50 protein-coding genes, 1 pseudogene and 2 riboswitches are annotated in these 46,436 nt (G+C 43.8%); of the genes and pseudogenes, 14 read left to right on the top strand and 37 right to left on the bottom strand.

Translation table 11 applies throughout. The features are described 5' to 3' along the window. From MHN79_RS18790 to MHN79_RS18700, 19 genes are all read right to left on the bottom strand, one after another. The coding region (locus tag MHN79_RS18790) for a hypothetical protein (protein ID WP_239174250.1) at positions 1-498 on the bottom strand (498 nt) is incomplete at its 3' end. 126 nt (positions 499-624) lie between these two features. Continuing rightward, on the bottom strand, positions 625-1,155 hold the full coding sequence (locus MHN79_RS18785) for a phage tail assembly protein (protein ID WP_239174247.1): 531 nt from the start codon (positions 1,153-1,155) through the stop codon (positions 625-627). A 68-nt stretch (positions 1,156-1,223) separates the two neighbouring features. Further along, the gene (locus MHN79_RS18780) at positions 1,224-1,691 is read right to left on the bottom strand and encodes a phage major tail tube protein (RefSeq protein ID WP_239174245.1); all 468 of its coding nucleotides are present in this window, start codon (positions 1,689-1,691) and stop codon (positions 1,224-1,226) included. 12 nt (positions 1,692-1,703) lie between these two features. Then, a complete protein-coding gene (locus MHN79_RS18775) occupies positions 1,704-2,867 on the bottom strand; it encodes a hypothetical protein (RefSeq protein WP_239174243.1) in 1,164 nt (387 codons plus the stop codon). After that, positions 2,867-3,055: a hypothetical protein gene (locus MHN79_RS18770; protein ID WP_114787496.1), complete on the bottom strand. Its 189-nt coding sequence runs from the start codon at positions 3,053-3,055 to the stop codon at positions 2,867-2,869. The genes MHN79_RS18775 and MHN79_RS18770 overlap by 1 nt, the downstream gene beginning before the upstream one ends. 96 nt (positions 3,056-3,151) lie before the next feature. Beyond that, positions 3,152-3,382, bottom strand: a complete 231-nt coding sequence (locus MHN79_RS18765; protein ID WP_239174241.1) for a phage tail assembly chaperone — start codon at positions 3,380-3,382, stop codon at positions 3,152-3,154. Positions 3,383-3,394: 12 nt separating this feature from the next. Continuing rightward, the gene (locus MHN79_RS18760; protein WP_239174239.1) at positions 3,395-4,180 is read right to left on the bottom strand and encodes a phage tail protein; all 786 of its coding nucleotides are present in this window, start codon (positions 4,178-4,180) and stop codon (positions 3,395-3,397) included. Between the two features lie 120 nt (positions 4,181-4,300). Further along, positions 4,301-5,104 (bottom strand): phage tail protein, encoded by an 804-nt coding sequence (locus MHN79_RS18755; protein WP_239174237.1) that lies wholly within the window; start codon positions 5,102-5,104, stop codon positions 4,301-4,303. Positions 5,105-5,311: 207 nt separating this feature from the next. After that, positions 5,312-5,686, bottom strand: a complete 375-nt coding sequence (locus MHN79_RS18750) for a phage tail assembly chaperone (RefSeq protein WP_239174235.1) — start codon at positions 5,684-5,686, stop codon at positions 5,312-5,314. Between the two features lie 4 nt (positions 5,687-5,690). Then, positions 5,691-6,518 carry a hypothetical protein gene (locus MHN79_RS18745; protein ID WP_239174233.1) on the bottom strand — a complete coding sequence of 276 codons (828 nt, stop codon included), beginning with the start codon at positions 6,516-6,518 and terminating at the stop codon, positions 5,691-5,693. After that, positions 6,518-7,057, bottom strand: coding sequence for a phage tail protein (locus MHN79_RS18740; protein ID WP_239174231.1), 540 nt, complete (start codon positions 7,055-7,057; stop codon positions 6,518-6,520). Before MHN79_RS18740 ends, MHN79_RS18745 begins: the two co-directional genes overlap by 1 nt. After that, the gene (locus MHN79_RS18735; protein WP_239174229.1) at positions 7,054-8,229 is read right to left on the bottom strand and encodes a phage tail protein; all 1,176 of its coding nucleotides are present in this window, start codon (positions 8,227-8,229) and stop codon (positions 7,054-7,056) included. The genes MHN79_RS18740 and MHN79_RS18735 overlap by 4 nt, the downstream gene beginning before the upstream one ends. Continuing rightward, positions 8,210-9,205, bottom strand: a complete 996-nt coding sequence (locus MHN79_RS18730) for a baseplate J/gp47 family protein (protein ID WP_239174226.1) — start codon at positions 9,203-9,205, stop codon at positions 8,210-8,212. The genes MHN79_RS18735 and MHN79_RS18730 overlap by 20 nt, the downstream gene beginning before the upstream one ends. Then, positions 9,202-9,528 carry a hypothetical protein gene (locus MHN79_RS18725; protein ID WP_239174223.1) on the bottom strand — a complete coding sequence of 109 codons (327 nt, stop codon included), beginning with the start codon at positions 9,526-9,528 and terminating at the stop codon, positions 9,202-9,204. The genes MHN79_RS18730 and MHN79_RS18725 overlap by 4 nt, the downstream gene beginning before the upstream one ends. A gap of 9 nt (positions 9,529-9,537) precedes the next feature. Then, positions 9,538-10,266: a phage baseplate assembly protein V gene (locus MHN79_RS18720; protein WP_239174221.1), complete on the bottom strand. Its 729-nt coding sequence runs from the start codon at positions 10,264-10,266 to the stop codon at positions 9,538-9,540. Next, the gene (locus MHN79_RS18715) at positions 10,241-10,807 is read right to left on the bottom strand and encodes a hypothetical protein (RefSeq protein WP_239174219.1); all 567 of its coding nucleotides are present in this window, start codon (positions 10,805-10,807) and stop codon (positions 10,241-10,243) included. Before MHN79_RS18715 ends, MHN79_RS18720 begins: the two co-directional genes overlap by 26 nt. An 81-nt stretch (positions 10,808-10,888) precedes the next feature. Continuing rightward, positions 10,889-11,329, bottom strand: a complete 441-nt coding sequence (locus MHN79_RS18710) for a hypothetical protein (protein ID WP_239174217.1) — start codon at positions 11,327-11,329, stop codon at positions 10,889-10,891. A 76-nt stretch (positions 11,330-11,405) separates the two neighbouring features. Then, positions 11,406-11,687, bottom strand: coding sequence for a hypothetical protein (locus MHN79_RS18705; protein ID WP_114787512.1), 282 nt, complete (start codon positions 11,685-11,687; stop codon positions 11,406-11,408). A gap of 630 nt (positions 11,688-12,317) precedes the next feature. After that, positions 12,318-12,914: a hypothetical protein gene (locus tag MHN79_RS18700; protein ID WP_239174215.1), complete on the bottom strand. Its 597-nt coding sequence runs from the start codon at positions 12,912-12,914 to the stop codon at positions 12,318-12,320. Between the two features lie 477 nt (positions 12,915-13,391). Between MHN79_RS18700 and MHN79_RS18695 the strand changes: the two genes are divergently transcribed. Both MHN79_RS18695 and lysC read left to right on the top strand, forming a co-directional pair. After that, on the top strand, positions 13,392-13,961 hold the full coding sequence (locus tag MHN79_RS18695; RefSeq protein ID WP_239174214.1) for a LexA family transcriptional regulator: 570 nt from the start codon (positions 13,392-13,394) through the stop codon (positions 13,959-13,961). A gap of 185 nt (positions 13,962-14,146) precedes the next feature. Continuing rightward, a riboswitch (Lysine riboswitch) is annotated at positions 14,147-14,324 on the top strand. A gap of 87 nt (positions 14,325-14,411) precedes the next feature. Beyond that, complete coding sequence (lysC, locus tag MHN79_RS18690) at positions 14,412-15,761, top strand: lysine-sensitive aspartokinase 3 (RefSeq protein ID WP_239174212.1); 1,350 nt, start codon at positions 14,412-14,414, stop codon at positions 15,759-15,761. 70 nt (positions 15,762-15,831) lie between these two features. Here the strand turns inward: lysC and pmbA are convergent, their stop codons facing one another. Next, positions 15,832-17,175: a metalloprotease PmbA gene (pmbA, locus tag MHN79_RS18685; RefSeq protein ID WP_239174210.1), complete on the bottom strand. Its 1,344-nt coding sequence runs from the start codon at positions 17,173-17,175 to the stop codon at positions 15,832-15,834. A 108-nt stretch (positions 17,176-17,283) separates the two neighbouring features. Between pmbA and yjgA the strand changes: the two genes are divergently transcribed. Beyond that, complete coding sequence (yjgA, locus tag MHN79_RS18680) at positions 17,284-17,811, top strand: ribosome biogenesis factor YjgA (protein ID WP_239174208.1); 528 nt, start codon at positions 17,284-17,286, stop codon at positions 17,809-17,811. 76 nt (positions 17,812-17,887) lie between these two features. Here yjgA and thiQ read toward each other — a convergent pair whose 3' ends face one another. From thiQ to mpl, 5 genes are all read right to left on the bottom strand, one after another. Next, positions 17,888-18,595, bottom strand: coding sequence for a thiamine ABC transporter ATP-binding protein (gene thiQ, locus MHN79_RS18675; protein WP_239174207.1), 708 nt, complete (start codon positions 18,593-18,595; stop codon positions 17,888-17,890). Further along, entirely contained in the window at positions 18,582-20,183 is a 1,602-nt protein-coding gene (gene thiP / locus MHN79_RS18670; RefSeq protein WP_239174204.1) for a thiamine/thiamine pyrophosphate ABC transporter permease ThiP, read from the bottom strand. The genes thiQ and thiP overlap by 14 nt, the downstream gene beginning before the upstream one ends. Before the next feature lie 9 nt (positions 20,184-20,192). Beyond that, positions 20,193-21,185, bottom strand: a complete 993-nt coding sequence (gene thiB, locus MHN79_RS18665) for a thiamine ABC transporter substrate binding subunit (protein ID WP_239174202.1) — start codon at positions 21,183-21,185, stop codon at positions 20,193-20,195. 49 nt (positions 21,186-21,234) lie between these two features. Then, positions 21,235-21,352, bottom strand: a riboswitch (TPP riboswitch). Positions 21,353-21,379: 27 nt separating this feature from the next. Beyond that, a complete protein-coding gene (locus tag MHN79_RS18660; RefSeq protein WP_239174199.1) occupies positions 21,380-22,003 on the bottom strand; it encodes a flavin prenyltransferase UbiX in 624 nt (207 codons plus the stop codon). A gap of 14 nt (positions 22,004-22,017) precedes the next feature. Continuing rightward, positions 22,018-23,367: a UDP-N-acetylmuramate:L-alanyl-gamma-D-glutamyl-meso-diaminopimelate ligase gene (gene mpl / locus MHN79_RS18655; protein ID WP_239174196.1), complete on the bottom strand. Its 1,350-nt coding sequence runs from the start codon at positions 23,365-23,367 to the stop codon at positions 22,018-22,020. A 347-nt stretch (positions 23,368-23,714) separates the two neighbouring features. Between mpl and fbp the strand changes: the two genes are divergently transcribed. Continuing rightward, positions 23,715-24,728 (top strand): class 1 fructose-bisphosphatase, encoded by a 1,014-nt coding sequence (gene fbp / locus MHN79_RS18650; RefSeq protein WP_239174193.1) that lies wholly within the window; start codon positions 23,715-23,717, stop codon positions 24,726-24,728. 207 nt (positions 24,729-24,935) lie between these two features. Then, entirely contained in the window at positions 24,936-25,463 is a 528-nt protein-coding gene (gene ppa / locus MHN79_RS18645; RefSeq protein WP_152429443.1) for an inorganic diphosphatase, read from the top strand. A gap of 39 nt (positions 25,464-25,502) precedes the next feature. Here ppa and MHN79_RS18640 read toward each other — a convergent pair whose 3' ends face one another. The 3 genes from MHN79_RS18640 to MHN79_RS18630 are packed head-to-tail and all read right to left on the bottom strand — an operon-like array spanning position 25,503 to position 31,331. After that, complete coding sequence (locus MHN79_RS18640) at positions 25,503-25,850, bottom strand: gamma-glutamylcyclotransferase (protein ID WP_239174190.1); 348 nt, start codon at positions 25,848-25,850, stop codon at positions 25,503-25,505. A gap of 16 nt (positions 25,851-25,866) precedes the next feature. After that, positions 25,867-29,625: a translocation/assembly module TamB domain-containing protein gene (locus tag MHN79_RS18635; RefSeq protein ID WP_239174187.1), complete on the bottom strand. Its 3,759-nt coding sequence runs from the start codon at positions 29,623-29,625 to the stop codon at positions 25,867-25,869. Continuing rightward, positions 29,622-31,331, bottom strand: coding sequence for an autotransporter assembly complex family protein (locus MHN79_RS18630; protein ID WP_239174185.1), 1,710 nt, complete (start codon positions 31,329-31,331; stop codon positions 29,622-29,624). Before MHN79_RS18630 ends, MHN79_RS18635 begins: the two co-directional genes overlap by 4 nt. A 119-nt stretch (positions 31,332-31,450) precedes the next feature. Between MHN79_RS18630 and msrA the strand changes: the two genes are divergently transcribed. The 7 genes from msrA (at position 31,451) to MHN79_RS18595 (ending at position 37,861) form a co-directional block, all read left to right on the top strand. Then, on the top strand, positions 31,451-32,071 hold the full coding sequence (gene msrA, locus MHN79_RS18625; RefSeq protein ID WP_239174182.1) for a peptide-methionine (S)-S-oxide reductase MsrA: 621 nt from the start codon (positions 31,451-31,453) through the stop codon (positions 32,069-32,071). Between the two features lie 247 nt (positions 32,072-32,318). Further along, positions 32,319-32,867, top strand: a complete 549-nt coding sequence (locus MHN79_RS18620; RefSeq protein WP_239174179.1) for a YtfJ family protein — start codon at positions 32,319-32,321, stop codon at positions 32,865-32,867. 450 nt (positions 32,868-33,317) lie between these two features. Next, the gene (locus MHN79_RS18615; RefSeq protein ID WP_239174177.1) at positions 33,318-34,013 is read left to right on the top strand and encodes a DUF2796 domain-containing protein; all 696 of its coding nucleotides are present in this window, start codon (positions 33,318-33,320) and stop codon (positions 34,011-34,013) included. A 54-nt stretch (positions 34,014-34,067) separates the two neighbouring features. Then, a complete protein-coding gene (locus MHN79_RS18610) occupies positions 34,068-34,775 on the top strand; it encodes an ABC transporter ATP-binding protein (protein ID WP_160932226.1) in 708 nt (235 codons plus the stop codon). Beyond that, positions 34,772-36,031 (top strand): ABC transporter permease, encoded by a 1,260-nt coding sequence (locus tag MHN79_RS18605; protein WP_239174175.1) that lies wholly within the window; start codon positions 34,772-34,774, stop codon positions 36,029-36,031. The genes MHN79_RS18610 and MHN79_RS18605 overlap by 4 nt, the downstream gene beginning before the upstream one ends. 215 nt (positions 36,032-36,246) lie before the next feature. Next, entirely contained in the window at positions 36,247-36,651 is a 405-nt protein-coding gene (locus tag MHN79_RS18600) for a DUF3299 domain-containing protein (RefSeq protein WP_239174254.1), read from the top strand. Between the two features lie 313 nt (positions 36,652-36,964). Next, positions 36,965-37,861 carry a TIGR03899 family protein gene (locus tag MHN79_RS18595; RefSeq protein ID WP_239174173.1) on the top strand — a complete coding sequence of 299 codons (897 nt, stop codon included), beginning with the start codon at positions 36,965-36,967 and terminating at the stop codon, positions 37,859-37,861. Between the two features lie 65 nt (positions 37,862-37,926). Here MHN79_RS18595 and pgi read toward each other — a convergent pair whose 3' ends face one another. Then, a complete protein-coding gene (gene pgi, locus MHN79_RS18590; RefSeq protein ID WP_239174172.1) occupies positions 37,927-39,579 on the bottom strand; it encodes a glucose-6-phosphate isomerase in 1,653 nt (550 codons plus the stop codon). 296 nt (positions 39,580-39,875) lie between these two features. Here pgi and MHN79_RS18585 point away from each other — a divergent pair, with 296 nt between their 5' ends. After that, positions 39,876-40,301 (top strand): secondary thiamine-phosphate synthase enzyme YjbQ, encoded by a 426-nt coding sequence (locus tag MHN79_RS18585; RefSeq protein WP_239174170.1) that lies wholly within the window; start codon positions 39,876-39,878, stop codon positions 40,299-40,301. 87 nt (positions 40,302-40,388) lie between these two features. Here MHN79_RS18585 and alr read toward each other — a convergent pair whose 3' ends face one another. Further along, positions 40,389-41,462, bottom strand: coding sequence for an alanine racemase (gene alr / locus MHN79_RS18580; protein ID WP_239174252.1), 1,074 nt, complete (start codon positions 41,460-41,462; stop codon positions 40,389-40,391). Between the two features lie 12 nt (positions 41,463-41,474). Continuing rightward, positions 41,475-42,887 carry a replicative DNA helicase gene (locus tag MHN79_RS18575; RefSeq protein ID WP_160932216.1) on the bottom strand — a complete coding sequence of 471 codons (1,413 nt, stop codon included), beginning with the start codon at positions 42,885-42,887 and terminating at the stop codon, positions 41,475-41,477. Positions 42,888-43,059: 172 nt separating this feature from the next. Here MHN79_RS18575 and MHN79_RS18570 point away from each other — a divergent pair, with 172 nt between their 5' ends. Then, positions 43,060-43,824 carry a DUF481 domain-containing protein gene (locus tag MHN79_RS18570; RefSeq protein WP_239174168.1) on the top strand — a complete coding sequence of 255 codons (765 nt, stop codon included), beginning with the start codon at positions 43,060-43,062 and terminating at the stop codon, positions 43,822-43,824. Positions 43,825-43,868: 44 nt separating this feature from the next. Here MHN79_RS18570 and rplI read toward each other — a convergent pair whose 3' ends face one another. From rplI to MHN79_RS18540, 6 genes and pseudogenes are all read right to left on the bottom strand, one after another. Next, positions 43,869-44,321 carry a 50S ribosomal protein L9 gene (gene rplI / locus MHN79_RS18565; protein ID WP_114787539.1) on the bottom strand — a complete coding sequence of 151 codons (453 nt, stop codon included), beginning with the start codon at positions 44,319-44,321 and terminating at the stop codon, positions 43,869-43,871. Positions 44,322-44,354: 33 nt separating this feature from the next. Further along, positions 44,355-44,582, bottom strand: a complete 228-nt coding sequence (gene rpsR, locus MHN79_RS18560; RefSeq protein ID WP_000090472.1) for a 30S ribosomal protein S18 — start codon at positions 44,580-44,582, stop codon at positions 44,355-44,357. A 103-nt stretch (positions 44,583-44,685) separates the two neighbouring features. Then, positions 44,686-45,066 (bottom strand): 30S ribosomal protein S6, encoded by a 381-nt coding sequence (rpsF, locus tag MHN79_RS18555; RefSeq protein ID WP_004747103.1) that lies wholly within the window; start codon positions 45,064-45,066, stop codon positions 44,686-44,688. 201 nt (positions 45,067-45,267) lie between these two features. Then, positions 45,268-45,744: a bacterioferritin gene (gene bfr / locus MHN79_RS18550; RefSeq protein WP_239174166.1), complete on the bottom strand. Its 477-nt coding sequence runs from the start codon at positions 45,742-45,744 to the stop codon at positions 45,268-45,270. 75 nt (positions 45,745-45,819) lie between these two features. Continuing rightward, positions 45,820-46,008, bottom strand: a complete 189-nt coding sequence (locus tag MHN79_RS18545) for a (2Fe-2S)-binding protein (RefSeq protein ID WP_239174164.1) — start codon at positions 46,006-46,008, stop codon at positions 45,820-45,822. A gap of 333 nt (positions 46,009-46,341) precedes the next feature. Further along, positions 46,342-46,436, bottom strand: a pseudogene (locus tag MHN79_RS18540) (elongation factor Tu); the annotation flags it as partial.

Here is a 46,436-nt window from a genome sequence, read left to right as displayed (position 1 = left end):
ACCTTGGGTGACTGAGTCTAGTTCCTCAATGCCCAAAGACGCCAACATATCGCTTGCAAAACCCGTTAGCTGAGCGGTATCTTCAAGGCCATTGGCTATCGCCGAAGCACTCGTATCTCTTCGCTCTGAGCTATGTTTTACAGCATTTTTCCTACGGCGACTTTTATCTCGACCAATCTTGAGGCTTGACTGTTTTACTATCGACTCAACCGTTTTTATTGCCTGAACCAAGCTTCCCGTGCTAACGCCCAGCGACTGCAGTTTTTCATTCAATGGTTTGAGCTGAGTTAGCTCAAGCCCTATTTGCTGTGATGAATCCGCAGTATAGTCATCAGTTAATGCTTCGGATCGACTCGTTTGCTTTTCACCAGCTTCAAATTCCTTCTGGACTCGCTTAAGGGCGTCAAGTAACCCACGCTGAGTTGTTGCTAATTTTTCAATTCCAGCGACCACCTGTTGTGCGCTTATGGTGATGCCAGGTTGTGTTTTTTTATCCACGCTTCACCCCCAAATGAGCCAAAGCTAGCTCGTAACGCCTTAAGGCAATTTCCGTTGTCCACTCAAGTGCATCCGTGGCGCAATAGCCCGCCAAGGGCACAATATCTAAAATGGTTTCAACGCTCTTTACTGAAAGTAAGCCGCTGGTTTGGTTAAAAAATGTGAGGCTGCACTGACAAGGCTGCGATAATCAGGCAGGGGTAAGTTCATGATCTCTGCTTCTTCTAGCTCAGTCAGATTGGCCAAAATAAAGCAAGCACGCTTGATATCATCACTCATTTTATCGGCCATTTTGGATAGTTTGAGCGTAGGAAGTTCTAACGATACTTTTCGCTCACCACTGAAAAAGAGGATCGCGTCTTTGGTGGTATCAGCTTGTTTTTCACCCGCCAATTGGTAGCCTGTTTGATGATAAAAATCGTACGATGCACTATACAGTGTCAGCCAATCTGGACTTGATAAGGCATCAAGCTCTTCTTGATTCAAACCGGTAGAGGCCATCACTAAAGCTTCTTTCTCTTCTTGAGTAAAAGTGTCTCCCTTAGGTTCTATCTCCATGCTCGATTGACGGCTCATAGGTTTTACTGTGACTTGGCGGTGGTCTGCAACGGGCTTTAAAAGCGTGAAAGTGCGTTCTAGATAGTGAGTCTGGCTCATGCTCGTGTCTCTTTTCTGGTATAAAAAAGGCCACCCATGGGCGGCCTTTAGTCAGGTAAATAAATGGATTAAACGTTAAATTGCTTACCGCCTATGATGTATCGACCATTGTCAATATCAACGTCGGCAAGCGTGTTACCGTTTTCTTTCCACAAATGCTTAGTGATTTGCCCCGTTAGGGTTAGCGTTTGCTGCTCACGCATCTTATTTGCGGCATATTCAACTACTACTTCGCCTGTCATTGTGTGCTCAGCGTCATAACGTTTATGTTTATTGACACCATTTTCGTTGTAGATGATGACAGTTTTATCTGCATCTTTTAGTGCGCTTTTTACTACCGCAGCCATTTCACCTTTAATGGTGACTGACCACTCAGAGGCTTCGTAGCCAACACACACTTTCTTGCCCATAAAAGATCCCGGCACATCCGCATACACCTTGGTGTATTTTGGTGGCGTGAACTCTTCCATGTTGTTAGTGATTTTAATACCGCCTGGCAGCGTTAGTTTTCTCGCGTGAGTAACTCTATTAGACATATTTAACCTTTATTAACCGAATGTTTTAATTGCGTCGTCGACGTATACTTTAAGCAGTTCATCGTCTTGATTGAGTTCAATAATTGAGTGCTCATTTGGACGATAGGCGCCCCAATCGATAACCAAGACCCATTCGCCGTTTTTATATCTTTGCAAGTTGTTGCGAGTTTCATGCAGATAGCATCGCGCGCCGATGATCTCGCCATCAGCTTGTAGGCTTGACAGCCAGTTGCTTAACTGAGCAATGCGCTGTTTAAAGAAATCAAAGTCTAGGTTGTATTTCATTGTGTCGCGGTGCGACTTAATGAGCTCGCGGCACAACTGGTTTTCAATCCCAATGATATTGCCAAAACTGCCATCAGCGGTGCGAGTGCCAAGGAACATCAAGCCGCCATTGGGATCGCGAATCGTCACCGATACCCCGACCTTATTCAACTCAACCCCTTCACTGTTTTTATCATTCACGCGGTATCCGACAATACGTGAAATATCATCCAAAGGCGTCGAAGCACCATTTGGTGTTTGAGAAGGTTTAACGCTGCATCGCGCCGCCATACCAATCACAGACGCTGGAATAGCGTGATCCCAGCGCTCACCATTAACATCACAACACCATACACGCTTTTGGTCCCCTCCAAGCCGTGCAGCAAACGCCTTCGCCGCTTCCGTGTTAGTGTTGGGGCCATCAACCCAAGCTTCACAGTAAGTCTGATCTGCAACACCAGCCAGTGCATTAGCGATTGCCAGTTCAGTATCTTCCTCTTTACTGTAAAAACCGGGCGCGGCAATATTGGTTGGCGCTTCAGGACAGGCTTTAAAGGCATGAATACCTGTTAAACGACCTTCCGGTGAAACACCACCGATCACATTTTCAAGGGTTTTTGCTTCGTTTGTACCTTCTGGGCAAAGAATGACGTAACATGGCACCTGAGCCACTTCTAGAAAATACTTGACGCTGTTATACAAAACGCCAGCTGGCTTTTCTCTTGTATCAATCAGTGCTAAGTCAGCAAGGGTGCGAATTTTCACTGGCTCGCCATAGCTAACGTTTTCACTCTTGTGTTTGGTCGTGCCAATAAAGCCACCAAGCTGATTATCTACACCGCCCATAGGGCCTAGCGGTTCACTCACTTCTAGAGAAATCCCGTTATGAGTTTGTGTGGTTATCGTTGCCATTATTTACTCTCTTCGTTTAATTCAAGGGTATTATTCATTAGGTGGTATTCAGCTTGAGAAGGCATCAAACTGATGATCTCACCGGGCTCGCGCCAGCGTTGAAGAATGCGCTTTTCCACCAGCATTCGGTAATCACGCGGATCGTTTTCTCCCTTAGCGCGAGAGGTTGAGGCTTTTTTGCTTGCCATTGGCATTTGCTCCATATAAAAAGCCCTGCAAAAGTGCAGGGCCAAAGTTGATAGTTAGATATAAAAAAACCGCTTAACGCGGTCATAGGTTTATATTTACTCTAGCGTGGGTTTTTGCGGCCAGATAATCTCTTTAGCATCAGTAAAGGTTTGAGGAATATCGCGCAATTCTTGGCGATATTTGCGAAACGGCGCAGCATCGAGGCCATTATCTAAAGCGGTATTAACCAGCTTATCGGCTTCAAACATAAGCTGATCGCGCTTTTCAATCGATTCAACCCAATCTTCTGCCACAAGGCCACGGTGAGTTACAACTAACATTGTCATTACATATTTTCCTTATGCTGGGTGAAGTTTATTGATTTTACGGATCAACTCGGTTTTCGGGCTGTATAGCACGCCGTGTTTTTTTGATTCTGGAAAGTACCCAGTACAAATGGTCGGCAGGGCCAAATAAAGTACATCACCCACACTGGCATCAGCAAAATCATGGTCGATATTTGTGTAATAACCAGGGTCATCGCTTGATCTATGTTCTATTATTTGCTGCCATTCATCTTTTTGTTTGACATTTAACCACTTGACTTTCGAGGTACCTTTAATTTTGGCGTACGCCATAAAGGTAACCGATGGGCTATACTTTATGTGTCGATCGGGAATGTAAAAGTCGAAATGTAGCTTATCTTGAAATGATGTATCGAGCACCGTCATTTTTAATATATTGAAACTTCGGCTAAAGTGCAAACGTCCTCGTGTGATACCCATAAAGTCAAGGAGCTTTTTCGCTTCTTCATCGCGGCTTTCTGGGCTAACACCACTTTGTACTTTAATGATTTCAGTTTTAAAGCAGTCGTTACGCAACACTTTATTTATCCCCATCCCTATGGGATACACGTTTTTATGACCATGAGCATTTGCTTCAAGTTCATGGGTGTCTAAAAAGTCATGGTTGTAATTCATCGCGGTAAAGCCGGTGTTATCGACCACACTTTGACTAAAATTTTGAAAATCACTCTCGGCGCTGGCGACTTTATTATCGATATCTGAAACTTTATCTCTCACAATTTGGGTTAATTTAGTCGTTTCGCTAATTAAGTTGGTTATTTCGCTTGTATTGGCCATCATATTCCTTATTTGTGGTTATTTAATGCGACTTTCTAATACGTTGAGTCGCAGCTCTTGCTTAATGACACTCAGCTGAGTCGAGACATGGCCTTCGGCCAAACTGGTAAAATCATTGTTTAATTACTCACGAGACCTGTAGAAGTCTTCGGCGAGGTATTCTAGTTTTGTTGAGTGGCTTTCGAGCTGCTCATGCATATGACAAGTAAACTGGTTGTACTCTTTATTAGCTGCGAGCAAGTCCAGCAGCCGCTGAATATCATTGGCTTGGATATTGACTAAGCTTGTGCTTAGCGCAGTAAAAGCGGCATTGATACGAGCTTGAAAGCGCTCTAGCTGGCTATCAAGACTGCGCAAATGGGTGGTTTGATTTTCAAGCGTTTGGTTAACTTGCCCAGCGAACTCATCGCGTTGCTTTTCTGACTCAAGCATACGCAGCTCTTGCTTTAACGATTGAGCCTGATTATTGACCACACTGGCGCTTAGCGCCGCGAAGTCTTCATCGATGAGAATATTAAGATTCTCTACCCCAACATTGACCTTGACTGAATCGGTCGGCAGCGCCGATAAGTCCATGGTAAACGGGATAATAACGTGTGCATTGGTGGCTTTATAGTTGAGGGTTTTGTCTTTTTCTGAGATAACCCCGAGCAAGGTGCCGCTTGATAACCAGATCCCGATTTCCCGAATGGCAAATTCGCTATCGCCGGAAAACTTGGCGGTACATTGTAGTGATGCTTCTCCTGTGTCCCTGTATTCTGAAATTTCAACCCGCTGCTTTTCATTGCGCAGGCTGGTTTGAGTCGCGCTAGGTGTGTAGTCTCGGTCACCAACAGAAATCCATTTGATCTCAGCATGAATTCCTTTGGTTTTCTTGTTCACACACTCAGCTAACCCTTGCTCTGTGATGGTGACAGCTAGTGTCATAGCATTCTCACTTTAGTAAAAATAGGTAGTGTGGATAGACAGGGATAACCCTCTTGCTATAAGAAAGCGCTCAATACCTTGTGATTGATGTCCGCCGTTAGGCCAACGTCGGCGGTAGTATTGAGAAGATAGAGATAATAGCTTGGGGTTATCCCCGTCATATCAAAAGCGGATGTCGACCAAGGTGTTACTTGGTATCGCTGGGTTTTACTGCGCCGGTTTTACTGCGCCAACTTTCACCAAAAGATTCGTTATTCTCCCTGGTTGTACATCGGTTGGCTTTGTCGGCCACTCTACGTCAGCAAACACTTGTGCCTTGTCGGTAATGTCTCTAAGCGCTTGGCGATAGTCGCGTGCAGGCTTAATATCAAGGCCTTTATCCAACGCAATATTGACCAAGTGATCCGCTTCAATCAGCAACGGCGCACGATAAGCGCGTATTTTCTCAAGCTCTTTTTCTGCTTGATAAGCGCCAAGGGCTTGCTCTGCTTCGGCTTTAGATAAACCCATTTCAAGTAGTATGTGCATATCAGCGGGAACATTAATAAGTGTTTCACCGCGAAAGTTAAGTTGTTTGATCATAGTGTTATTTTTCCCTTGACTGCATAGCTTCTAATGATGAAGGGGCGGGTTGAGCCTTACCGTAACTTGTGTAGTTAAGTGGGACATTATTGTTCGAGTCTCCTGCTTCAGCTTCTGCCAAAGACACCGTTTTCGATAGCCATTTGACATTTTCGCGGCCCGAACGGGAATAAATCTCTTCTCCATCATTTTGATATAAATAAAACTTAATAGGTTTATTTGAGAAGATTTGGTAGCGGAGCTTGCCGCCTCGAAGCATAAAACCGGACCGAGTTCTTGCTTCATAACCCACTTTGGATTTGTTGTACATTGAGTCAGGTCCGTCTGAGTCCTTCTTTTGGGCCTCACACCAAGCATAAAAACCTACTTTGGCCACACATTGGCGATAACGCTGGCGATTCACTACAGTACGCAAGTAGTTGGCATTGCCACTCCAAGGATAATCTTTCCCTTTAAGCACCACCAAAGCTGCGGCCACATGAGTGTCATTAAAATCACTTGGTGTACCTAACTTTCCATCAGCACTATTCCATTGATAATGCCGAAGAATCTGAATAGTAGTTTCTTCCTCAGCAGGCATCTTGAAATACACCGGATAAAAGGTATCTTTATCGCCATCAACAAAGAGTTCCTTCACATATCGGCCTTGGCCTTCAATCTCTTCTGCTTTGGTGCTCGATTTCCATGCATCAAAACTTTGTTTGGCTTGTTGCAGTGTTTGGTCAATGTGACCCATTTTATTGGCCACTTCGGTGGTTTGCGCCTGACTGGCCTCGGTTTGGGCTTGCGCCGCCAGTTTGACCTCTTGCAATTGGTTTAAAATTTCAGACATTAGTGTGTCTCCAGTTGTCTTAATCGCTCTGCTTGTTGCATTAGCATATGAGATTGCTGAGTTTGCACCGCTTGTGAGCGCATAAACGCCAGTGCATCTTTCATCATCTCGCTATCAATCAAAATATTAAGGTTTTCCACCCCAACCGATACCTGCACCGAATCGGTTGGCAGTACAGATAGGTCCATGGTAAACGGAATGATCACCTGGGCTTTGGCCGCTTTATAGTTCAGGGTTCTATCCGGCGCTGAAATCACGCCAAGTAAGGTGCCACTTGCTAACCAAATGCCTATCTCTCGAATGGCAAATTCTGAATCACCGGCAAATTTAGCGGTGCATTGCAGTGAGGTATCACCTGTGTCTTTGTACTCTGATATCTTTACCCGCTGCTTTTCGCGGCGCAGCTTGGTTTGGGTTGGGCTTGGGCTATAGGCCCTATCGCCTGCCGAGATCCATTCGATCTTGGCATGCAATCCTTTTTCTTTGGCGCTGATACATTCAGCTAACCCGTGCTCGGTAATGGTTACGGCTAGTGTCATGGCGTTCTCGCAGTGATATAAATAGGGCTAACAGATAGGGGGTGAAGACCAAGGGCTGAACCCAAGTAGTCATTGCCGCTTAACTTAGTTTGAGCCAGCTTGGCTTTGACCAAGAGGGGGCTAACCGAAATGGGCGCACCGCCAGCCGCGCCAAGTGAAACGCGTCCACTGGTGCTTATTGGCCATAGCTTAACTTGGGCTTTGGTCGGCTGAATATTAACTCTCGGCAACACCGCCGCCTGAACTCTAAATTTTTGTTCAACATCGTAAGCTAAGGTCAAATCGACCGTATCACGCTCAGATTTAACATGGTTTAGCCGCTCAATAAGGCGGTGCGCCCGCTCTTTGGTGACATTTTGATTGGTGTTAGCCCGCGCCGTAACATAAACCGTGTAGGGCAAACCGCCTTGCACCTTGGTCCAATGTTCAATCTTGGCAGAGTAATCCACCGCCTCCAGCGCCAGCTCAATCCCCGCATTGGTCCCACTGGTTTGATGCACCGAATAAGAGACTCTGGTTATCGCGCGTTTTTGCTTTTCCGTATCACTAAAAAACCAATCATTCACTCCACGCTCCGAGGCGATGATGGGCAGAATCTCTTGGCTGGTGGTGCAAGGGTCTGCGATGGCGGCTAGCACATCTGTGCTTTTAACCAGTTTTTTAACCAGCTCTTTAACCAGTGTTTTAATCCCTTCTTCAAATCTGGGCAGACTTTCTTTATTAGGGGGACTAGGTGCTGCAATAGCAGCTATTACGTCTGGTCTTTCAAACAGGGTTTTAATCCCACCTTCAAAGCTGAGCAGAATGTCTTTGATTGTAGCGCAAGGGTCTGCAAGAACGGTCAATACCTCCGGGCTTTTAAGCAGAGTTTTAACCACCCCTTCAAAGCTGGGCAAATTTTCTTTGCTTGAGGTAGAAGGGTCTGCAATAACGGCTAATACCTCTGGGCATTTATTCTCAGTTTTTTCTCTAATTTCAACCTGAGTTTTAAACTGAGTTTTAAACCACTCTTCAAAGTTGGACAGAGTTTCTTTACCTAAGATGCAAGGGTCTACAATAGCGACTAATACCTCAGGGCTTTTAACCAGTTTTTTAAACCCCTCTTCAAAGCTACGCTCAAAAGAGGTGCGGTTGTCGGGTAAAAGAGTCTGCTCATCGATTGGCTTTGACATGCACGTCCACCTCCTGACAATACGGCGCTTCAAACCATTCACACACCAGATCGGCTGATGGCTGCAGAATGTTGAGCTTGGTGGCGTTATGGTTGTGCGCAATTTGGCTTATCCGCGAGCGCTGGATTTTTTCGCCAAGTTTATGCTGCTGCTCAGCGTAATCTCTAAGCGCTTGCTCTAACGCCTTTTCGTCAATTAAACGGGTAGGCGCGGTTTCTTCCCATGCCTCAATTACAATCTTGTAGGGCTTGATGCTGGCTGAGCGCACGCTAATATGATCAGACTCTTGGGCAATATCAGGGCGGCGACAATATTCTAACACCGCATCTTGCAGTGTTTGGCTCGCTTGACCATTGCCTTCAGGCGAGAGTATGCATATTTCCACTTCCCCTGAATTTTTTTTGAGCATCCGTGCTTTAGCATCTTTAGGCCGAATCACACCCTCGGTTGGCGCGAACTCAAAGCGTTGAGTCACCACATTATCCGACTCGCTAGAAATCGTAATCAAAGGGCGCGCTCCCAGCGTCATGGCATGGAATTTATAGCCACTTCGGGTTCCTGTGGTCGCCAAACCATAGGGTGCTAAGCTGTAGCGATGCAGTAACGAGGCATCCGATTCCTTTACAGCAGGAATGTTAGGCGAGACCGTGTCATCCCCAGCTTTAATAACTTGACGTTTCAAACCCAAGCGGGAAACCACCACATCCACCATTTCCGAGTCAGTAACAGTTTTTGCAAAGTGTTGTAAGTATTTGTAGTTATCGTTACGGGTTTCTTGTTGGCGAAATAAAATCATGGCATCAAGCAAAAGAGCAGCAGACTCGTTGGGGCTGCGCAGCCCCGCGGTTAAATTACGCGCATTTTCATTACCCACTTCCTTTTGTGCATGTGGAAGAAAAAAGTCATTAATAAACCGCTCGCGCATGTCTTCAAATTTTTCAACGGTCAATATTTGTGGGATTTTTATTTTACTCATAGCTCCAACACCTGTTTTTGTCCGTCGTATGTGTAATTAATACGGGTCAGAAAGCCCGCCCCATGTATTCGAATGTCAACTTTTGGGTTAACTATGTCTGATAAATCATTGGCAGGATTAGCCATAATTCGGTGAATGCGGTTAATGGCTTGCATGCGATTGTGCTCATTGGCAAGGCCCATAAGTTTTCGAAACTCGCCGCCGACATCGCGCCGTTTTTCTCTTGAACCTAGCTGAGTGGTGATTGCTTTGAATAATCGGCACTCTGCTTGCTTGGCGCCCCGTACGGTTAGGCCTGTAGTAGGATCGATACCTTGTTGCATAATAACCTCTTAATTAATAGGAACCTCGGTTGGCGAGCCTTCACGGTTTACTTTGTGGCGATGGGTACTAAATTTCACATTGGCGATCACAGCGTCAGAGAAGTTGGCACCGTTGCCTGCAAGGGAGAACGCACCCGGTGCGTAACTCACTAGGGCTGGCGTTTTGATTTGGTCACTCACATCAAGCGAGCCTTTGATGCTGACATTGCCCTCTTGTGACTGAGTGCCCTTGGTGTTAGCCGTGTTCGCACTTCGGTTATATTGTTTGGTCTGCATTGAAATAACTTCTGAGGCATCGACAGAGAAAGACGGCGTGACAAACTTGACCGAGCTATCGGCTTCAACCAAGTAATTACCCGCAAAATCTGCGGTGACTTTAAACACATCAAGAATGCTTAACGTGGTTTTGCGTGGATCCGTTTCTTGGGGGCAGAAGTCGCTGCAATAGGCCGCTGGTAAAGCGATCGCGTGTGCTTCATCAACACCGCCAGATAAATTGAGCACCATGACTTGTTCACCAATACTTGGCGCTCGCCATTTAATTACCTCACCTGCTTCAAAAGCCACCCACTGAATAGGCGGTGAAAGATAGTCATCCTCATTATTGGGCGCATAATCAATCACAGCTTTTGCGCCGGATACTGACTTTACCCGCCCGAGCCTAATAAGGTTTCTAAGCTGGCGCTCTAAACCGTTCACACGGCCAATGAGATCAAGTATTGCTTGGTTCAAATTCATAGATCACCTTCTCATCACCTTTGCTTTCTTTGATGTTTAATGACTTAACCCAGAAGGTTTCCTGCTGCGGGCTTCCATAACGGACCTTTTGTGTAAATCGAATCGCATAGCCCATCATTTCCGAGCTTAAATCTAAGGGCTTTGCGTTGATTGCTTGCGGCTCATCTAGGCAATCAAGCTCCGCGTCAAGCGCCATACTCTCGCCATCGTCGTTATTGCCCATTTGCGCAGGATCTAAAAAAAGCTGGCCAGTTAATAAGGTGATTATCTTGTGTGCCACGTTAGCCACTGCGAGGGTAGAATTGGCGTGATTCACAGCTGGCTTAATCAATATTGTCACTTTGAGTAGATGCTGGTAACGGTCATCGGCTAAGTAATTGCATTGCTCGATACTTGGCAGCGGCAAGCTAACAATTGGCTTATTCACTTGTTGGCTGTCTGGTGCCTCTGAGTATTGCACCTTTACGCTTTGCCCAAGGGTGGTGGTAAGCAGTGCGTTAAGCCGCTCAAGATAATTACCAAGGTCAGAAATGTCGTTCATTTTCAATGCCTCACTTCAACAGATAAAAAAAGCGCCGTTATCGCAGGCGCTTTCGCAGTTAATATTCAAAACCCAGATTGATCAAACCAGCTGAAAATCACAGGTTTTTTCCATGTATTCACTACAAGGCATCGCTCTCCACCACTTGGAAAATAACCTAGCCCTGTCCAAGCGTCTTTTCGGCACTCGTTCGATATTCGCCAGCAACCATGCGGCGACTATGATCAAAGAGAGATGAGGGTTATTGGATAAATGAGCAAAATTAATCGACTTCAAGTCGATACCCAGCGAGTTGAGAATCACTTTACGATGATGGTAAAATCTGTGGTGTTGTTGCATTAATCCAAATTGATAGTGAGAGATTGAACAAACCCCACCAAACTTACTTTTTCTTTGACCTGACTTTGACTCAACTTGAGTAATTTCATACAGAAAGTGTCCTAAATTACGAACTCCAAATGCTTTTCCTACGAGAAAACAGGCTTCTTTAAGATGTGGTGAGGACAAAGCGCCATGCTCCATTGATTCAGCTCCTAGTGATTAGGATCCAATTGATAGGTAGTGAGATCTACCTTGATTTTTGGGCTCCATAAAAAAGTTAAACATCTTTCCGAAAGGCTTGTTGAACAGTAAATCTAATGATGTGAACATGCCCAAGCGCCCCGAAAAGGCCATAAACAACAATTTGGCTGTATGTCATTCCTTGCATCAAACCTAAGTGCCACGCCCCAAATGCCATTGCTAAAGCAATAAACACTTCTGCAAAAAATATCTTAGGTGAGATTTTCTCTGACTTTTTTAACATCACGCCTAATCTCGCAATGATAAAAACGGCAACAAACAGCCAAAAGCCATTGGTCTCTTCATCATTCGTTAACATAAATTACAACTTAAGGGTGTGAGTGGTGATTAAAGCGATACCGATAAAAAAGCCCCTCTGCGGCGAGAGGGGCTTACTTAAGTCGATAAGTCTTGTCTAGTTATGGTGATAACTAAGGAAATCTTCGACGATGACAAAATACTATCATGCAAGGTCAGGATAATGCAACAACAAATTACTCATATTTGAGCTTTTTTTGTTTTTAATTCAAAAATAACTCCAAATAAATACGTAAAAGCCTTAAATAAAAATAGAGAAACCTAATCTTTCCACAGTTAGTTTTGACTATCAGTATTATGAATTCACACTAGATAGCGCAGGCTCGGACATAGATACCACACTGATACTTGATTCTCATTGTAAGGGATAGCAGCCTAACCTAACTTAAACAATAGCTCTTATCTATTAAATAAAAGAGAGAGTTAAGAACTCCATGCAGTTATCTATTTGCAATGCTCACAAAAAAGCCCCTCATATGGATAAGAGGGGCTTGGCCAGTTTAGATTGGTCATCGTGAAAACTTAACAATTCTTCGACGATGACAAAATACTATCATGCAAGGTCAGGGTAATGCAACAAAAAAAGACTCACATATGAGTCTTTTTTCGTTTTATACACACTAGTGCCAAGTTAATGATTCGAAAATTGTCGTTGAAAAGTCCGTAACGATAGCTCATCGAGAGCTTGAAACCGATCAGTGATACTATCGTTATGCTTGGCATAACACTGAAAGTATGTCTGCTTTTTAACACCAATTGCTTCAAATAAATTACGTTGCAAACAGTCAACAAACTCACGCCGTGTCAAACGCTCAAAGACCATATTCCTAATCTTAGCTTTAGTTGGCTTACGGCAATTTTCTATAGGTAGCTCTCCTTCAACTATGCTAACTAACTCTGGAACTAGACTATCAGCCGCACTTTCACCGTACTTATAGATCAACCACTTAGCTAGATGCGAAGGCAATGACTTGAGAACTCTCTGCACCCTTAAGTGCTCAAACACATCATCTGAACAGTTCAGCCGTGCGCTCTTATTGGAACGAGAGGCTTTGATGTGTAGTGGATCTGTTATACGTTCACCCTGCCTTCTTGAACCAGGACGCCGCTCGATATTATACATAGCACCATCAAAGCCAGCACTTGATCTTTGTGGTTGATAAATGGCCAGCGCCTGCGCAATCAAAGCACGAGTTTCCTCTAGTTGCTGTTGGTCATAATTAGTCAAGTTACTCCCCCTTACTGAATATGGAATCTGTCTATTAAGAGCACAAACAAAAACCAAAGAACCAATAGGGGGTCATTATTAGATCCAAAAAATCAATAAATCAACAAAACAACTCAAATTTGAGCCTTTTATTGCATTGTTTTTTGTTTTGAACAGCTAAGATAAAGTAAACTAGATGATAATAACTCTTTATATAGCAATATCTATAGGCAATAGAACAAATAAAACACAGTTATAACCCTTAGCATCACTATGGAAAATCGGATAATAAGCATATCAAAAGCACTATTTTTGTGTCATAAAGTGATTTTATCTGTAAAAAAACTCTAAAAGCATTCTTATTACTCTAAGATGCTTTATAATCGAGCGAAAAAATAACAACAGCACCACTGGGATAAACCAGAGGCATACTGGACTCTTTTTCTAGAGTAAAACAACTGAGTTGGGCGTTTAGATTCAAAAATAGGAGTAAAGCATATGCCAGATGCACATCAGGTTTTTACAGCAATACGCAAATCGAAAAAATTAAAGCAAAAAGATTTTGTCGGTATCGCAAGCCGCGCAACAATAGGAAGGTTTGAGCAGGGAGAGGGTGACTTACCCACCCAAGTGCTGGTGCGTGCGCTCGAAAAAATGGATACTACGCTGGGCGAGTTCGTGACCCGTATGGAAACGGAAGAAATGCATGGTTATCACACCAAAAGCGTGAATATTCTAAGTTGGGCAGACATAGAAAAAGAGCAGCCAGATTCACAAGGTTCGACCTTTTACCCCAATGGCGCTAAACCGGAAAGCTACGCTCTCAGAGTTCGTGATGCTGCAATGATCTCTGCAGACTTTGCCATCAATTACCCTATTGGCTGCTTTATTATCGTAGAGCCAATGAAATCGGCCAGTGATAACACTTTAGTGATAGTTAAAGCAGGTGGCACTTTCCACTTCAGACGTAAATATCGCGGTAAATTTATTCCCGCAAACCGAGAGTTTGAAACTATCGATCAGGGAGAAGTCGTTGGCCGAGTGGTAGGCTGGGTTGGTCATGGTTAATCAACTATTTTCCAAGCGATAAACACAGCCCTAGCACGACTATTTTTAGTTACTTGAATAAGTAGAAAACCTATCGGTTTTCATCGCCACTTTAGAGATTATCCAACTAAAGTTTCCGTTGACAAACTGCTCATAAACACGTTCAATGCAAGAGGTACGGTGGTTATTATCACTGTATTTATGCATTTTGCAGAAGAGGAGCACTACCCAGGTAGGTGTTTTGTGGAGCCACAACTCCAATACATAACACTGAGGGGGAGTAGTGCCGAGGTAGATCAAGAATGTGGTTTTGATCTGTCGGTTGACTTGGGTTGAGTCCCATCAACTGTCACCAGCTCAGTCTGGTGAAGAGCTTCTGAGGTCGCCCTAATAATAAGCTCCTCGACTCGCTCATTCTCTCTTCAAGCAAAGGATTACTATTCATTTTCAGGAAGTTTTGGGAGAAATACTGTGAGCAATTTTAATGTTGCTAAGTTTGGTGGAACCAGTGTGGCTAATTTTGAGGCCATGAGTCGCTGCGCGGCGATTGTCGAGCAAAGACCAAATACAAGGCTGGTTGTGATTAGTGCCTGTTCTGGTGTTACCAATCTATTGGTTGAATTGGCCAATGGCGTATCAGACAATGATCATCGAAGCCAGCTTCTCACTCAACTTGCCACTATCCACGAAAACGTACTTAGTCAGCTAGGCGATGCCACCAAAACCGCCAGTGACATCTATGAAATCCTTGATACCGTCACTAGTTTGGCTGAAGCCGCCTCTATTCAACCGAGTAAAAAGCTAACCGATCATCTCGTTGCTTGCGGTGAGTTAATGTCTACTCATCTTCTCACTAAACTCATGCAAGAACGTGGTATTAATGCTCGTAGATTTGATATTCGCGAGGTGCTACGAACAGACAGCGCCTTTGGTAAAGCCGAACCCGAACTCGACACCATCTACAGCCTTGCTCAGTCAAAATTGGTCCCTTTGTGCCAAGAGCACATCGTTGTTACACAAGGATTTATTGGCTCAGATGAGCAAGGCAATACGACCACATTGGGCCGAGGTGGTAGTGACTACAGCGCTGCACTGATAGCAGAAGCCGTGGAAGCTAAAGGTCTTGAGATCTGGACGGATGTTCCGGGCATTTACACCACTGATCCTCGCATTGCCCCTAAGGCAACGCCTATCTCGGAGATAAGTTTTAGCGAAGCGTCGGAAATGGCCAACTTTGGCGCTAAGATCCTCCACCCTTCGACGTTAGTGCCTGCAATTCGTCATGAAATTCCCGTATTTGTAGGCTCATCCAAGCAGCCAGATCAAGGTGGCACTTGGATTCGCCACCAAGTAGAAGATTCGCCTTTATTTCGAGCACTGGCTCTGCGCTGCAATCAAACAATGGTTACGCTACGCAGCGCACGTATGTTTCATGCTTATGGCTTTTTGGCTAAGGTGTTTGAAATTTTGGCCAAACATAAGATTTCGGTTGATTTAATTACCACATCAGAAATCAGTGTGAGTCTCACTTTGGATCAAACTGATACCGCAGGAGGTGCGCCTCAACTGCCACAAGATGTACGCGAAGAGCTTGAAGAATTATGCAGTGTTGAAGTAGAACATAACTTGTGTCTGGTGGCTTTAATTGGCAACAAGATGAGTGAAAGTAAGGGCTATGCAAAGCACGTTTTTGGCACGCTTGAAGACTTTAATCTCAGAATGATTTGTTACGGAGCCAGTCCACATAACCTTTGCTTTTTGGTCAATGAAGCCGATTCTAAGCTCGCGATTCAAAGACTGCATAGTCAGTTGTTCGAATAAATTCACTTGAAATAAAAAGGGTTGAACATTCAACCCTTTTTTATCACTGGATAATATATCCGATAGACTATCAGTCTCCTGCCACTTTCATACTTTCTAGCAAAATAGAACCGGTCTGAATTTGAGAGCGTGTTTCGATATCGCTGCCAACTGCTGCGATTTTGTCAAACATAGAGCTAAGATTGCCGGCAATTGTCACTTCAGAAACCGGATATTGTATCTGACCATTTTCTACCCAAAAGCCTGCCGCTCCTCGAGAGTAGTCTCCAGTGACTATGTTGACACCTTGCCCCATCACTTCAGTAACCAAAAAGCCTGTACCTAACTCTTTAAGCATTTGCTCAAAGTCTTGTCCCGTTGATTGCACGTACCAGTTATGAATACCACCAGCATGACCTGTTGGTGTCATATCTAATTTGCGCGCCGCGTAGCTGGTCAAAAGATAGGTCGATAGCACACCATCGGAGATAATTTCGCGATCTTGGGTTATCACACCTTCGCTATCAAATGGGCTTGAAGCCAGTCCTCTCAGCACATGAGGTTTTTCTGAAATATTGAACCAGTTAGGTAAAACCTGCTGACCTAAACGATCGAGTAAGAAAGAAGACTTGCGATACAAATTTCCCCCACTGATTGCCATCACGAGATGACCAAGCAAGCCAGTCGCAACGTCGGCAGCAAACATAACCGGATACTGTCCCGTTTTTAGCTTTTGCGCATCAAGACGACGAATTGTCTTTTCTGCCGCTTTTTCGCCAACCGATTCTGGCGTCCACAAGTCGTCTTTGCAGCGCGCAACCGTATAGCTGTAATCACGCTCCATCACACCACTTTTGCCTTCACCAATAACACAGCAGCTGGTGCTGTGACGGCTTGATGCATAACTCGCCAGCACACCATGGCTATTACCATAGACTTTTAGACCATAGTGACTGTCATAGCTGGCGCCATCACTTTGTTTGATTTTGTCGCTGTGTGATAACGCTTGCTGCTCAGCCCGTATCGCAATTTGCGCTGCCTGATCAGGGTCAGGAGTATCAGGGTGAAATAAATCAAGATCGGGTATTTCTTTGACCATCAGCTCTTTTGGCGCAGGGCCTGCGTAAGGGTCTTCGGAAGTATAATTGGCGATATCAAGCGCCGCCAAAACCGTTTGTTGTATCGCCTTTTCACTCAAATCAGATGTCGAAGCGCTGCCCTTTCGCTGCCCTTTAAACACAGTAATACCTAAGGCACCATCACTGTTAAACTCAACATTTTCTACCTCACACATCCGAGTAGAAACACTTAATCCAGTGCTCTTTGTGATCGCGACTTCAGCACCATCGGATTTTTGCGCAGCCATTTCGAGTGCTTTTGCAACCACGGCTTCGAGCTCAACGCTTTGCTGAGCAATTTGCTGTTTTACGTCCATATTTTCTTCATGCTTTAGGTATATTCTTCCTAGGATAACAAGAATTTCGCTTTCTCCCCATGATTCTTGTTAAAATAGAGAAATAGACAGTTAAATTAAGGCAGAAAAATGGCACGTAAGAACCAAAAAGCGCCATGGGAAGAAGAGGAAGAAATCATTTGGGTCAGTAAGACTGAGATGAAACGTGACATGGAAGAGTTGCAGAAGCTAGGCGAAGAATTAGTGAATCTAAAGCCTTCTGTACTTGAAAAATTTCCGCTCAGTGAAGACTTGGCAGACGCCATTAAAGATGCGCAACGTTTTAAAAACGAGGCTCGCAGACGTCAGCTTCAATATATCGGCAAGTTGATGCGCTTTGAAGACCCAGAACCTTTGCAAGCCGCATTAGACAAAGTACGTAACAAGCACTCGCAAGCAACCGCTGCCTTACATAAGTTAGAGCAGCTTCGCGATCGTATGCTAACAGAAGGCGATGACGCGATTGCTGACGTACTGGAACTTTACCCACAAGCCGATCGCCAGAGACTACGCCAGTTAGCGCGTCAAGCGGTAAAAGAAAAGAGTGCGGGTAAGACTGCTAAAGCGTACCGCGAGATATTCCAAGTGCTCAAAGCACTCCACGATGAAGAGTTTTAATACTCCACGAACTTAGCATTAAACTTGATAAATAGTTAGGGCTAGCGTGCTAAATCGCTAGCCCTAGTTGTGTACTTCAACCCTGCCCTGCTTTAACAAACTCACTCAATATTGGGTCTTTATGCTCGGGCGTTAAATCCTCAATATTGCCTGATGCCCAGACTTTTCCTTTATCGACATAGGCAAAATGTGATCCTATGGCTCTAGCATCACTGAGATGATGGGTCACCATCACAAGGGTAATATTGCGTTCGGTTGCAAGTTTATTGACCAATGCGAGCATTTCTTCACGTAACATGGGATCTAATGCTGAAAAAGGCTCATCTAAAAGCCATATAGGATGAGGCTGGACAAAGCATCGGGCTAACGCCACCCTCTGGCGCTGGCCACCAGATAGTTGCTCGGGTAAACGATCCAAATACTCGTCGATACCAACCTGCTTGGCGGCTTGCTCAACCATAAAACGCTGCTCTTGGCTCAGCTTCAAGCCAGGATGTAAGCCTAAACCGATATTCTCTCTTACGCTAAGGTGAGCGAACAAATTATGCTCTTGAAACAAGAATGCAAATGGCCGCTGATAAGGTTCAAGTTTTACAATATCCTCTCCATTAGCAACAATTTCACCACTTTTTGGTTGTATAAAACCCGCTGCGAGAGCCAATAAGGTTGATTTACCAGCACCACTTGGGCCCATAACAGCAACTCGGCTTCCCTGCTGAATATCTAATTCAAACAGGAAGGTATCTTGTTGGTAATGGTAACAAACATCTTTAAACGTGAGCATATTTCACCTTAGAGTTAGCTTTGAACAAGCTTTCTATCAAAGCAAAGCAACCTAGACTCAAAATCAACAGAGTAAGAGAAACCACAGCTGCTGCTGCAATTTGATAGCTTCCTAATAATTGGAACAAATACAGCGGTAAAGTCCGAAACTCTTGGCTGCCAAACAAAGCAATAGCGCTAAGATCGCCGATCGCAAACATAAAACTGATAGCAAATGCATGAGCCAGTGGCCTGCGCAGTGCTCGCCACTCAATCAATCGAAAACGTTGCCAACCTTTGATACCAAGGCTGGCACACAAATATTGATATTGTTGCTCAATATGCAACATAGGTTGGGATAGGGTTTTGATCACATAGGGCAATCCCATCAAAGCGTTAACCATCACCACCACCACAAAACCTAGGCTGAAAACATCCGTAAAACTTCGCAGTAATAAAAACACTCCAGTCGCAATAACCAAACTTGGTGTGACTAGAATAATGGTTCCGATCAGTTCAATTTGATCAGCAAAACGGGCTTTGGTATTCAACCTCAGACGTCGACTGGTCAACAAAATAGCAATGCCAACGAAAAGAGCAAAACCACTTGCCAACAGCGCTATCTTGCACGATGTCCACAAAGCATTCCAAAACGCTGGGTCGCTAAGCACCTTGACCGCTTGGGCATTTAATCCACTCCACACCACCATAAACAGTGGTGGTATCACCAACAAAAGGCTAAAGATAATCCAAAAGCCATCCCATATGCGAGATCTCCACGAAGCGGATAGAGAGAAATGGTCGCTAATTTGCGTCGAAGCTGTCACCGAAATAGGCCTTGCCAAGCGATGCACAGCGAAAGCAATAAGGCTGCACAAAAGCATTTGCCATAACGCCAAAATCGCTCCAGCTTGCAAGTCAAAGTCAAACTTTATCGCCTGATAGATAGCCAATTCAATGGTGGTTGATTTGGGACCTCCCCCCAGTGCCATTACAGTCGCAAAACTGGTAAAACACAGCATAAACACCAGACCAAGTACATGAGGTAGCTGCTGACGCAGCCTAGGCCATTCTATCCATTTAAATTTATGCCAATGTGTCATTCCAAGGTGAGCACAAAGTTTGTGCTGCTCACAAGGAATAGACTCTAGTGCCATAAGTAATAATCGACTGGCGTAGGGCAAATTAAAAAATACATGGGCAAGTAGAATGCCTTTAAGGCCGTAAATAGAAAATGGCGCTGCAAACCCAATCCAATCAAGTAGTTCAACTATTAAGCCTTTATTGCCATAGATAGACACCAAGCCAAATATTCCAACCAACACAGGCAATACTAAAGTGGAGGAAAAGAGCTTGAGTACCCACTGCTTACCAACAAATGAATTTCGATACAAAGCATGAGCAACGGGAATAGCCAGTCCAATACTCAACAAAGTTGATAATGAAGCTTGATAGAAACTGAACTTAGTGACGTGTCGATAATAAGGGTCAGACCATATTTGTGACACGTCTAATGAAGGAGTAAAAGACAATAATGCGCCAATGGCACAAATAACAAAGGCCGCGATGCATATCGCGACCCAGAGTCCTAATTTGGGGATTTTATACAAAAGGTACCCTTAGAAAGTCAAAGCGCTTTGCCATTCTCTAATCCATGCCTTGCGGTTTTGAGCCACCTCTTCTTCATTCAAGCTCAGTGCTTTATTGGGAATGGTGAGAGTGTCAAAGCCCTCAGGTAAAGTGACGTCTGTGACCGGATACATCCAGTTACCCGTAGGCATCAGAGATTGAAAATCATCGCTCAAAATAAAGGCCATAAATTGGTCAGACAATTGAGGATTTTTTGATGATTTGACCTTAGCGGCAACTTCAACTTGGGTATAATGGCCTTCGCTAAAATCCGCAGCAGCAAACTTTGCGTCATTCTCAGCAATCAAGTGATAAGCCGGAGATGTGGTATACGAGAGTACCATATCGGCTTCACCATCAAGAAATAGCGAATAGGCTTCAGACCACCCTTTCGTCACTGTCACTGTTTTCTTCGCTAACTGCTGCCAAGCAGGAGAGACAGCATCGCCATAAACAGACTTCATCCATAACATCAAGCCTTGACCCGGCGTTGAAGTACGCGGATCTTGGTAGATAACTTTAAGATCGTCACGAGATTCCACTAGCTCTTTGAGACTATGGGGAGGCTTTGACAATTTTTCCTTGTTATATACAAAGGCAAAATAACCAAAATCATAGGGCAGAAATACTGAGTCACTCCAACCATTAGGCAAGTCGACTGTTTTGGTATCAACCTGATGTTCAGTAAGCAAACCGGTTTTCTTGGCTTCAGGCATTAAGTTCTTATCTAAGCCGAGTACAATATCTGCTTTGCTATTTTTACCTTCTAAACGCAAGCGATTAAGAATTGACACGCCATCATCTAGAGCAACAAAGTTCAAGTCGCAGTGACATTTTTCCTCAAATGCTTGCTCTATTTGAGGGCCAGGGCCCCACTTAGCCGCAAAAGAATCATAGGTATATACGGTTAATGTATTATCCGCTGATGATGCAGAAAATGATGCAAATAGCGCTAAAGCCATAGTGCTATGAAGGGTTTTCACTGCTCGCTCTCCTTGATTGAGCGGCACAGGTTTGAGCAAACATTTATCACAAATATTTTGACTCAATTCCTACGCCAGTATTATCTGGTTCAGGTATACGGGTCCAAGGCAGTACCTTATCTCAGCCTTATCACCAATAGTGATAACCAGCTCCCCGTTGAGTGTTGACCGAATTGTAATGGGAATTGAGTTATTTATCTAGAGTCATATCCCCAGCGTGGCACCATCTTTTGTTCTATACCTAAATGATCCAAGACTCGAGCAACCATAAAATCCACCAAATCTTCAATTGAAGACGGTTGATGATAAAAGCCAGGTGCTGCTGGCATGATAGTGACGCCCATTTGAGAGAGTTTGAGCATATTTTCCAAATGCAAAGTCGAAAACGGTGTTTCTCGCACAACCAAGAGTAATTGGCCGCGCTCTTTTATGACCACATCTGCCGCTCGCTCAATAAGATTATCTGACATTCCATGAGCAATTGCTGCAACACTGCCTGAAGAACAAGGACAAACCACCATCTGTTTCGGCGCAGCAGAACCTGATGCCACAGGTGAAAACCAATCATCTTTACCATAGACATGCAATTGTTCAGGATCGCAACCAAGGTATTCCACCAAGGTTGCTTGGATAGCTTGAGGGTTGCCGGGCAGTTTCATATCGTGCTCAGTGGCAAGCACCACTCTCGCTGCAGAAGATATCAGCAAGTGAACCTGATACTCTGCGGCTAGTAAGCATTGCAGAAGCCTCAATCCGTATGGCGCTCCCGATGCACCTGTAAAGGCTAATGTTATCGCTTTATTGTTTATTTGATTCATACTACTAGGTTCATTTACTCGGCAAGTTTGGCCAACAACTTTTCTTGTATGCCTTCAAAACCGCCGTTACTCATTACTAGGATTTGATCGCCTGGCATACTTCGCTCTATAACCATATCAACTATAGTATCGACACTGTTTGACGTATATGCAGGCTGGTTACATTGCTCTGCAATATCGGCAACAGACCAATCAATATTGTCTGGTTGATATAAGAAGACCTCATCAGCTTGGTCGAGTGAAGCAGCCAGTGTATCTTTATGCACGCCTTTTTTCATCGTAGCACTGCGCGGCTCGAGCACAGCAAAAATACGCTGACTGCCAACCTTGTTACGTAATCCACCAAGAGTAAGTTCAATCGCTGTTGGGTGGTGAGCAAAATCATCATAGACTCGAACTTTATTGACCTCGCCTTTTAGCTCCAGTCTGCGTCGAGTATTAACAAATTTAGCCAGTGCCTGACATGCGAGCTCTGGTACAACGCCAACATGGCGAGCAGCAGCAATCGCCATTAGAGCATTGTCAACATTATGATCTCCGACCAAGTCCCATTTAACCACACCAGACTCCACACCTTGGAAAAGCACCTTAAATTGAGAGCCGTCTGCCAGCATTTTTTCTGCTCGCCAGTCACCTTGCAAACCTGTGACTTCTTTTTCACTCCAGCATCCACGCTCAAGTACATCATCAATGTCTGTATTTTGCGGTACAAGAATACGTCCATTGCCTGGAACCGTTCTGACTAAATGATGGAATTGCCGCTTGATCGCTTCAAGATCATCGAATATGTCGGCATGATCGAATTCAAGATTGTTGATCACCAAGGTGCGAGGGTGATAATGGACAAACTTCGACCGCTTATCGAAAAAAGCGCTGTCATATTCATCGGCTTCAACGACAAAAAACATACTTTCGCCCAAACGGGCCGAGACACCAAAGTTTCCTAATACTCCTCCAACCAAGAATCCGGGTTGATAACCGCACTCTTCTAAAATCCACGCCAACATGCTTGAAGTCGTGGTTTTGCCATGAGTCCCAGACACCGCAAGCACCCAGCGGTCATGAAGAAGAAACTCCTGCAACCACTGAGGGCCTGATGTGTAACGCATATTGCTATTGAGAACATGTTCGACACAAGGGTTGCCACGGCTCATCGCATTACCAATCACAACAAGATCGGGAGCGGGCTCAAGCTGAGAAGGATCAAAACCTTCAATGATATCGATACCCTGAGATTCAAGTAAAGTACTCATCGGCGGGTAAACATTTGCATCACTGCCAGTAACTTTGTGGCCTAACTGACGAGCCAAAACCGCAGCTCCGCCCATAAAAGTGCCACAAATCCCCAAGATATGAATATGCATCTACAACCTTCTCCCCAGGTTAGAGTTGACTAGATATTATGGTGATTATACGCGTAAATGCGAAAATCTTTGGTTAGGTTTTGGTTGAAAAACCACAACTATAAGCAAGCAAGCATACCAAAACCAGAAATGAATCACTTTTATCCAGAATAATGAAAACAAAAATAAACACTTTGGCAAACTAGAGAGAAAAGTTTTGTTACATAACTGATAAAACGAGATCTCGGTCAATTAGTTTATTACCAATAAAAAGAAATAGCTTTTAGAATAAGGCTTGGCAATAGAGTGCTCCGTTAGAGAACACCAAAGCCAATACCCTACTATTGAAGCGACTTAAAGGAAAAACCATGTCTGGTATGCGCACGCTTGGCGAGTTTATCGTCGAGAAACAAGCGGACTTCCCCCACGCTAGCGGTGACTTGTCATCTCTACTTTCATCAATCCGTCTTGCAGCCAAAATTGTTAACCGTGAAATTAACGCCGCTGGTCTAGGCGATATTACAGGTGCCGTTGGAAGTGAGAATATCCAAGGTGAGGACCAGCAAAAACTCGATGTCTACGCGAACGATAAGTTCAAAGCAGCGTTAGAAGCCAGAGATCAAGTTTGTGGCGTAGCAAGTGAAGAGGAAGATGAAGCAGTAGCTTTTAATAAAGAGCTCAACAAAAATGCTAAGTATGTGGTCCTTATGGATCCTCTTGATGGTTCATCCAATATCGATGTTAATGTCTCTGTTGGTACCATATTCTCTATCTATCGTCGCGTTTCTCCTATTGGTACACCACCAACTCAGGAAGATTTCCTTCAACCCGGACATAAACAAGTGGCCGCTGGTTACGTTATTTATGGTTCATCCACCATGCTGGTGTACACAACGGGCAAAGGAGTCAACGGTTTTACCTATGACCCTTCTTTAGGTACCTTTTGCCTCTCCCATGAGAATATGATGATACCTGATGGTGGAACCATCTACTCGATCAATGAGGGTAACTACATTCGCTTCCCTATGGGCGTAAAAAAATACATTAAGTATTGCCAAGAAAACGAGCCAACTGAACACAGGCCCTACACTTCTCGCTATATTGGATCGCTAGTCGCAGACTTCCATCGAAATCTGCTCAAGGGCGGAATTTACTTGTACCCAAGTACTCAAAGCCACCCTAATGGCAAATTGCGCCTACTCTACGAGTGCAACCCTATGGCTTATATTATTGAGCAAGCTGGTGGCACAGCATCAGATGGACAAAATCGAATCATGGATCTAAAACCAACAGAATTACACCAACGTGTACCTTTCTTTGTCGGTTCTAAAAACATGGTTAAGAAAGTAGAAGAATTTTTACTCAATTACCCAGAAGATTAAACTAAAAGGCGCTAGTTAGCGCCTTTTTAACATTTTCTTGAACCAAATCTCGCCTTATCCAGTTTACAAAAAACCGAGTTTAGCAGTAAGGTATTGCGATCTTATATAGCCCAGTACTTCCAAAGGCTCACCTTAAGGTTTTAAGCGACGCTTTGCAGTAAAAAAACCGATCCTAGAAGAAGTCAGTACAAACAAGGAACTACCTAAATGAGTTTAAATAACGTGCCGGCAGGCAAATCGCTTCCAGATGATATCTACGTGGTGATTGAAATCCCAGCTAACGCAGATCCAATCAAATATGAAGTAGACAAAGAATCAGGGGCTGTATTTGTCGACCGTTTTATGTCTGCACCTATGTTTTACCCCTGTAACTATGGTTACGTTAACCACACATTGTCACTCGACGGTGACCCAGTTGATGTACTAGTTCCAACACCACACCCTTTAATGCCGGGGTCTGTTATTCGCTGCCGCCCTGTCGGTGTTTTGAAAATGACAGATGAGTCTGGCGAAGATGCCAAAGTGGTCGCTGTGCCGCATAGCAAACTGTCTAAAGAATATGATCATATTCAAGATGTTCAAGACTTACCTGAACTGCTTAAAGCACAAATCACCCACTTCTTTGAACGCTACAAAGAGCTTGAATCTGGAAAATGGGTCAAGGTAGACGGTTGGGAAGATGTCGAATCAGCAAGAAAAGAGATCCTCGAATCTTACCAACGCGCACAAAAGTAATTTTGGTAAAAGAGCCTCTTGGGCTCTTTTTTAACAAGACTATACCCTTTGGCACCAATCTCCTGATGAAATGAGCGTATCGAGTTTACTGCTGTTTTGGTAGATATATATCCAAGCTTGACCAAAGGGAGTTTCAATCTGATCGCGACGGTATTCAACTGGCACATCTTCTAATTGATCCAAATGGCTAAGCGTTTGATCATCAATAAGGTACACTTCACCTAAGATAGAATCATGACCTTCGACTACTGCAGGGTATGAGCCAAGATCATAGAGGGCGTAATGAGGAAAGGTCTCACACTGGCCTAAACATTGATTCCCTGAAAGATAATTATGATTTCTTTCTCCTTGCCTCAATGTGCCATAGACAAAAACTAAATGTTGCATCCTGCAATCTCACTTATTAATTAAACTCAAACTGGTAAAGTAACTCAACCGCACTATCTAACCCAGATATCGCTTCAACGTACAGATCTTGCATCAAACGATAGCGAACCGTGAATTCTCCAACAGAATCGAAAATACCCACACCGTATTTAACTTGTAGACCAGGAAGCACATAGCCACTAACCGTGACTTGTGATTCGTCTCCTGCACCTGCTGTGTCAAGTTGCAGATCCTGAACACCAAATGCTTCACCGATCTCACCCACCACTCGACCACTCTTAGCCAAGCTGAGACCAATTAAAGTGGAGGTCACGGAATTACCGCCAGACTCTCCATCAATATCTCGACCACGTAGTAAGTATGATAATGCATTTGCTTGTGGCAAGCTTGGTTCTGAAAATATCGTCACGCTTGGCTCATCAACCGGACCTATCACCTTAATTCCAGCAGTGTAATCGTCTTGAGTGTTATCTGGGTTACGTATCGCGGTGATTTGCACAAAAGGCTGATCAACAGGCCCATTCATCAAAATCTTTCCTTGTTGGATGATCAAATCCTGACCAAAAGAGCGATAAGAGCCATCTATAATATTTACCTCTCCAGTCACAAACGGTCCTTTATCTCTCTGCGAGACATTTAAGTTTCCAGACAAATCCCCTTCAAGACCAAACGCGGACAACTTAAGCTCGTCGCCAATACTAATATTAACATTGGTTTCGATACTAAACGGAATCGTCGGCTCTATACTTTCTGGTTCTAAATGTTCGTTTAGGAGCACTTGATCTTTAGACACGCCAATAGCACTAGGAGGCAGCTCTTCAACCACAATCTTTCCCCACGGCAAAGCTATCGTACCCTCGATGCGAGCTTGTTTTGGCGAGGCTGATATTGTCATATCAGGTATAACTTTGACTTTCACCATAGGAGGAAGATCTATCATAAGCTCATCAGCAAACACTCGCAGATTGGTTTGCCACTTTTTAAGATCTCGCCAATCGGCTTCTCCTTTCGCTTGTAACTGTCCATCTGGCGTATCAACAGCTGCAGTCAAGCTTGCACCGTATCCAGAAAAGTTGACATCAATATTTCCAGACTCAATTTCTACAGGGGTTACTTCGCCTTTTAGAAGGAGATCATCAAGCACAAACTGCCCTTTTAATTTGGGCTTCATTATTGGGCCTGTGAAAGACAATTGAGAATTAAGCGTTGATTTAAACTGACTATAGTCGCCCAAAAATGGTTCTAGAAAATCCAATTTGAGTTCAGTCAATTGTAGTTCTCCATCCAAGGACTTGTTTGTATCGACAACATTGAATACCTTGGCATGACCTGAAAAATGTCCATTGTCAGCCAAGTCAATTAGCCAGTTGGTTGATAATACATTATCTTTTAGTGCCGCCTTTAAGCTAACGCTCTCCCAGCCCAAGCGAATTGGATGTGCACCATGATCATTCACCATGCCCAGCCCCATCCCAAGGTCCACTGTGAGGGCTGGTGGAGTATCAGGAGCCCAACTCGCCATAGCGGAAAGATTAAGATCGCCTTTAAGCTCTGTCTTTTTAGGGAAAATAGATTGCAACTGACTAAAGTCGATATTGGATATGGAAACCTTGGCTTCACCTTTTTGGCCAACATTCATATCCCTATCCAAACAAATTGAGGCCTCTTCTTGCTGCCAGCAGTGAGCTGCAACAAAAACTTGCTGAGATTGAGCGGAGTACCCCACTGGAGTCGCGCCCTCTAATGTCCATACCCCTTGCTTGGATTTAATAAACATCCCATCTAAATTGCCTTTCCAAACAAGCTCTGGAAGACGTTCTAGCTCTCCGTGGAGATTGAGTTGGGTGGAAACGATGTCCGACACGACATCTAAGCTAAGCGTATGACTTTTCTCATTACCTTTTGTATTTAACAAAACCTGATCGATAACGTAATTCTGATAGTGAGCATTAAATACCGATAGTTTTATGTTACCTGCGATTTGAGTAAGCGGGGATAACTCACCCTCTAGATCAATAGTTTTAGCATCGATATCTTTACCCCAGCCGACATCCCTCGCTTTAAGCATCACACCAATTCTAGGCTGTTGGATACTGTCTTTTAATATTAGGTTTCCTTTTACGTTACCGCGTAGATTAGGCACGGTTAGCGACATATCCGCAAAAGAAACCTCTACCTTCATATCCGACGCTTGTTCAATGACACCATTGGCCTTCACAAAGTTTGGCCCGTGGGATAAAGCGAGCCCCGACGTGGTCACCTTGATGTCCCCTGTTCCAGTTTCATCAGAGGCTGACAGTTGCCCCAAGAGCTTGAGTGGATAGTCACGTACTACACCATTAATATCTAACTTAGGAACCGCTATTTTCCATCCACCTTGGTTTGTCAAAGCACCAGAAGTGGTCAAACGACCACTGATTTTTCCTTCGTCATCTTGCCATTGCATACCTGGCTGAATATCCGTCAGTAAGATATCGGCAGACCAATTAATTGGGGCTTGCCAATTCGCCATTAATTGACCTGATACTTCGCCCCCTAATGTTTTCAAAGACAGCGTATCTAAATCAATTTGCTTAAGATTACCTTGACCGAATATACTCAACTTGGATTCGGGCACTTCCTTTCCCGAAAGTTTGGCGTCGAGAGCAATATCATAGCTATCTAACGAGCCTTTACTCTTCAAGCTATCCACAGAAACAAAGTAATCTCCCTCTCCCAATAAGGGCCACTGGGCCTGAACGTCTAATAAGGAAAGTTCAAATGGAATATTGTTTCGCAATGGTTGAACAAAGGCTTGAATTTTACCTTTAGCTAAACCACCTAACTCGGTGTCTAGTGAGAGGTTAGCAACACTGCCCGAAGCATTAAGACGGATGATTTGACCTTTAGCAATCGGCTGTTTAATGGTCGTTTTCAAATCCAAACTGATAGGGTAATCTTCTACCAAATTAACTTCACCATTGAGCTTAGCAGCCAGTTGAGGCATATCTAGCTGCATGGCTCGTAGATTAATTTTCGAACCTACCGCCTGTGCTTCAATCGCTAAATTGTTTACTACAACAGGTGTGTCTTGTACCAAAGTAAAATCATGAATATCTAATCGTTTCAGGTTTATATCCAAGGGTAAAACGACACTAGGTAACTCAATGTCATGCTGCTGACTAGTCGATGAGGCGCTAGCTGGTTTTGGCGTATTTTGTTCTGGCGCCAAGGTTAGACGAGTCTTACTTAACAAGGTTTTATCAATAGTTAAGCGCTGTCCCACCCAGCTCAATCCAGTGGTGAAAACCCCGACTTGAGCCTGATAACCAAGAATATTGAGATCAAGATCAGACAGTGATAAACGTTTAGCAGTCAGCGGTATGGGTAAGCTAACACTGCTTTGGCTGCCTGTTTCTGGCTCAGCGGAACTTTGAGGATCTGATGATGCTTCAGGCATATAAAACTTAAGGCCATTAAGGGCCAGTTCGTCGATACAAATACTTGCCCCTACAAGACACGAAACATCAACACCAAGAGTGATAGAATTGGCACCTACATCTAAATTTAGTGCTTGGTCTTGATATGAGACCTTATTGAGAGTGAAGCGCGGAAAAACCGCTCCAGAGTAGGACTCAATTTCAAGCTGTGGCAGCGACTTTTCGGCTGCCCAAATGACAAACTTTAACCCGGAAGTGGTAAACAAAATAACAGACAGGCCGAGCACAATAGCTGCTATTAGCGTCATTGCCGCAATTGAAAACCACTTAGACCATCTTATAACAAACTGGGTCATAGCTCTGGGCCCAATGTGAAATGAATTTTAAACTCATCACCCGGAGTGGCATCTAACCCCCAAGCAAAGTCTAATCTGACTGGTCCCACGGGAGATTCCCAGCGAACACCTACTCCTGTACCACGTTTGAAGTCAGGTTCATCATTAAACGCATCGCCATAGTCGTAAAAAGCCGCTCCCCACCAATTGCCATAAATTCGGTATTGATATTCCAGTGAAGACGTGGCCATATATTTAGCACCCGTCAAGGCTCCACTGCTGTCAGTCGGCGAAATAGATTGATAGTTATAGCCACGTAAGTTGTTATCACCACCCGCAAAAAAGCGCAAAGACGGTGATAATCGTTCAAAGTCTTCAGTGATGTTGGCACCGCCATCTAAACGAAAGATCCCTCTATGATTTCGCCCTGCACTACGGATCCATGTCATCCCACCTTGTAGGCGGATAACCCTAGTTTCTGATAATGCTCTGTCATCACCAAATTCAAGGCTCAGCGATTGTTTATCTCCCCAACTTGGCATTGCCCCGCCACGTATTCTGCTGCGACTAAAACTAAAACCAGGCAATAAGAATTGTCCAGAGTCATCTTGGAGGCCTTGCTCATAGTTTTCCAACAAATATCGAATATACAGGGCTCGGTGCCACCCGTTATCAAGTAGCCAATGACGCTCTAGGGCTAAATTCGACTCTAAGCTTTGCGTATCTCGATTATCTAGGTTTTTCATACCGTACTTAAGCTGATAATACTCATTTAGAGCGTCCTCTAATGGGACTTTATAGCCTGCTGTGACGGTTTGCTCTGGCCCAGAAATTGAAAAACTGCTAGTGAAACTATGGCCGCTGCTATTGACCCAAGGTTGTTTCCATTTGAGCGATCCTTTTGCACCAACATCTGTTGAGTAACCAAGGCCTGTTTCTAGCTGATTTCTCGCCTGCGGCGCTAAAGAGACCTTCATAGGTAACTCCCTCCCTTCTCCCAGATGAGAAAGATCAGGTTCAACTAAGACAGATGAGAACCATTCTGTGTTCGATAGGTTTTGGTTATATTCGCCTACTGCTGTAGCCAAATAGGGATCGCCCTGTTTGTAAGGTGACAAGGATTCAACACGCATCAAGTCTATTTGGCTACCGGTAATCGAGCTTTGACCAAACGCATAACGAATACCACTATCAAAATGAAGTCGAATAAAGGCTTGATCTAAATTTGGCGACACCTCCAGTCGACTTACCGTGTAATCTCCATCAAAATAACCTCTTTGCAAAGCAAGGTTACGAATGCGCGATTTCAGGCCATCATACAAACTATGGTTTAATACTTGCCCCTGTTTGAGACCACTGCGCTCAATCAAGGTCTTAAAGGCTTGATCATCACGGGCTTCACCACTTAACTCTATGTCCACCAGCGCAATCAAGACTGGCTCTCCGGGCACAATAGTGATGACTAATTCCTGCTCTCCACTGTTTGCCTCAAATGAAAAGTTGGGATGATAATAACCAAGTGCATTGAGTGCTTCAGTTAAACGCTTTTCGACCCGAGCCTGAAAACGCAAACTGGTACTATAGTCTTGGCTAGGAATTGCCTGCAGATAAGTTTCAACATTTTGCTCCAATTCTCCTGATACTCCGCGAATCGACAGCGATACTTCTTGCCCGAAGGCTGAAATACTGCTTAAAAGTAGAATCGCTGGAAAAAACGGTTTTATCATGGTTTATTGGTAGCCTATACGTCGTTACGAAATAATAACGTCACTGCAAAAAGATGTCTGTACGAAAACCGTCAATTAAGCGGTCTACTCCCAAGAATATCATTTTAAGGAGATGAATCATGCTCGATAAACAAACCCCCGTCACCTCCCAACAAGCCCTTCCTGGTCGTGATCAGCCACTAAACGTTGATGATAAGCACTATGTGAATCAATCAAACATCAAAGCAAAACCTCCACAAGGTTGCCAAGAAGTCTTATTGGGTATGGGGTGTTTTTGGGGGGCAGAACGTTTGTTTTGGCAGTTAGAAGGGGTTATCAGCACCTCTGTCGGATATTCTGGCGGCTATACTCCCAACCCGACGTACGAGGAGGTCTGCTCTGGGAAAACGGGGCACACAGAGGTCGTGAGAGTCGTTTTCGACCCAAACATCATTTCTTTTGAGCAATTACTGCGCACTTTTTGGGAACGCCACAATCCCACTCAAGGAATGCGTCAAGGCAATGATATGGGAACTCAGTATCGCTCAGCCATCTATACGCACAATGAACAGCAACTAGAGCAAGCCATAAATTCCAGAGACGAGTATCAAAGACTGCTTAACTCTAACGGCTCCAAGATTACTACAGAGATTGAAAAAGCTGGTCACTACTACTTCGCCGAAACCTATCACCAACAATATTTGGCTAAGAACCCCAATGGCTATTGTGGCTTAAATGGAACCGGCGTCTGTTTTCCATAAAATGGATAAAAACCGAATAATCCTGTTTCGTCCTATTTAGCCAGCAAGATTGCTGGCTATAACATCAAGCTAGATATTGGGTGTTACTCGCAGCCGAAATGTTAGCCTCGTTTTTAGACAACTCACTCTGAGTTAGCTGCAGTTGAGATCACAATTATGCAACAAAGTTTTCTCCATTAATGTATCGCTGATCCCGCGAGCAGTTTTCACTATATAATCGGTACACTCAACCCAGAGGAAAAACAAAATGAAAATAAAAACCCTGGTTGCCCTAGCGGTGGCATGCAGTTTTACAGCTTCAGCACACAAGATCAAAATCGATCAGACATTGCCTCTGGTTGAAGTTAAAAATTACGGCGAGATCTTAGTTAAAGGTGATGACATTAGTTATCAAGAGTGGTCATCTCAAGATATGCTCGGCAAAGTGAGAGTCATCCAAGCCATTGCGGGCCGCAGCAGTTCAAAAGCCCTCAACCAACCACTCATGGCAGCCATTACAGATTCTAAGTTTACTCAGGACAGCTATCAAACCACGTCGATCATCAATCAAGATGATGCTATCTGGGGAACAGGCTCTTTTGTAAAGTCTTCAGCGGAAGATAGCAAAAAAGATTTTCCTTGGTCTTCTATGGTGCTCGATGAAGATGGCAAAGTGGCTGGAGCCTGGGATCTACAGGAAGAATCATCGGCAATTATTGTACAAGATAAACAAGGGAAAGTTCTTTTCGTCAAGGAAGGAGCACTAAACCAAAGCGAAATTGAGCAAGTTCTAGCTTTAATCAAAGACAACATTTAATACAAATTTGAACATAGCGCTTGCAGCCTAGTTGTTATAACATAACAACTTTAACATTAAACACGACTTTAAGCGCTATGACTCAAACTCATCGACCACCAACGCGACATTCAAGCACACTGGCTGTGATTGCAATCGTGCTCGTGCTCTGGATGAGTTGGGCTTTTATTTTCCATCAGTATCAATTCAGCACAAACCACCATGATAAGCACCACTGCCAACTTTTTTCCTGTTTACAGCATGGCTTCAACCATCCTCTGATCACAGTATCGAATAATCCCTCACCCCCTGTTTTTGGCTTGAGCCAATATTATTCTTTATATGAGCAAACTGTTTTTAGTTACCTCGCTCGTTCTCCACCAGTGAACCTAACCTAAACAAAGAAATATCACACAATCGGTTGTCTCAAAACACAGCCCATTTTTAATTTACCATTGATTAGGATTTACAATGCATTCCATTACAAAAGTCGCAACAATTATTAGCCTAGTTTTAAGTACTTCAGCCTTAGCCGATGAAGAGTTTCGCCAGCATGACGCCCACGAGCATGGTCACGTAGAACTCAATATTGCCCAAGATGGTGATGAGTTACTCATGGAAATTCATGCACCTGGAGCTGATGTATTAGGCTTTGAGCATGCGCCTAAAAATGACCAGCAGCAAAAAGCATTGGAGCAAGCCATCGCAAAACTAGAAAATGCTGATTCTCTATTTGCTCTGACTGCCAGTGCTGGGTGCAAAATCGTGCATCAATCTGTCACCAATACTTTAAGTTCGGATGAGCATGATGAACACGACCACGACCACGACCACGACCACGACCACGACCACGACCATGATGGTCACGATGGTCAAGACGGTCAAGACGGTCAAGACGGTCAAGACGGTCAAGACGGTCAAGACGGTCATCATGACCATGAGGAAGAACATAAGCACGAAGAACATCATCATGATCATGAGGGTGGGCATGGAGAATTTGCGGTTGAATACCACTACCAGTGTGACAATCTTGATGCTCTCTCATCTATCAATACCCAATGGTTTACTCACTTCCCATCGACAAAGTCAATCAGTGTTAATCTGCTAACGGATAAGGCCCAGACGGCCCTAGAACTATCTCCTAGCACGACTAAGATTTCACTTTAAAACTCATTAGCCTGAAGGTATACCCTTCAGGCTTATCTGTTCAGGTTATGTCAGATGAGAAAAAATACTAATCACGGCGTAGTAGAGCTGGAGCAAGTGTCCTTTACTTGGCCGGGCAACCAAACGCCAACACTGAATATAGATAGTTTATCTGTCCAAGAGGGAGAGCATCTATTTATCAAAGGTCCAAGTGGCTGTGGAAAATCAACCTTACTGGGGCTTTTAACTGGTATTCAGACTATCGATACTGGAAAACTCAGCGTACTGGGAGAAGACTTGGTACAAATGTCTGGTAGCCAACGAGATACATTCCGTGCCAATAATATTGGCTATATCTTTCAGCAATTTAACCTGTTGCCTTACCTTAGCGTGATTGAAAATGTCACGCTTCCCTGTCAGTTTTCCAAGTTGCGAAAGTCCAAACTGGACAAATCTATGGTCGACGAGGCAAAAGACCTACTAAACAGCCTTCACTTACCGAGTGATTTAATGCATAAGCCCGTGGTTGAACTAAGTATTGGTCAACAGCAACGGGTGGCTGCGGCGCGAGCACTGATTGGCAAACCTGCTTTAATCATTGCCGACGAGCCGACTTCCTCGCTGGACTACGACAATCGCTCTGCTTTTATCGAGCTTTTGATGGATCAGGTCAAACAAGCACAAGCAAGCCTTTTGTTTGTCAGTCACGATCCAACCTTAGAAAGTATGTTTGATCGAACTCTACACCTTAATGAAATTAATCGAGCAGGAGTGACATCATGAGCCCAACACTTATGCTTGCTTGGAAGAGCGTCCGTAACCGCCGAGTCACCGCTATGTTAACGATCATGACGGTTGCGATATCGGTAGTATTACTACTTGGTGTCGAGCGCGTTCGTACTCAAGCCAAAAGCAGTTTTGCAAATACCATTTCCGGTACCGACCTCATCGTTGGTGGTCGTTCAGGCCAAGTTAATTTACTCCTATATTCTGTGTTTCGAATTGGTAACGCCACAAATAATATCGACTGGAAAAGTTATCAAGAGTTCAGTCAGCACAGAGCAGTAAAATGGGCGATTCCGATTTCTTTGGGGGATTCACACAAAGGGTTTCGCGTTATGGGAACCAACCATAGCTACTTTGAACATTACCGCTATGGGAAAAAATCCCCATTAACATTGTCAGAAGGTAGAGAGTTCTCAGGTCTGTTCGAGACAGTTATCGGCTCAGACGTAGCTCGTGAGCTGGGATACCAAATCGGGACTGAAATTATTATTGCTCATGGGATCAGTGATGTTGGATTCAGTCGTCATGACAACCTGCCATTTAAAGTGGTTGGCATACTTGCACCAACAGGAACGCCTGTTGATAAAACCGTACATGTATCACTTGAGGCAATTGAAGCTATTCACGTAGGTTGGGAGTCAGGAGCCCACCTTGGTAACACACCAAGTGCCCAGCAATTGGAAAAGCAGAATTTTCAGCCAAAGCAAATCACTGCGATGCTGATCGGCTTAAAGTCCAAAATTCAAGCTTTTTCATTACAGCGACAAATAAACACCTACCCAAAAGAGCCTTTAAGTGCCATTCTTCCCGGTGTGGCATTACATGAACTTTGGGGGATGATGTCAGTTGCAGAGCAAGCACTCATGGTCATTTCTGTATTTGTTGTTATTGCGGGACTTCTCGGGATGCTGTCAAGTTTACTGACTAGCCTGCAAGAACGTCGCCGAGAAATGGCTATTTTGCGGGCGATGGGCGCAAGGCCAAGACATATACTTTCCCTACTTGTTCTCGAAGCCAGTACGCTCACATTGCTTGGCTTGGTCGCTGGGGTCACCATACTTTATGCTCTGCTGGCAAGTATTGCTCCTTTCATCCAACAAAATTATGGAATTAATATTGAAATGGTCGCCTTATCTCATTACGAGTGGAAGCTTCTTGCAGCTGTGCAACTAGCAGGTACAGTAATAGGCTTCATACCGGCATTTCGCGCCTATAAACAATCACTAAGTGATGGGATGACAATTAGAGTTTAACTATGAAAAAACAATTATTTATACCAATGATACTCGCAGCTTCATTGGTAACAGGCTTGGCGAATGCCAATGAAGAAAAAGCGACCAGTGTTAAGCAGGAAAACACACAGACAGCATCAAAAGCGTCAGCTGAAAAAAACCAAAAGGCCGAGAGTAAAAGCACCCAAACTAAGGCTGAAGACAATAAGAAAGGCGATGTTCTTCAACTAGACTGGATAGATTTGATCCCCAAAAGCGAACGTAACCAGTTCAACGCTCAAGGCATGCCTGTTCAAAATCACTCTGGCAGCGCCGCCAAGCAATCTCTGGCGGGTAAAGTACGTCAAGATCTTAACGGTAGCTCGGTCAAAATCCCTGGGTTTGTTATTCCATTAGAGGGCGATGCTAACAAAGTGACCGAGTTTCTACTCGTTCCTTATTTTGGGGCATGTATACATGTGCCACCACCGCCACCAAATCAAATCGTATATGTTAAATTACCCAAAGGGGCACCTGTACAACAGTTATGGGATGTCATTTATGTGGTGGGGAAATTGAAGACAGTAACCATGAGTCATGACTTAGCGGAGACTGGTTATATGATAGAAGGCACCAGTATCGAAGAATACGATGACTACTAAAAAGTGCATGTCATAACATGAATACAACCTGTCAATTATCCGCCTTGCTCACACGTATTTAGACAAATAGACTAATACAGCGAGATATACGAGAAACAATAGGGTAATTGATAGGTGCTTTCTTAGTTTGTTATCATTTAAAAACTTCATAAGCCCCCCAAGCATCTATAACAATTTTAACAAGTTATTATCATTTGGCATAGAATCAATTTTCAAAGGTTGCTCACAGAGTTGCTCTGGCAGATAAGCCTGTTAAGAGGTAGATTTAAGGGATGTTCGTTTCTATTGCGGTCCATAGGCCCTAGGTATTCACATGTCCGAGAAGCAAAAACCCGTGGTTATCGATCATGAGTCAAACTCTGAATCTCGACATGAGAAAAAACCTAATTACATCAAGGATAGCGCTAGCCGAATTATGAGCATCGCCCATTCTCATGGGCTTGATGCACTGTTGCAAAAGGAGACACCTGAAAAGACGGCGCTGGAACGAGCCCTAGTCCGAGAGCGACGACAAAAAGAACTACAGCAAAAGAATCTTGAGCAAATCCTGAAACTTGCCCATCTATCATGTAAAAATGAAACGGCAGGTGATCCTGACCATGATTGGTTACAACGCTTTTTCAATATGGCACAAGAAGTTCACAATCCTTCCATGCAGCGCCTTTGGGCTCAAGTTCTCAAGCGTGAGGTAACTAACCCAGGCTCTACCTCAATGAAAGCACTGAAAACGCTCAAAGATATGTCGCCCAAAGAAGCACAGGTATTACAAAGAGCGGCTGCTCTAGCCTGCAGTTTTGGCGGAGATACTAGCCGTAAACTCTTAATCGGCTTTCGTGCCCAAGGGGGGATTTTTAGCTTCGGTAAACGCAATATTACCGGCAATATCAATGTCGGCAGCTTCCAACTTCCCTACTCAAGTCTGCTAGTTTTGTTCGAACTTGGTTTAATGCATGGAACCGAACTTGAATCTGGAGAAATAGAATTAGACTCTCCCTTGCCACTCAATTACCAAGGTAAGCAACTGTCACTGCAAGCTCATGCTAAAGGTGTTCGCCTGCTGTACTATCGTTTTAGTCCTACTGGTAACGAGTTATGTAAGCTGCTGGGTAACAAACCAAACATGCAATATTATGATCAATTGGTTTCCTTATTGGGCCAAAAATTCATCGCTCATACAGACTCCCAAGGTAGTATTGACCATACAGTCTGACTAGATTGATATGCCGGTATAATAACGCCAGCGAGTTAGCTGGCGTTATTAATCAAGGCTAGACCTTATGCTTTAAAAGCTTTAAAAGCATTGATCAGTCCATTGGTTGAACTATCGTGTGTCACCACTTCCGACTCATCAGCAAGTTCAGGTAGAATTTGATTGGCAAGTTGCTTACCTAACTCCACACCCCACTGGTCAAAGCTAAAGATATTCCAGATAACACCTTGAACAAAAATCTTGTGCTCATACATTGCAATAAGATTGCCCAATGTACGAGGCGTGATTTGCTTGACTAATATCGAGTTTGTAGGGCGATTACCTTCAAAGACTTTAAAAGGAACCAGATCTGCAACTTGTTCTTCACTCTTACCCGCTTTTGCAAATTCTTCTCGTACAGCAGCTTCACTCTTACCAAAAGCTAGTGCTTCAGTTTGAGCAAAGAAGTTAGACATCAATTTCTGATGATGGTCACCAGAGGGATTATGGCTAAGTGCAGGCGCAATAAAATCACAAGGAATTAATTTTGTTCCCTGATGAATCAACTGATAAAAAGCATGCTGACCATTAGTGCCTGGTTCCCCCCAAATAATCGGTCCTGTTTGATAAGTGACAGCTTTACCATCCCGATCAACGTACTTACCATTTGATTCCATATTGCCTTGCTGGAAATAAGCAGCGAAACGATGCATGTATTGATCATAAGGTAAAATTGCTTCTGACTCAGCGCCATGGAAGTTGTTGTACCACAAGCCGATCAGAGCAAGAATGACAGGTAAGTTGCTCTCTAATTCAGTCGAAGCAAAATGGTGGTCCATTTCATGCGCGCCTTCAAGCAGCTCAACGAAATTGTCAAAACCAATAGCAAGGGCAATCGATAGACCAATCGCTGACCAAAGCGAGTATCGACCGCCCACCCAGTCCCAAAACTCAAACATATTCTTGGTATCGATACCAAACTCAGACACAGCATCTGCATTGGTAGAAAGCGCGGCAAAGTGCTTGGCAACATGAAGGTTGTCGCCCGCCGATTTAAGGAACCAATCACGAGCAGTATGAGCATTCGTCATCGTCTCTTGAGTGGTAAAGGTTTTGGAAGCAATCAAAAACAACGTGGTTTCTGGATTTAATGGCTTTAGCGTCTCCACGATATGAGTACCATCCACATTCGATACAAAGTGCAGATTAAGGTGGTTTTTATACGGTGCCAACGCCTCTGTGACCATATAAGGGCCAAGGTCAGAACCACCAATGCCAATATTGACAATATCTGTGATTGCTTTGCCTGTGTACCCTTTCCATTCACCGCCGATGACGCGATCGGTAAAAGATTTCATTTTATCCAGCACTGCATTCACCGCAGGCATGACATCTTCACCATCAACTAACACAGGATTGCTACTTCTATTGCGCAGCGCTGTGTGTAATACGGCGCGACCTTCAGTCTTGTTGATAGCCTCACCACCAAACATAGCGTTAATCGCCGACTTAAGTTCAGTTTGGTCTGCCAAAGCGAATAAATGCTTGAGTGTCTCATCATTGATTAAGTTCTTAGAGTAGTCGACGAGAATATCAGAGCCAAATCGAGCAGAGAACTTCTCAAAGCGTGTCTCATCTTGAGCAAATAGCTCCTTTAGATCCATATCTTGTGCCGACTCAAAGTGCTGTGTAAGCGCTTTCCAGGCTAGTGTTTGTGTTGGATTAATATTTTTCAACATGGTGACGTTCCCAGTGTTAGAGTAGATACAATTCTACTTGGTTTGGTCATGATAGTGAGGAAAACTGCGATCAGTAGCAGTCCCAATTAAGCAAAAGTAGTTCTGTTCTCAAAGCTAAACAAGTGAACAAAAACTTGTAATAAATTTTCAGATCGACATTATGACTCAGTCACACAACAAGATTATTGAGTTAAATCACATTAGTTACTAATTAAGTTTGTCGACTTAAAACAACATTGACGCATAACGATACCGATAATGATGTCATTTGCCAAATAGATTTTAGAGGGGGCAGTATGTGGAGCCAACAAACCATTCGACTCACAGCGAGAGCACGTGGATTTCATCTTATAACCGATGAAATAGAACAACAATTACCGGAATTAGCATCAATTTCTGTGGGAATATTACAGTTATTTATCCAACATACTTCCGCAAGTTTGACCATAAATGAAAATGCAGATCCGACGGTGCGCCACGATATGGAGCAGCATTTTAACCACTTTGTTCCTGAAAGAGCCAAGTATTATCAACACACCTATGAAGGGGATGATGATATGCCGGCACATATCAAAGCGTCTATCTTGGGAAATTGCGTCAATATTCCTATTAAAGATGGTCAATTGGCACTTGGAACTTGGCAAGGTATCTATTTGGGCGAGCACAGAGATCTGGCTGGAAGTCGTAACCTTATCGCCACTTTGCAAGGTGAAAAAGCCTGAAAAGACAATAGCTCCAACTAAAGGAGCTATTGCTGACTGTCATCTGGATATAAAACGGCGGTCAGAATATGTTTAGCTTTTTAGGGTTTATAAATATTCCATTTCAACCCTTGAGGTGAGCTTAGTCACTAACTCATAAGCAATAGTCCCGATGTGGTTAGCCACCTCTTCCACGGGCAGATCTCGTCCCCATAAAACGGCTTCATCACCGACCTTATCAACCGCATCAGGCCCCAAATCAACGGTTAACATGTCCATAGACACTCGGCCGGCGACAGGGACTTTACGACCATTGACTAATACTGGGGTTCCGTTAGGCGCCATTCTTGGATAGCCATCACCATAACCTATCGCTATTACGCCAACTTTTGTATCCCTAGGTGAAGTCCATACCCCGCCGTATCCAACACTTTCGCCAGCCTTAACCTCTCGCACAGCAATCAAATGGGATTTTAGAGTCATCACGGGTAGGTAACCCATTTGTTCCGCCGTTTTATCCCCAAACGGTGACACACCATACATAATGATGCCAGGGCGTATCCAATCCAATTGACTTTCAGGCCAAGCCAAAACACCAGCCGAGGCAGCGAGAGAGCGCTCCCCTTCACAGCCCTGAGTTAAAGACATAAATAATTCAGTCTGCTCAGTCGTGGTAGGCTTATCTAATTCATCAGCACAACCAAAGTGGCTCATATAGCGCAGCGGTTTGGCAACATTAGGGCAGGCTTTCAAACGAGCAATGAACTCTTGGTATTGCTCTGGTCTAACGCCGAGCCTGTGCATTCCACTGTCGATTTTGAGCCAGACTACAACTGGAGTATCAAGGGTTGCCGCTTCCAATGCATTGAGCTGCTCTTCACAGTGCACAACCGTTTGAATGTTATTAGTCACCAGCACGGCTAAATCACCTGCTGAATAAAAGCCTTCTAGAAGTAAGATTGGCTTTACAATACCACTAGCGCGCAGCTGCAGTGCTTCTTCAATTCTAGCCACACCAAAGGCATCAGCACCTTCGGCGTTGGTGGCAATGTGTCGCAGGCCATGACCATATCCATTAGCTTTAACCACGGCCATGACCTTACTGTTGGGAGCTTGGGATTTGAGTTGGTTTAGATTGTGCTTTAATGCACCTAAATCGACACACGCAGTTGCGGCTTTCATATAACTCATAGGTTATTCATCATCCACATCAAATGCAGGACCTGCATAATTATCAAAACGAGACCATTGCCCCTGAAACGTCAGTCGAACTGAGCCTATCGGGCCGTTTCGCTGCTTACCGATAATAATTTCTGCCGTTCCCTTCATCGGGCTATCTGGGTTATAAACTTCATCTCGATAAATAAACATTATCAAGTCAGCATCTTGTTCAATAGAGCCTGATTCACGCAAGTCAGAATTCACCGGACGCTTATCTGCTCTTTGTTCCAGTGAACGGTTGAGCTGAGACAAAGCAACAACAGGCACATTCAGCTCTTTCGCAAGCGCTTTCAGTGAGCGGGATATTTCAGCAATTTCTAAGGTTCGATTTTCAGTGAGTGACGGCACTCGCATCAGCTGAAGGTAGTCAACCATGATCATAGACAAACCACCATTATCACGAGCAACTCTACGAGCTCTTGAACGCAGTTCTGTTGGAGTGAGACCTGAGCTATCATCGATAAAGATGTTTTTCTTCTCCATTAATAATCCCATGGTAGAAGAAATACGAGCCCAATCTTCATCATCTAATTGGCCAGTACGTATCTTGGTTTGGTCAACACGTGAAAGCGATGCGAGCATACGCATCATAAGCTGCTCTGATGGCATTTCTAAAGAAAAGATGAGTACGGGTTTATCTTGCGCCATCGCCGCGTTTTCACACAAGTTCATAGCAAAAGTCGTTTTACCCATAGAGGGACGCGCAGCAACAATCACCAAATCAGAACCTTGCAAACCTGCGGTTTTCTTATTTAGGTCTGTAAATCCTGTTGTCACACCAGTAACACCATCCTGGGGTGATTTATATAAGATTTCTATCCGTTCAAGCGTCTTTTCAAGAATATTATCGACATTTTGTGGACCATCGCTATCGCTGGTCCTTGATTCAGCAATGGCAAAAACTTTACTTTCCGCCATATCCAGCAAATCTTCAGAAGAGCGTCCCTGAGGGTCGTAACCGGCATCCGCAATTTCATTTGCAACACCTATCAAGTCTCGGGTCAAAGCACGCTCTGCAACAATGTCGGCGTAGGCATTAATATTCGCCGCGCTCGGTGTATTTTTCACCAAATCAGCCAGGTAAGCAAATCCACCAACATCGTCGAGTTGCTCACGCTGTTCTAAATACTCTGACAAAGTAATTAAATCAAGCGGCTTGCTTTCTTCAAGAATCGTTCGAGACGCCTCAAACATCAAGCGATGAGGGCGACTATAGAAATCTTTAGCAACAACACGCTCTGCCACAGTATCCCAACGCTCATTATCAAGTAATAAGCCACCAATAACGGATTGTTCCGCTTCGATAGAATGAGGAGGCGCTTTGATTGCGTCTACTTGGGCGTCGGTTGGCTTTTTATTACGATTATCTGTTTTAAAATCTGCCATGCTATTGCTCAACAACAAAATTGTGATCGCTCATTATAGCTAGAATGAACCTGATGTCTGTATTTAACAAGGGGTTTAAATCCATCTCATATAGAATTAACTTAGAACTGACTGAAATTATATAAAAACTCTCTACTATTCACCTAATACAATGATTAAAAAGAGGCAGTGAGTGACAAGACTTGGGCTCATAACGACTAGCCTACTACTCAGCTCAGTCGTCTATGCAGATGAATCAGAACAAAGCCAAAACAAGATTGACGTCCCCTCCCCTTGGAAGAGCGAAATAGAGTTTGGTTATCAATCGCACACGGGAAATTCTGACTCACGTTCGGTCAACTCAAGGTTAAGCGCTGAGTATCTATCAGGGCGTCACCGTACAACAGGAGAATGGAAATATTACCAGTTGTACAAAGATGGTGAAGAAGACAAAAGACAGTCAACGTATTTAGCGCAGAGTGACTACAAGCTTGGGCCTAAGACATACCTTTATGGTAACTTTCAAGGTGTTGATTCACGTTATAGCGCTTATTTTAAAGACTATACGCTCTCTGGTGGTTTAGGTTATCAGTTCTACAACACAGAAGCGTTTCTGCTTGAACTCGAGCTTGGACCTGGCTACCGCTATCAAGAGCCCAATACTGATGAAATTGGTGACAATGACATCGTTTTTGATGAAACCGTTCAAGAGGCTATCTTTCGTGGTCATGTCAAAAGTAACTGGCATATCACCAAAAGCTTGGATTTATCAGCAGCCGTAACACTCGTAGCCGGTGATAGTAATGTGAGAACGGATACTGACCTTAACGCGACAAACAGCATAACAGAACATATAGCGTTAAAAGTGTCTTATTCTCGGCAGTATCATGATCGGGTTCCAGAAGGTCTGCAAAACGCCGATAGCATCTTCTCAATCAATATTTTATTTTCTATATAAAAAAAGCACCTTCTAGAAGGTGCTTTTTATACTTTGATACTGAATTACTCAGCAGCAACAACCTGAAGAGCAACTGTCGCGAACACTTCAGAGTGAAGTTGTACGCTGATCTCGAACTCACCAGTGTTACGTAGTGCACCTTCTGGAAGGCGAACTTCGCTTTTCACTACTTCAACGCCAGCCGCAGTGATTGCATCAGCGATGTCACGAGTACCGATAGAACCGAACAGTTTACCTTCGTCACCAGCTTTAGAAGCGATAACAACCGCTTCAAGAGCGTTAACTTTTTCAGCACGCGCTTGGGCAGCAGAAAGTTGCTCAGCAACTTTAGCTTCTAGCTCAGCACGACGTGCTTCAAACATTTCAACGTTAGCTTTAGTTGCCATTACTGCCTTAGCTTGAGGGATAAGGAAGTTACGAGCGTAACCAGATTTAACGTTTACAGTGTCACCAAGACCACCTAGGTTACCGATTTTATCAAGTAGAATAACTTGCATTGTTTAATCCTCTTTCTTAATAAAACGAACCGATTACTGATGCTTATCAGTGTACGGTAGTAGAGCTAGGTAGCGAGAACGCTTAATAGCGCGAGCTAGCTGACGCTGATATTTAGCACTAGTACCAGTGATACGGCTAGGTACGATTTTACCAGCTTCAGTGATGTAGTTTTTAAGAGTTGCTACGTCTTTGTAATCAATCTCTTGTACGCCTTCTGCAGTAAAACGGCAGAATTTACGACGACGGAAGAAACGAGCCATGGGCTATCTCCTGATCTTAAATTTGAGTAAAGTTATCTGCCTAGGATAGGGTCAAAATAAATTATTGGCTCTAACTAGGCTGAGTACTAAATCTGAGTATCAATTACTCAGCAGCTGCTTCTGGCTTAGCTTCAGCACGCTCTTCGCGACGAGGAGCACGCTCTTCTTTCTGCTTAAGCATGATAGATTGCTCAGTGATAGCCGCTTTAGTACGCATGATCATGTTACGTAGAACTGCATCGTTGAAACGGAAAGCAGTTTCTAGCTCATCAATTACAGCTTGGTCAGCTTCAACGTTCATTAGAACGTAGTGAGCTTTGTGAAGCTTGTTGATTGGGTAAGCCAGTTGACGACGGCCCCAGTCTTCTAGACGGTGGATAGTACCGCCAGCTTCAGTGATTGAACCAGTGTAACGCTCGATCATACCAGCAACTTGCTCGCTTTGATCTGGGTGCACCATGAATACGATTTCGTAATGACGCATTGGTTGCTCCTTACGGATTATTCAGCTTCCACAAATGGCTCAGTCATCCAGAGGAAGCAAGGAACTAAAGATAATTGACTGAGATTAAGGAGCACGAATAGTACAGAAACAAAGCGGTTTAAGCAAGGAAAATAATAAAGCAGCCAACCATCAAAAGATGATCGTTTAGGCTGCTTTTAACACTAGGATGGAATTGTGGAGTTACTCTTCGTCAACATACTGAGCTTGAAGGTAATTTTGTATACCTGTCATTTCAATCAGGCCCAGTTGTGTTTCTAACCAATCAACGTGTTCTTCTTCATCCTCTAGGATTTCTTGAAATAAATCGCGCGATACATAATCATGGCTGTCTTCAGCATACGCTATGGCGGACTTGAGATCTGGAATAGCCGTCATCTCGAGCTTAAGATCGCATTCAAGCATCTCTTTGGTGTCTTCACCAATCATGAGTTTGCCAAGGTCTTGTAAGTTAGGGATACCTTCCAGAAAAAGGATTCGCTCTATCAAATGATCCGCATGTTTCATTTCATCAATGGATTCATGATATTCCTTGTCTGCTAAATGTTTTAGCCCCCAATCCTTGTACATTCGTGCGTGAAGAAAGTATTGGTTTATCGCAACCAATTCATTACCGAGAATTTTATTGAGATGTTGAATAATGATGGGATCGCCTTTCATGACATACAGCCTCCTGTTGGTCCAATTTAAACTGTAGAACCAATTCAAGGGGTGTCAAAGACAATAAAACTATCCTTAGCTAGCTTCTGAGTATTCTATCGCTCCAGTTTCGGTTAGAATTTCTTTGGCCATTTTTACGCATTTGCCACACTGGCTACCAAGTGCGGTGCATTTCTTTATCTGCTTTATATCTGTTAACCCTTCCTCCAAAATCAACTGTTTGATTTTCTTGTCTGATACACCATGACATAGACAAACATACATAATAAAAACCATAAAACAAACACAAACGATAATTACTATTATTACCAATAATGTAGAAAATACGCTAAGAATGATTTGTTATATAAAAACAGTAAGAACTGACGGCAAGAATACTTACTATCGCATCAAGGAGGCTGTTTAATTCTGGCTGAAATCTAGCTATTTGAATTATAGGAATAATAAAAACTAAGGAGACACACTAGAGATGAAAGTAAAACGATTTTTTTTATAACCGAATAATGAAAAAGAGAAGCCTAAGCTTCTCTTTTTCTCGATGCTTGCTTTCTTCATGCTAGAAGAAAACAATGCAAGATTTCGTTAAATTCTTAAGAATTAATCGAAGATCTTAGCAACAACACCAGCACCTACTGTACGGCCACCTTCACGGATCGCGAAACGAAGACCTTCGTCCATTGCGATTGGTGCGA

The organism is Vibrio sp. Of14-4, from assembly GCF_022347625.1.
GTDB lineage: Bacteria > Pseudomonadota > Gammaproteobacteria > Enterobacterales > Vibrionaceae > Vibrio > Vibrio pristinus.
Note: the sequence above shows the minus strand (reverse complement) of the source record. Positions and strands in the feature narration are given on the sequence as shown.

Excerpts from the sequence above, each read along its gene's own strand:
- thiQ (WP_239174207.1), bottom strand. The coding sequence starts at position 18,595 with ATGCTCACGTTTAAAGATGTTTGTTACCATTACCAACAAGATACCTTC.
- MHN79_RS18575 (WP_160932216.1), bottom strand. The coding sequence starts at position 42,887 with ATGGCAGATTTTAAAACAGATAATCGTAATAAAAAGCCAACCGACGCC.
- rpsR (WP_000090472.1), bottom strand. The coding sequence starts at position 44,582 with ATGGCTCGTTTCTTCCGTCGTCGTAAATTCTGCCGTTTTACTGCAGAA.
- MHN79_RS18585 (WP_239174170.1), top strand. The coding sequence starts at position 39,876 with ATGTGGAGCCAACAAACCATTCGACTCACAGCGAGAGCACGTGGATTT.
- mpl (WP_239174196.1), bottom strand. The coding sequence starts at position 23,367 with ATGCATATTCATATCTTGGGGATTTGTGGCACTTTTATGGGCGGAGCT.
- MHN79_RS18710 (WP_239174217.1), bottom strand. The coding sequence starts at position 11,329 with ATGGAGCATGGCGCTTTGTCCTCACCACATCTTAAAGAAGCCTGTTTT.
- alr (WP_239174252.1), bottom strand. The coding sequence starts at position 41,462 with ATGAAAGCCGCAACTGCGTGTGTCGATTTAGGTGCATTAAAGCACAAT.
- MHN79_RS18760 (WP_239174239.1), bottom strand. The coding sequence starts at position 4,180 with ATGATGGCCAATACAAGCGAAATAACCAACTTAATTAGCGAAACGACT.
- msrA (WP_239174182.1), top strand. The coding sequence starts at position 31,451 with ATGCTCGATAAACAAACCCCCGTCACCTCCCAACAAGCCCTTCCTGGT.
- pmbA (WP_239174210.1), bottom strand. The coding sequence starts at position 17,175 with ATGGACGTAAAACAGCAAATTGCTCAGCAAAGCGTTGAGCTCGAAGCC.
- MHN79_RS18705 (WP_114787512.1), bottom strand. The coding sequence starts at position 11,687 with ATGTTAACGAATGATGAAGAGACCAATGGCTTTTGGCTGTTTGTTGCC.
- MHN79_RS18780 (WP_239174245.1), bottom strand. The coding sequence starts at position 1,691 with ATGTCTAATAGAGTTACTCACGCGAGAAAACTAACGCTGCCAGGCGGT.
- MHN79_RS18630 (WP_239174185.1), bottom strand. The coding sequence starts at position 31,331 with ATGATAAAACCGTTTTTTCCAGCGATTCTACTTTTAAGCAGTATTTCA.
- MHN79_RS18640 (WP_239174190.1), bottom strand. The coding sequence starts at position 25,850 with ATGCAACATTTAGTTTTTGTCTATGGCACATTGAGGCAAGGAGAAAGA.
- MHN79_RS18775 (WP_239174243.1), bottom strand. The coding sequence starts at position 2,867 with ATGGCAACGATAACCACACAAACTCATAACGGGATTTCTCTAGAAGTG.
- MHN79_RS18610 (WP_160932226.1), top strand. The coding sequence starts at position 34,068 with ATGAGAAAAAATACTAATCACGGCGTAGTAGAGCTGGAGCAAGTGTCC.
- MHN79_RS18545 (WP_239174164.1), bottom strand. The coding sequence starts at position 46,008 with ATGTATGTTTGTCTATGTCATGGTGTATCAGACAAGAAAATCAAACAG.
- MHN79_RS18750 (WP_239174235.1), bottom strand. The coding sequence starts at position 5,686 with ATGATCAAACAACTTAACTTTCGCGGTGAAACACTTATTAATGTTCCC.
- fbp (WP_239174193.1), top strand. The coding sequence starts at position 23,715 with ATGTCTGGTATGCGCACGCTTGGCGAGTTTATCGTCGAGAAACAAGCG.
- MHN79_RS18620 (WP_239174179.1), top strand. The coding sequence starts at position 32,319 with ATGAAAATAAAAACCCTGGTTGCCCTAGCGGTGGCATGCAGTTTTACA.
- MHN79_RS18735 (WP_239174229.1), bottom strand. The coding sequence starts at position 8,229 with ATGTCAAAGCCAATCGATGAGCAGACTCTTTTACCCGACAACCGCACC.
- pgi (WP_239174172.1), bottom strand. The coding sequence starts at position 39,579 with ATGTTGAAAAATATTAATCCAACACAAACACTAGCCTGGAAAGCGCTT.
- MHN79_RS18720 (WP_239174221.1), bottom strand. The coding sequence starts at position 10,266 with ATGAATTTGAACCAAGCAATACTTGATCTCATTGGCCGTGTGAACGGT.
- MHN79_RS18695 (WP_239174214.1), top strand. The coding sequence starts at position 13,392 with ATGCCAGATGCACATCAGGTTTTTACAGCAATACGCAAATCGAAAAAA.
- MHN79_RS18745 (WP_239174233.1), bottom strand. The coding sequence starts at position 6,518 with ATGTCTGAAATTTTAAACCAATTGCAAGAGGTCAAACTGGCGGCGCAA.
- MHN79_RS18740 (WP_239174231.1), bottom strand. The coding sequence starts at position 7,057 with ATGACACTAGCCGTAACCATTACCGAGCACGGGTTAGCTGAATGTATC.
- yjgA (WP_239174208.1), top strand. The coding sequence starts at position 17,284 with ATGGCACGTAAGAACCAAAAAGCGCCATGGGAAGAAGAGGAAGAAATC.
- MHN79_RS18595 (WP_239174173.1), top strand. The coding sequence starts at position 36,965 with ATGTCCGAGAAGCAAAAACCCGTGGTTATCGATCATGAGTCAAACTCT.
- MHN79_RS18635 (WP_239174187.1), bottom strand. The coding sequence starts at position 29,625 with ATGACCCAGTTTGTTATAAGATGGTCTAAGTGGTTTTCAATTGCGGCA.
- bfr (WP_239174166.1), bottom strand. The coding sequence starts at position 45,744 with ATGAAAGGCGATCCCATCATTATTCAACATCTCAATAAAATTCTCGGT.
- MHN79_RS18770 (WP_114787496.1), bottom strand. The coding sequence starts at position 3,055 with ATGGCAAGCAAAAAAGCCTCAACCTCTCGCGCTAAGGGAGAAAACGAT.
- rplI (WP_114787539.1), bottom strand. The coding sequence starts at position 44,321 with ATGCAAGTTATTCTACTTGATAAAATCGGTAACCTAGGTGGTCTTGGT.
- MHN79_RS18715 (WP_239174219.1), bottom strand. The coding sequence starts at position 10,807 with ATGAACGACATTTCTGACCTTGGTAATTATCTTGAGCGGCTTAACGCA.
- MHN79_RS18725 (WP_239174223.1), bottom strand. The coding sequence starts at position 9,528 with ATGCAACAAGGTATCGATCCTACTACAGGCCTAACCGTACGGGGCGCC.
- MHN79_RS18785 (WP_239174247.1), bottom strand. The coding sequence starts at position 1,155 with ATGAGCCAGACTCACTATCTAGAACGCACTTTCACGCTTTTAAAGCCC.
- ppa (WP_152429443.1), top strand. The coding sequence starts at position 24,936 with ATGAGTTTAAATAACGTGCCGGCAGGCAAATCGCTTCCAGATGATATC.
- MHN79_RS18765 (WP_239174241.1), bottom strand. The coding sequence starts at position 3,382 with ATGACAATGTTAGTTGTAACTCACCGTGGCCTTGTGGCAGAAGATTGG.
- MHN79_RS18605 (WP_239174175.1), top strand. The coding sequence starts at position 34,772 with ATGAGCCCAACACTTATGCTTGCTTGGAAGAGCGTCCGTAACCGCCGA.
- MHN79_RS18615 (WP_239174177.1), top strand. The coding sequence starts at position 33,318 with ATGCATTCCATTACAAAAGTCGCAACAATTATTAGCCTAGTTTTAAGT.
- rpsF (WP_004747103.1), bottom strand. The coding sequence starts at position 45,066 with ATGCGTCATTACGAAATCGTATTCATGGTGCACCCAGATCAAAGCGAG.
- MHN79_RS18730 (WP_239174226.1), bottom strand. The coding sequence starts at position 9,205 with ATGAGTAAAATAAAAATCCCACAAATATTGACCGTTGAAAAATTTGAA.
- MHN79_RS18755 (WP_239174237.1), bottom strand. The coding sequence starts at position 5,104 with ATGACACTAGCTGTCACCATCACAGAGCAAGGGTTAGCTGAGTGTGTG.
- MHN79_RS18660 (WP_239174199.1), bottom strand. The coding sequence starts at position 22,003 with ATGAATCAAATAAACAATAAAGCGATAACATTAGCCTTTACAGGTGCA.